Source organism: Acinetobacter sp. ANC_7504, from assembly GCF_056779995.1.
This window is the reverse complement of sequence record NZ_JBWYIZ010000008.1, coordinates 115,343-157,032: the sequence shown is the minus strand read 5'-3', so window position 1 is coordinate 157,032 and position 41,690 is coordinate 115,343. Positions and strand designations below refer to the sequence as shown.

The window sequence follows — 41,690 nt, the reverse complement described above, 5'->3', positions numbered from 1 at the left end:
TGTCTTTAACAACGACATTTACTGTTGTTCCTGGTTCAGTTGTACCTGTGATTTCTGGTGTTGTATCGTTTGTATCCGCAATTGGATCAATCGTTACATCGGTATCAGATGGTGCAGTTGTATCAACTTTAAATGAGCCATTAGATGTCGCTTCACCAACGTTACCAGCTTTATCTTTCGCTTCAGCTTTAACTGTATATTCACCTTCTGGTAGTGCTTCAGTCGGTGTATACGACCAGTTACCTTCAGGATCTACAGTCGCATCACCTGTTGCTACAGGGTTGCCATCTTTGTCTAAGATTTCAACTTTTACTGTTGCGCCCGGTTCAGTCTTACCATTAATTTCAGGAGTTGTATCACTAGTATCTTCTAGAGGATCGATTGTAATTTCCGGATCGATTGTATCAACTTCAACCGTAGTTTTAGCAGGTTGACTTACATTTCCTACCGCATCACGAGCTGAAGCCTCGACACTATATGTACCATCTGGTAACGCTTTAGATGGCTTATATGTCCAGCTACCATCGGCTGCAACATTCACAACTGCAGATTGAACAACCTTGCCAGCCGCATCCTTGATTTCAACACGTACTTGTGTTGCACCATCTTCAGTTTTACCTTTAAAGGTAGGCGCATAAATGTTCGTAAGTGGTAACTCTTCAATCGTTACTTTAGGTGGAGTAATATCCACAGTAAAGCTTGAAGTAGCGACTTTACTATTACCAGCCGCGTCATATGCTGTTGCTTCTAGTTTATAGTCACCTTCAGCTAATGTTACAGGTGATTTAAACTGCCATTTACCGTTGGTCACTGTAGCAGGACCTTCTGCGATAATCTTACCTGAACTATCGCGAATCACTACTTTTACGCTCTCACTATCTTTAGTGGTTCCCGTAAATGTAGGAGTTTGATTTTTAGTTGTAGTCACTGGATTATTCTCCGATTCCGAAAGAGTATTTGCGATTGCAGCGATTGCAAAAGTTGATTGATTCGTTGCTGTATCCCAACCCTCAGGTTCAGGATCAGTAGGGATTGGATCGATGTCTATGTCTGGAGGAGTTAAGTCAACATTGAATTCTTGTTTTTCTTCTTCACCTTTATTTCCTGATTTATCAATAGGCGTTACGATAACTTCGTATTTACCTTCATCAAGGTTTTTCTCAGGTGTATATTCCCATTTACCATCTTTATCAACAGGAACAGTTTCTTTATCAACCACGTTCCCATCTTTATCTTTAATTTCTATTTCAACATTAGATTCTGGCTCACCTTCACCTGATAATTTAGGTGTTTCTGAGTTTGTTTCACCCTTATTTCCAATTTCATCAATAGTGATGTCTGATGGTGGGACAGTATCAAGCGTGATTGTCTTAATCGGTGATTTATCACTTTCTTGACCACTTACAGTTTGTGTGACAGAAAGCTCATAGATACCATCTTTTAAATCTTGATCAGGTGTAAAACTCCAATCACCATTAGACAATGCAACCGTCTCACCAATTAGTTCATCGCCATTATAGATTTTGATGATTGCACCAGGTTGAGCTCCAGAACCTTTGATTTCTGGACGAGCATCATTTGTTACACCACCATCAGCAACTTCACCGATATGCTCTGGCACATCATCAATGACGATTGGTGCATTTAATAATGCACTTGGCTTTGGCTGAGGCGTAGGATTAGAGTCAGAACCATTATCTGCGACTGCTGCAATAGCACCAGCTGCACCAGCACCAATTAACCAAGGGAGAATACCACCGATAAAATCATCGGAATAAAGAAGAGGTTCGATTTCTTCGATTGGGTAATACAGAATTGTTTCTGCAATTGAGCCATCTTCATTGGTAAATTTTACCCAATAAAGTTGACCACTTTCATCTTGGAATACGAGGCTGTTATCAGCAAATGAAGGATTGAAATAGTTTTCAATCACAATCACTTCACCATTACGCAAATTGATTAGAGCATTATTATTATCACGAGTGATTGAAGCTACATCATCTTTAGATACTTGAACGACAACTACAGAGTTTTCGTTAAGCCCCACTTGACTAGAGTTGACATTCTCTAATACCTGATGACTCTCTTTAGATATTACGGAGATATTAGCCATGGTAAATTCTCACTTATAAATTTTATTTTTATCGATCTTTCTACATCTAAGATACAAAAAAGATAGACACTATTATCTATAAGTGAGATTTATATCACATTTTTAAGATTTAATGCGAATAGATTTTGCTTCTTTTATCAGCTTTTTGTAACCGCTCATCCACAATCAAAATATATCTTTTATTTACAGACACTTATGACATAAGAATTAATATTTTTACTTACTTTTATGATATTTCAGGTCACCAAATTTCAAAGGCTTACTTATCATAATTTCTGCTATATTTAGCTTAACTACATACGGTAACTTGCTCACCTAACATTTTAATGTTAGTAAACTAGTATACTTTTCATTTTATATTGAAAATTAATACTTACTTTTTAGTAAGTTAAGAAATAAAATTTGCTTTAAATATGATGTAATTTTCACATTTTAATTTTATATTTCATCGATAAAATTCTGCGTAACTGAATAAAATATTTAAACAATATCACTGTTATCTTCTGCATTGATCATGCTTAATTCATAAAAAAAAGAGCAAGCACTATCATGCTTGCTTCAATTAAATATAATTTTTTTAAAAATTTTCTGGATTTTCTAACTTCTTCACCTCTTCAGCTTTAGCGGGATGATGGACGATTGCCACACCATCATCAGAAGTCCGATCTAATATCACTTCAGGATTATAAATCGTAATAATCTCATTACCTTTACTATCTTCACCAACAATATATTTAAATCCTTTACGATTAAGCTTATTACATAATCGCTGATATATTCCCTTTAAGCCCTCTTTTTCCTCATTAGGATTGTAATAGAAAGCATTCATGACTGCTGGCAAACCTAAACCACATACTACGCCCGATAATAAAACAACAATAAAAGTATAACCAATCAAGATACTACTGTATTGCCTTAACTCTGAGACATTAGCAACCGCAAGAATTAGAGCCAATGAAATCCCCCCTCTTACTCCCCCCCATGATAAAATTGCTAGGCTACCGTTATAGCTTTTCTTACGAAACGATGGGAAGAATGCAAAAGCCAGAAAGTTCGCAGCAAAACGTGAAATATGTAAAATTACAAATGCGATAATACCGCCAAGTATCATGCTGGCATTAAGATCAAGAATAAACAGCTCTAAACCAATTAAAGTAAATAAAAAAGAATTAATGATACCTTCAACTGTATGCCAAAAGTGATTTACTTCTTGGATTTCACGATTTTGTAAAATTTCTTTCCATTTATTACCAACAATAAGTCCACCAATCACACATGCGATTGGTGCTGATGCATGAGCAAATAAAGCAACCAAATATGAACCACAAGCCAGTAAAGCTGTCGTTAGGATTAATGATTCCATTTCATGCTTCCCGCGAAGCAATCGTAAAATCCCCCAACCAAATACCAAACCAATAATTACAGCTACCACAATTTCATAAAGGAGTGTTTGTAGTGTCAGCAACAGACTAAAATGCTCGCCTTCAAGCACATTCAACAATGTCATAAATACAGCGATACACATTGCATCATTGAACAGTGATTCACCCTCCAATTTCACCATTAGATGATGTGGTGCACGTACAGAACTGAGTACCCCTTTGATTCCGATTGGATCTGTAGCCCCTAAAGCAGAACCGAGTAATAAAAGTACGAGTATTGGTACAGGGTTACCAATCAAATATTGAAATCCAAATAATAATCCACCAAACAATGCTGCACACAGAACCAAAGCAATAGTGGCAAGAATACTAATTGGCTTCCAATACACTTTTAGATCAGACACTTTAAATTTCAATGCCGACGATGTAAGAATGAAGCAAATAACACCATTTACGAGAAAATCATAAAAATCAATATGACGAACTGCTTCTTCAATATTTGCCAAATTAATGGTGATAAAACGATTATCCCCCAATAAATTGGCAGCCCATTGCAAAATAAAGACAAAAATTGCTGAAACGATTGGCACCCCTATCGCTTGGGGAAAACCTAGAATTCGTTTATTGAATATGGTGGTGGCAATTGAGAGGGCAAAAACCACTGTAAATACTTGGAGAAAAAAAAAGTTGCCCATTTTGCACTCTATGATATGTTTTATTTAAATGAGATCATTTAAATTTTAAATGAAAAAACTATAGCCATTTATTTATTTTATATAAAGAATGATTACTCGCAATCCCTTTTTTTTTAAAGATGTGTAGCCTTCCTAATAAATTATTCCATTAGCAGGCTACATGTTTTAACTTTGCAAAAAAATCAATCGATTCTGCTTGATAGATTTAGATTGAGGCATTGAATGTATCACATTGATTCACATCACCTGTTTTCATGCCACGATCGAACCAATACATTCTTTGTTGGCTTGTGCCGTGGGTAAAGCTATCAGGAACCACATGTCCTCTCGCCTTTTTCTGAAGATAATCATCACCAATCTTATGCGCCGCATCCATTGCCTCTTCGACATCACCTTGCTCCAAGAATTGAGTTCGTTGATGTGTATCTTTTGCCCACACACCAGCTAGACAATCAGCTTGCAATTCCAAACGGACTGATAATTGGTTCCCTTGAGCTTCAGTAGCTCGTTGTCTAGCTTGTTGGACTTGAGTTGAAATACCTAAAAGATTTTGAATATGATGTCCGACTTCATGCGCAATCACATAAGCTTGTGCAAAGTCACCAGCAGCATTTTGTGTAGATAATTCTGATTGATTTCGTTCACCCGAAATACCCATTTGCTGGCGCATATCTTTAAAAAAATCAGTATCAATATAGATTTTTTGGTCTGCAGGACAATAAAATGGCCCCATCGCTGACTGGGCTGTACCGCAGCCTGAATTGACTACACCACTAAACATCACAAGTTTCGGTGCTTGGTATTGCATTCCCTGTTTTTGAAAAACGGTGGTCCATGTATCTTCAGTATCAGCGAGTACCGTACCAACAAATGCCGCTGTTTCTTGTTGCTCGGGTGTTGGGTTTTCAATCCCTATCGCTTGTTGCTGATTATTAGAAGTCACTTGTTTAGTTGCCTGATAGGCTTGTTGTGGATCAACCCCAAAAAATTTCCAAGCAACAAATGCAACAACTAAACCGAGAATACTAATTCCACCAGCTTTAGCCCCACCACCTCCACGGCGATCTTCTAGATTACTACTTACTCTCCGGCCTTTCCAACGCATAATCTCAGCCCTTTTTTAATCATATAACTTGATATAATACGTTATTTCATCAAACGCTAAACCTTTCTAGCGTTCCATAGTTTTTGTATTCCTGAAACAACGACCAAAACAATAAGTCCTGCAATAAAACCTATGACAAAGTTTAAGAGTGTCGGGGTTAAAGCACCGATGATACTGCCTATATTTGGAATATGTTCAATATAATCGACAGAATCTTCAGTAAAGTGATGAAATAATGGAATGGTATGATTAATAATACCGCCACCAACCAAGAACATCGCGATTGTTCCGACAATGGTTAGTGTCTTCATCAGTTTAGGCGCAAAAGCAAGTAAGCCCTGACCAATTCTTTGTTTGAATGCAGACGTTTGTTTGACGAGATAAAATCCTAAATCATCAATTTTAACAATCATAGCAACCAAACCATAAACACCAATCGTCATTAAAATTGCGATGACTGACAAGACTGCAACCTTAATTCCAAAAGTAGCTGCTGCAACTGTACCCAATGAAATCACGATAATTTCAGCAGATAAAATAAAGTCTGTTCGTATCGCGCCTTTGATTTTATCTTTCTCAAAAGTTGCTAGATCTACATTTAAGTTTTCGAGTTCTTTTTCGGCCTGTTCAGATGTTTTAGCTTTTTTATGGTGTAATGAGTGAATTACTTTTTCTACACCTTCATAACATAAAAATAATCCACCTAACATCAATAATGGATTTATAAGCCAAGGTGCAATCACACTAATTAATAATGCTAATGGAACCAAAATTAATTTATTAACAAATGAGCCTTTTGCAACAGACCAAACGACAGGCAATTCACGGTCGGCTTTCACACCACTAACTTGTTGAGCATTGAGTGCTAAGTCATCACCCAATACACCGGCCGTTTTTTTTGCAGCCATTTTACTCATCAGCGCAACATCATCAAGAATGGTGGCTATATCATCTAATAGCACCAATAAACTATTTGCCATTATTGTTATCCTTCTTTGTTTTTTGGAATTTTATTCTTCTATTTCAATTTATTCTGTATCAACATTATTAATACTATCTCAAATAAGGTGTTTTTAATTCGATTCTTTCGATGCTTTATGCTGACATAAAAAAAAATAATGCCGTACAATATTGCGAAATTTTAAAAATTCAGCCCTAGTGTTGATGACTTTGGTATAGAAAATGAGTAATCAAGATAATCGCCCTGTTATTTTGACAGGTGACCGTCCAACTGGACAACTTCATTTAGGCCACTTTGTCGGTTCTTTACGTTCACGAGTAGGTTTGCAAGATTCCCATCACCAACATCTATTATTGGCTGATGCACAAGCTTTTACAGACAATGCTGATAACTTCGAAAAAGTTAGACGTAATATTATTGAAGTTGCAACTGACTATCTCGCTGTTGGGATCGACCCGACAAAAACAACAATTTGCGTTCAATCAAGCTTGCCAGCTTTGAATGAGCTGACCATGCTTTATTTAAACTTTGTCACAGTTTCAAGACTAGAACGAAATCCTACGATTAAGTCTGAAATACAAATGCGTGGGTTCGAGCGTGACATCCCAGCTGGATTCTTATGCTATCCAGTTGCCCAAGCAGCTGATATCACAGCTTTTAAAGCATCGATTGTGCCCGTGGGTGAAGACCAAATTCCAATGATTGAACAAACAAATGAAATTGTTCGTCGTTTAAATCGTCAGATTGGTCAAGAGCTTTTGCCTGAATGTAAAGCTCTGCTATCGAATGTTGGTCGACTACCAGGATTTGATGGTAAAGCTAAAATGTCTAAATCATTGGGCAATACAATTGTTTTAGATGCTTCTGATAAAGACATTAAAAAAGCGGTAAATGCTATGTATACAGATCCTAACCATCTTCGTATTGAAGATCCAGGTCAGGTGGAAGGTAATGTTGTATTTACTTATTTAGATGCTTTCGATCCAAATCCAGAAGAAGTAGCAGAGCTTAAAGATCACTATCGTCGTGGTGGTTTAGGTGATGGTACAGTCAAAAAACGCCTTGAAGGTGTTTTAAAAGAGTTGATCACGCCTATTCGTGAACGTCGTATGGAGCTTGCTAAGGATCCTGATTATATTATGGATATCTTAAAAACTGGTACAGACAAGTGTCGTGATATTACGCAAGCAACATTGGATGAAGTCAAAGCTGGATTAGGTGTTTTTAAATTTTAATCCTTAAAAATAAGCAAACTTAAAGCCGCATCACATTGCGGCTTTTTTTGGCTATTTATTATCCTATTTAAAATTAACCTTCAATTAAACTTATTAACGTAATCTTACACGTTTTAACCCGACTACCAATGAGTTGCTAAATGAAATTGAATATCATTTATTTACTGTTATGAATACCCCCAAAATTCATAACATTTCTCCTTAACCGAAACTGTGTAAGCAGATTCGTTGTTCTGCGCAGTGATCACCCCAATCACTGCGTATTTTTTATGTTGAATCCATTAAAAATGAAATCAATATTATATAATTGATAATTACGTCACTTTATTTTATTATTTTGATTAAAATTTGATAAAAATTCTAATATCTATAAGAGACTACCCATGTGGGACATGTTTATAAATCCGTCGAACCTATTCTTCAGTATTAGTATCTGCTTGATGTTTTTTATAGGCATTCTTGAAGTCTTTCTATTAATAACAGGTCTCAGTAGTCAAGGATTTTTAGAGCAATTTCTACCTAGTTCATTAGATTCTTCTCCTGAAATGATCGTTGACCATCAATCTAGTATTTGGATTCAATTTTTGGATTGGCTTTATCTTGGACGTATTCCTGTATTAATTTGGCTGATCATCTTTCTCACGACCTTTTCAATTGTTGGCTTCTTATCCCAATCTATCGTCCATCATGTATTTGGATCATTTTTAACAGTCTGGCTCATTACTCCACTGGTACTTGTGGTCTGTATGCCATTCGTACGGCTATTCTCAAGATGGATAGCAAAGATCATCCCTAAAGATGAAACCACAGCAATTCATAGCGATGATTTAATCGGACTTCGAGCAGAAATCATTTTAGGCACTGCTCGAATGCACTATCCTGCGCAAGCAAAACTCAAAGATCGCTTTGGTCAAACACATTACATTTTAGTCGAACCTGAAGCTGACGAAATATTCGTACAAGGTCAGCAAGTCTTACTTACACAACGTAGTCTCAAAGGCTTTCAAGCAATTTCACAATAAATCAACTTAGAGAAAAAAATGTTTAGTTCAAGTTTTTATCAAATTATTATAATTACAGGACTTATTCTCCTTGCGCTGGTTGTCATCGGAACCATTATTGCAAGACTATATAAACGCTCAAGCAAGGAAGTTTCATTTGTCAGAACTGGTTTTGGTGGGGAAAAAGTTATATTAGGAGGCGGTGCAATTGTACTTCCTGTTTTACATGAAGTCATTCCTGTTAATATGAATACCCTTCGCTTAGAAGTTAAACGTGCAGCTGATCAAGCCTTGATTACGCGTGATCGAATGCGTGTAGATGTGATGGCTGAGTTCTATGTTCGTGTTAAGCCAACAGCTGAATCCATTGCTACCGCAGCACAAACTTTGGGTCAAAAAACCATGTCACCAAATGAATTAAAAGATTTGGTTGAAGGTAAATTTGTAGATTCCCTGCGTGCAGTAGCAGCAGAAATGGCTATGGAAGAGTTACATGAAAAACGTGTCGACTTCGTACAGAAAGTTCAACAAGTTGTTTCAGAAGATCTGTTCAAAAATGGTTTAGAACTCGAAACTGTATCTTTAACAGGTCTTGATCAGACCAGCTTTAAATTTTTTAATCCACAAAATGCATTTGATGCAGAAGGTTTAACAAAATTAACAGAAACTATTGAAGATCGTCGAAAAAAACGTAACGATATTGAACAAGATGCTGACTTAGCCATTAAAGCGAAAAATTTAGAGGCTGAACAAGCACGCCTTCAAATCCTGCGTGAAGAAGAATACGCAAAGATGCAACAAGAGCGAGAAATTTCGATTCGAAAAGCTGAACAACTTGCTGAAATTGCAACACAAGAAGCTGCCAAAAAGCGTGAGGCAGAAGAAGCCCAAATCGCTGCAGAACGTGAAATTGAATTAAAACGTATTTCAGCTGCACGTGATGTCGAAAATCAAAATATTCAAAAAGCACAAATTATTGAACAAGCGCAAGTAGAACAAAAGAAAACCATTGAACTTGCGGAACAAGATCGCGCAATCGCGATTGCCGAGAAATCTCGTGCTGAATCCGAAGCCAAAGCACTTGCTGACCAAGCTCGTGCGCAAGCAGTGAAAGCCGAGGAAGAAGTTGTGACTGTTCGTGAAACACAGCGAGCTGAGCGAATTAAAGCGGTTGAACTTGTTGCTGCAAAACAGGCTGCAGAAACTGATGCTATTTCAATTACTGTGGCTGCCGAGGCATCAAAACAAGCTGCTGTAGATGAGGCTGAAGCTGTTCGTACTGCGGCTGAAGCAGAAGCTGAAAAAGTCCGCTTGAAAGCTAAAGGTGAAGCTGATGCTAAAATTCTTTTGGCTCAAGCTTTGGAAAAACAATACCAAGTCGATGCTGAAGGGACACGCGCAGTCAATGAAGCAAATAATATTTTGTCAAGTGAACAAGTTGAGATGCAAATTCGTTTGGCACTTTTGAAGTATTTGCCTGAAATCATCCGTGAAAGTGTTAAACCAATGGAAAATATTGATGATATCAAGATATTACAAGTGAATGGTCTTGGTGGCATTACTGGCGCCACAACTTCAGCTGATCAAGCAGATCAATCACAATCCGTTGCACTTTCAGATCAAGTGGTGAATAGCGCACTTAGATATCGTTCGCAAGCACCTCTTATTGACAGCTTAATGAGTGAACTCGGTATTCAGGGTGGGGACATCAACGGTCTTACACAAAACCTAAAACCTAACTCCAATTAATAATAAAAGCCCTGATTTTCAGGGCTTTTATTCGCTTTACTGCTAGCTATTGCTGTTCTTATTATTTTTAAGATAACAAATATTATTTTAGGATTGATCAGTTTTCCTTATCCGACGATCTCATGCATTTTTCTTTTACTCCTGCTTTAGCAATTGATGCAGTCACCTTATGACGTTATGTATCTTTATTCTAGGCGCAATTTTTGCTGGATTTATTCAAGGACTCACAGGTTTTGCCTTCGCTCTTATTGCGATGTCTTTTTGGGTATGGATTCTACCGCCTCAGATCACCGCCCCCTTGGTCGTTTGTGCATCACTATGGTGTCATATCATTTCAATGTATAAAGAACCAAGAACCTTTATAAAGCCTTCTATCGTTTGGGTCTATATTATCGCTGGCTTAATTGGAGTACCTTTGGGTACTTTTTTGCTTCATTATATCAATGCAGACACGTTCAAATTACTACTTGGGATATTTTTATTAATTTGGTGCCCACTCATGTTCTTTAATCCGCAACTACATTGTTTAAAAGATACCAGACTCAGGATGGACGGCTTGATTGGTTTTTTGGGTGGAATTTTAGGTGGGCTCGGTGGATTCTGTGGTGCAATTCCCTCGGCTTGGGTGATGCTTAAACAACTTCCTAAACATGAGCAACGCAACATTCTTCGACATTTTAATTTTGCCATCCAACTGTTTACTTTGATCATCTATTTATTTAACCAGACCATTAACGTGAATCACTTGTCTTATTTGTGGATTTTGATCTTTGCAGTTAGCCTACCTACGATCATTGGTGCAAAAATTTTTTATCAAATATCTGAGCAAAAATTTAAATCGATTGTCTTAACTTTATTGTTTTTTTCAGGCTTTATTTTAACCCTAAACGCAATTTTCTTGTATTAAAAAAGGCAGATTGTTCTGCCTTCTCCATATATTAACTGTTGTGTGAATATCGTTGGTCAACACTAAATTTTTCGGGGAATTTAGCTGAAATCTTTGAATAAAATTCCATAATTTCTGCCATATCCACTTCTATATCTCCAGTAGGATAAATAATTTTACCTACACCGCATTTTTTTTGACTGTAATCCATATATGCTAAAGCGATTGGGACATTCGCTGTAATTGCTACATGGTAAAAACCCGTTTTCCATTTTTCTTGTTTTGACCTTGTTCCCTCTGGCGTCACCAACATGACCAATTTTGGATGATCTTTAAAAAGATCTGCCATTAATTGCACCATGCTTGGTCTTTCCTCTCCCTCTTTCTTCGGTCGGCGATTAATTCCGATCCCTCCCATAGCCCGGACAAAAGGACCAAATGGAAACTTCATATAGCTGTCTTTAATTGTAATTCTGACATTTACACCTAAAGCTTTGAGCGCTAATCGCGCGTATAAAGCATCCCAGTTACTGGTGTGTGGTGCAGCAATCATGACACATTGGTCTAAATCTAAGGGCCAATGGTTATCAATTTCCCAACCTAATGCATTTAAACTCTGTTCAGCAAATTTTTCAAACATATAAATATACAAATGTAAATTTTCGGGATTGTAACAGCTTTGGCATTACTTTTATTCAAAATATGTATTAGATTTTACTACCGCTGTTTTTCTATCTATACATCAATTAAATTGGCTCATGTATTTAGTTAAATAATTTCATTAACAATAAAAAAACCCTGCTTACGCAGGGTTTTTTTGAATTAGTTCAGTGCTTATGCAGAGAATTGGTTCATTGTATTTTTCGCATCGTCACCCGCTTTAAGCGCGTTGTCGCCAGCGAAGATTTCTTTATGGTCATCACCGATGTCTGAACCAGCCATTGCTTGATGTTTAACACAAGCGATACCACCACGGATTTCTTTACGTTGTACACCAGCAACATAAGCCAACATACCTTCAGAACCGAAGTAACCTTCTGCAAGCTCATGTGTAGAAAGCGCAGCAGTGTGGTAAGTCGGAAGTGTAATCAAGTGATGGAATACACCTGCTTCACGAGAAGCATCAGCTTGGAACGTACGGATCTTCGCATCAGCATCAGCAGCTAATTCAGTATTGTCATACTCAGCGCTCATTAACTTAGCACGGTCGTAAGCAGATACGTCTTTACCTTCAGCAACCCAACGGTCGTAAGCTTGTTGACGGAAGTTTAACGTCCAGTTGAATGATGGTGAGTTGTTATAAACAAGTTTTGCATTTGGCACAACTTCACGTACACGGTTCACCATGTGAGCGATTTCTTCAACGTTTGGCGTTGCAGTTTCGATCCAAAGAAGGTCAGCCCCGTTCTGTAAACTTGTTACACAGTCAAGTACAACACGGTCAATTTGAGTACCTTCACGGAATTGATATAGACCAGAAGCTAAACGCTTAGGACGGTGTAATTTACCATCACGTTTGATTAGGATTTCGTCTTCTTGCGCTTCTGAAATATCAATTTCAGTAGTGTCTAAGTAGCTGATGTATTGAGAAGCGATATCGCCTGGCTCTTTAACCACTGGGATTTTTTGAGTCAAGTCAGCGCCTTCAGAGTCAGTACGTGCAACGATGATACCGTCGTCAAGACCCATTTCTAAGAATGCATAGCGAAGTGCATGGATTTTCGCAATGAAGTCTTCGTGTGGAACAGTTACTTTACCTGCTTGGTGACCACATTGTTTCGCGTCAGAAACTTGGTTTTCGATTTGAAGTGCACATGCACCCGCTTCGATCATTTTCTTCGCAAGTAAGTAAGTTGCTTCTTCGTTACCGAAACCAGCGTCGATGTCGGCAATAATTGGCACAACGTGAGTTTGGAAGTTGTCGATTTGTGAAGTGATTTCAGCAGCTTTAGCAGTGTCACCCGCTTCTTGCGCTTTTTTAAGTGCACGGAATAAGTCGTTTAATTCTTTTGCGTCTGCTTGACGTAAGAATGTGTAGATTTCTTCGATCAATGCAGGAACTGAAGTTTTTTCGTGCATAGATTGGTCAGGAAGTGGACCAAACTCAGAACGAAGTGCAGCAACCATCCAACCAGAAAGGTAGATGTAACGGCGTTCAGTAGTACCGAAGTATTTTTTGTTCGCAATCATTTTTTGTTGTGCGATGAAACCATGCCAGCAACCCAAAGATTGAGTATATTTGCTAGAATCAGCATCATAAGCAGCCATATCACGACGCATAATCGCAGCTGTGTATTTCGCAATATCTAAACCAGTTTTGAAACGGTTTTGAAGTTGCATACGTGCAGCATCTTCAGGACTGATGTCTGCCCAAGTGTTGCCGAATTTTGCTTTTAATTCGCGGATTGCATCAATCGCTGTTTGGTATGTAGTCATGATATTTTACCCTGTATATAATTTTAGGATTTATCAATCGAAGGACTAAATCTACTCGGTATTAATTGTTCAGATTTAGAGCGCTTCGTTGCTATGGACTTAGCTTAGATTGACTCTAGAAATTAATCCAATATTTTCGTTTAATTCTCAGTATTTATTTAAAAAATATGTAGATTAAAGTCGTAATATAAATGAAATACCATTCTATAAATTATTGATTTTAATTAAATTTATAAAATAAGTATTTGTACACTTTTAACACAATTTGAGTAATTCTTATTCATTAGACTTAAGTATCAAGCTCACAATTACGTTTAATTTTTCTTCAAACATCTTTAGATATTAACCTTCAATTGACTTTTCTGACAGAGCATCGTTATTAAACTGTTAGTTTTAAATGAATATTTTTTAAACTGTGAACCATATTGATGGAATTACCAATAAAGCATTTAAATTGAGATAAACCTAAAAACAATTTAGAAGATAGCATGGTAATTTCAAAAACAACTAAAGCCCTATTTCTTAAATAAATGTATAGGGTCTGTCTTATGACAAAAAAGACGTAAATTTGATGAATATATGTTAAATTCTGCTGAAAAAATCAGCATAAAAACACACAAACCTAAGCGCTTGTGGCATAATTCCCCACGATTTCAAAAATTTATTTTCGGTATTTTTTTTATGAATCTTGAGCGGGTTGATCTCAATCTCTTAATTTACTTAGATGTTCTTTTGCGAGAGAAGAATGTTACACGTGCAGCAGAACAATTAGGTGTTACTCAGCCTGCAATGAGTAATATTTTACGTCGTCTTCGTAACTTATTTAATGATCCGCTTTTAATTCGCTCTTCTGAAGGAATGACTCCTACGGAAAGGGCTTTAGAACTACAGCCTCGTATTCGTGATGCCCTTTCTGATCTATCTATGATCTTAGAACCACGAACAGAATTTAGACCTTATACGTCAAATCGTGTTTTCCGCATCATGACTTCAGATTATGCTGAAGCGACACTAGTGCCTCGCTTAGTTAAGGCTCTGCGTTCAGAAGCACCAAATGTTGTTTTAGATTTTCTAACACCGAGTGATGTATCCTATCGTGATATGGAACAAGGTAAAGTTGATCTTGCTATCAACCGTTTCAACGAAATACCACAAAGTTTTCATCAGGTTCTGGTGTGGCGTGACAGCTTTTCATGCTTACTCAATAATAAGCATCCTGCCGTAAATAATTTGAATCTAAAAAGTTATCTAGATGCGCAACATATCTGGGTTTCTAAAACTGGGATGGGGGTAGGATTTGGTGTTAACCCAGAAAAACAAGCTGGTTTAGGTTGGATTGATCAAGCTTTAGAACGTATTGGTCAAAAACGCAAAATTTCGGTATTTACACGTCATTATCAAATGCCAGGTTTATTAGCGTCTAATGTCGATCTCATTGCGACATTACCGACGAAAATCGCTCGCCTACAAGCTAAAAGTCAAAACTTGATGCTCAAAGACCCTCCATTTTACATTCCTGAATTTGAACTCAAAATGGCGTGGTGCCCTCTATTACATCATCATCCTGCTCATCGTTGGTTACGTCAGTTGATTTTATATGTTGCTCGTCAAATGACTGAGGAAGAAAATCGTGAATTTCTTTCAAATAACAATACCCACTTCTCACAATTTTGATTGAGTAGAGCTGATTTAAATCAATACTTTAAAATTTTTTACTCAATAACTATGATATTGAGGTAGTGTAAAAATTCACTACCTCTATGTTTTTTGTGATAAAACTTTCCTCATAAATAATTTAAAAACAAAGGTGTTCGTGTGAGCCTCTTTCAGAATTTCGTGATCATTATGATTTTGATTGCTGGAGCTGGATTCTTATCATTAAGTGAAATCGCACTTGCAGGATCACGTAAAGTGAAACTGAAAATTTTGGCTGAGTCTGGTGATGATCGTGCACAAAAAGTGCTTACGCTTCAAGAGAATTCAGCTGATTTCTTTGCTGCCTCGCAAATCGGCTTAAATGCTATTGCAATTTTGGGGGGGATTTTAGGTGAAGCTGCATTTAGACCTTATTTTGTGATTTTGGTCGATCGTTTCTATGATGGTCCTTGGTCACAATCAATTGGTTTTGCATTGTCATTTACTTTAGTGACATCACTGTTTATTTTATTTGCTGATCTTATGCCTAAACGATTGGCAATGATTGCACCTGAAAAAATCGCTGTCTCTTTAATTAATCCTATTCAGGTATTCATTACTGTTTGTCGTCCATTAGCTTGGTTTATCAATGCAATTGCCAACCTCTTATTCCGTTTATTCAAAGTAAATACTACTCGTGATGATAATATTACTTTTGATGATATTTCCGCGGTAATGGATGCAGGGGCACAAGCAGGTGTCTTACAAAAACAAGAACATCACTTTATTGAAAATGTATTTGAACTTGAAGAACGAAATGTTCCTTCGAGCATGACTACACGTGAAAACGTAGTTTTCTTTACCATCAATGAATCAGAAGAAAGTATTCGTCAAAAACTGGCTGAATTTCCCTATTCAAAATATTTAGTCTGCAATGAAAATATTGATCAAGTGATTGGCTATGTTGATGCTAAAGATATCTTGATTCGTATTTTAAATAATCAAAAATTTAATCAGTTGAATGAATCCACTATCCGTAATGTATTAACGATTCCAGATACACTTACACTATCAGAATTACTTGATCGCTTCAGATCTAGTAAAGAAAAGTTTGCCGTTGTGATCAATGAATATGCCTTGGTGGTTGGTGTTATTACCCTATCTGATATTATGATTACCGTGATGGGTGACTGGGTTACGCCAACGGATGAAGATCTTCAAATTATCAAGCGGGATGATCATTCTTGGCTGATTGAAGGCAGTACACCCATTGAAGATGTCAAGCATGCATTAGAAATTGATGAAATGCCTGATGATGAAAACTATGAAACTTTAGCTGGGTTTATGATGTTTAAACTTCGTAAGATTCCACGTCCTGCTGATAGTGTAGTATTTAATGGTTATAAATTCGAGGTGGTCGATGTTGACCATTTTAAAATTGACCAACTACTCGTGACCAGATTACTTGATGAAAAAGCAGAATTAGAATCAACTGTTGAATAAGACACTATCCACCACTCAGGTGGATTTTTTTATTCAGTTTATCTAATTAAACTTGAGATTTTTCGCCTTCAAAAATTATTAAAATTAGAACTTATACTCAATTTTTATTACAACTATCACACTTAAAAATCATATTTAATGTCTCCAATCACAAAATATAAATTCTAAACTTATGAATTTTAAATACTATTTTTTATAAAAATTATGGTTATTTTAATATTTTCTAAACAATATTTAGTTTAATCATAAATTTCTCTAAGATGGTCGGCGTTTTCGAAGATAACAAATACTGTAATAGAAACAATATTGATTAAAACGCTAATCTAAGGATAGATCCATGTTGACCTTGCTTGGTTTGGGCATGATTTTGTGCTTTATGTACCTCATTATGTCTAGACGTATGACTCCCCTCGTCGCACTCACGCTTATTCCCGTTCTTTTTGCGCTAATTGCATATGGATTAGGTTTTTTTGTAGATAGTTTGAACCATATTCAACTTAATGAACTTGGTGAAATGATGTTAGATGGTGTTAAAAAGTTAGCACCTACCGGCGTCATGTTGCTATTTGCTATCTTGTATTTTGCCATCATGATTGATACAGGTTTATTCGATCCATCAGTGAAATTTATTCTCAGATTGGTAAAAGGTGATCCCCTCAAAGTAGTATTAGGTACGATTACCTTAACATTGATCGTGTCTTTAGATGGTGATGGCTCTACCACTTATATGATCTGTGTTGCTGCCATGTTACCGCTTTACAAGCGATTAGGCATGAGCCCTTTAATTATGGCCTGTCTCATGATGTTAGCCAGTGGAATCATGAATTTAACGCCATGGGGTGGACCTACTGCACGTGCGGCAAGTGCACTCCATGTAGATCCTAGCGATGTGTTTGTTCCTATGATTTTACCGATGCTGTTCGCCATTGGTTGGTTGTACTTTTTAGGAACCATGTATGGCCGAATGGAGCGAAAAAGATTAGGCATCATGGAATTGGATATTAGCCATGGCGACAATATTCAAATTTCATCAAACCCAGAGGCAAATCGAGCGCATTTGAGATGGTTCAATGGATTATTGACTCTTGCACTGATGGCCAGCCTAGTCATGGGTATTTTGCCTATGCCTATTTTATTTATGATTGCATTGTGTATTGCTTTAGTCGTGAACTATCGTGATATTGATATGCAAAAAAGCCTAGTCGCTCATCATGCTGGTAGTGCTTTAAATGTCGTTGGTATTATTTTTGCCGCTGGTATTTTTACAGGTTTACTCACTGGCACGGGTATGGTCGATGCCATGTCAAAAGAGTTAGTAGCGATTATTCCAGATAGTATGGGTCCATATTTGGCACCAATCACAGCCGTTTTAAGCATGCCTTTAACGTTCTTTATGTCAAATGATGCTTTTTACTATGGTGTTCTGCCCATCTTATCTGAAGCTGCAGCACATTATGGCATCTCTCCTGTGGAAATGGCTCGTGCATCGATTGTTGGTCAACCCGTTCATCTGCTCTCACCCTTAGTTCCATCTACCTTTTTACTCTGCGGGCTTGCTGGGATTGAGTTTGGTCAACACCAAAAATTTACCATTAAATGGGCGATTATTACGTGCTTAGTGATGCTTGCAAGTGGATTAATATTTGGGATGTTCCCGTTTTATTCTGCCATTTAATCGTAGCTCGAGTTTCGGAGTGATTTATTGATCACTCCACTCTCTTATTTATAAAGACTTATTGAGCTCGTGTCTCATTCCAAATATTCAAATTTCCCATGTTAGATAGAAGTTGATACCTCACCACTAAAAACTCTGTCAACAAGGTGGAATAATTCATTTTTGCTTCACTCAACACATTCTGAGCATTAAGCACTTCGAGTAAATTTCCTACACCCGCTTTATAACGTCCTTGAGCGACTTCATAGGCTTCTGAAGCACTTTGATTCAATATCGTTAGCGCCTTAATATTGTCATGAATTGCATTTAGCTCATTATAGTTTTTCCAGATTTCAGCATTAATTTCAAGCTTCAATCTCTCTTGCTCTAATAGCTTTAATTTTAAGTTTTCTTGAGCAACGACAATTTGATTTTTTCGATTATAACCATCAAACAATGGGAAATTAACTTGCACACCCGCTTGTAGAGATTGGCGATCACTTCCATAGCTGTCACTCGTTTGTTTTTGCTGATCATAAATGCCGTTAAAACTAATAGATGGATATCTAGAACGCTGTATTGCCTTAATTTTATTTTCAGCTGCGAGTGAATCATACTGTGCAGCTTTAAACTTTGGATGCATTTTTTCAGCATCCTGAATGAGCATTTCAATCGGTTTAAGATCTAGCTCTTTTGGAATTTTTAACTGATTATTAATTTTGAAATTTTGGTATGTAGGCTCACCCATTAATGATGCTAAAAGTCCTTTTGCTATTTTTAAATCACCTAAAAATTTAGTTTGATCTGACTTTGCTTTCGCCAAATTTGCGGACATTTGTAATGCATCTGATTTGATACCAACACCCGCACGATATCGAGCATTTGCAATTTCATAGTTTTTTTCTGCAAATACAACCAACTCAGTAATATTGTTTAACTTTAACTCAGCCTGAATAATTTGATAATAAGTCGAAATCGTTTTGATGATCATATTTTGCAAAGCAACATCATGCTGTGCCAAAGACATCGCTAATAATTTTTCGGCTTCTTCTGCTTGATAAAATCGACTACCAAAATCATAAAGTAGCCAATTGGCTCTTATTCCAAGTCCGTAACGGCGTAAGTCAGTGTCATAACTCAAAACAGGACGATCTTTTACTTGATTATCATCACGTGACCAATCGTAATTCAAGGTGCTATTCACTTGAGGATAATAATTTGCTTTGGAGATTTTAAGCTGAGCAGCTTGAATACGCGTTTGTACCCAAGCACTTTTAGTCTCAGGATTACGACAAACTGCACGTTCAATGGCATCAATGAGTTCTATTTGCTGTTCATTCTTGAGATTATTTTGAGATAAACAATGTTGAGGTTGACTTAAAATTTTCTGATTTTGAAGATCAAGTGACACACTTTGATTGAGTTGTTGTTCTATTTGCTTACGTTTTGTCTCATTCTCACGGGCTTTACGCTGAGCCGTGAGCTCATCAAACCATAAAGTCTCGCGCTGTTTTTTTAGATTTGGAGTCAGTTTTGACAACCAACTCTCTGCATAAGCCAACGAACTATGTCCGAATAGAGACCCTGCAACAACAATGAAAGCGATGTATGTAATTTTCATTTAGGTTGCAAATCCTTGGTCAACATATCACGGACAATCACGCCATCTTGTAAAGCGATAATCCGCTCAGCAGATGAAATCGTTTCTGGACGATGTGCAATAATCAATTTGGTAATATTCAAATGCTTGAGATTTGTATTGACCTCTTGTTCTTTTAATACGTCTAAACTACTGGTCGCCTCATCCATAAATAAAATCTTTGGTTTTTTATAGATAGCACGAGCCAATAAAATTCTTTGTTTTTGTCCTCCTGACAACATATTACCAATATCCCCCACTAAGGTTTGATATCCCATTGGCATACGGCTAATGTCATCATGAATTGCGGCATAGGCTGCACATTGTTGTACCCATTGCATATCTGGATTTGAATCAAAAAAGCAAATGTTTTCTGCGATTGAACCAGCAAATAGAATGTCATCTTGTAACACTGTCGCGACTTGATCTCGCACAGCGTTTAATCCTAATTGTTCAAAGTCACGCCCCATGATTTTGACTTCACCTTCATTCTGTTTAAATACGCCTAACAGAACATGTAGCAGTGTGGTCTTACCGCAACCTGTTGCCCCGACAATGGCGACAGATTGATTTTGGGGAATCTTAAAACTAATCCCCTTGAGTACATAAGGATCATTTTCTGAATATTTAAAGTGCAGATTTTCGACTTCAATTGCATTCTCAACCTGATCTACATTTGTGATTTCAGCATCACCGTATAATTTTTCTTGTTCTGTTAACACAATATCGGATAAACGCTCTACATCAATTTGAAGCATTTTAACTTCGATAAACTTATCGATTAGTCCTGCAACCCGACTATCAAATTGGCCTTTATACGCCATAAATGCCATCAGCACACCAACTGTAAAATTACCCTCCAATACCAATGTGGCACCTAACCAAATAATTAGAATGTTCTGAATCCCAAATAAGACTCCATTCGCCAATGAGAATCCTAAACCTAACTTTTGGGTCGTTAATCCAGCATTGACTTGATTGACCATAAGGTTTAACCAAGTCGAACGGCGAACATCTTGTCGCTGGAACAGTTTTATGGTTTTAGCTCCACGCACAGTTTCCATAAAATGGCTGCTTTGCTTCGCTGCATGAATAATTTGCGCTTCAGTCGCTCGCTTCAAAGGTGCATACCAAATCCATCGGATTAAGGCGTATAAGCCCATGGTAAAAATTGCAATCCAAGCTAACTTCGGACTGTATACAAACATTAAAATCAACGTAAATACTGTCATTAATCCATCAAGAATCGCAGCTAAGAACGTTGTGGTGAGCGTGGTTTGAATGTTCCCAATTGATCCAAATCGCGAAACAATGTCACCGAGTGATCGTCTTTCAAAATAAGAGACAGGAACATTAATCATGTGATTAAAGACGTTGGCTTGCCACTGCACACTTAAATGTGTGCTCATATACATCATGATCCAAGAACGAAGTAGCCCGATAAACTGCTGAAGCAACATCAACATGCCAAACCCAATAGCCAGTATCGTTAAGAGATCCCGATCTGCAGATACGATCACATGGTCGATCACCCATTGCATAAAAAATGGGCTAATTAATGAAAAAACTTCTAAGGCTAAGGCCAAGATTAAAATTTGCCCGAGAGATTTCCATAAACCACGAACATGACCGATTAGACCTTTAAGCTGAATCTGATTTTTATCTTCTTTTTTTTCAAATTCAGTATCTGGCCAAAGCTCTAATGCAACACCCGTAAAATGTTCAGACACCTCATTGAGTGTCAGTACACGTTTACCAAATGCTGGATCTAAAATCGTGACTTTATTGGCACTGACTTCTTGCAATACCACAAAGTGGTTGAAATCCCAATGTAAAATACACGGGGTTTTAAGCTGATCTAAATCTTCTAAATCCAGCTTTAATGGGCGTGTTACCATTTTCAACTGATTACTAATTTTGATCAGCTGATTGAGATTTGAACCCTTTTGAGAAACTGAAAAACGACGTCTTAACGTTAATAAATCAGACTTATAGCCATAATAATGCGCAATCATCGCAATACAGGCTAATCCACATTCTGTCGCTTCCGTCTGTAAAATGGTTGGAATTTTCCGTCCAAATCCAAGAGAAATTTTGTCTAATATCTGCATGTTATTTCTTCTTATATCTTGCCAGTGATGCTATATAACGGTTCGAGTACCCATTCATATAGTTTTCTCTTTTCTTGCATGATATCTGCATCAAAGGCCATGCCCACTTTAAGAGGCTTACTTTCACCATAGGCTTTTACAAACTGTTGTTCTAATTTGACTTTGACTAAATACACAGGTTCACTTTGGTTAAGTGTTACACCCTGACTTAACTCGCCTAAATTGGTCAGTTCTTGTGGGTTCATCGTCGTCGCTGAGATTGAATGAATCTCACCTTCACCTTGACCAAATTTTTGGTAAGGATAGGCTTGAAAACGAAGTTTTACGGTTTGACCAGTCCGTATAAATCCAATTGCTGAACTGGGTACAAAAAGATGTGCTTCTAAATAAGAAGGCGTCGGAACAATATTCATGACAGGAATATTAGGAGAAATAAACTGACCAACCTCTGCATTAATCGATGCTATTTTTCCTGTCGCATTGGCTTGTAATAGCAAACTATCCCGCGCTTTATTTTCTAAAAACTCTTGCTGATTCGAAGCTAATTGACGATCGACCAAAGTCAGCTCACTTTCCAACTTCGATGCTAGTCCTTGCTGAGCCAATAATTTATTTTCTAATTCAGCTTGTTTAGTATTTTTTTCTCGCTCATAGCTCTGTAAAGCAACTTTTAGGCTGATATAGTTATCTTGCTTCAGTTGATATTCTTCAATCGAAATATATTCTTTATCTTTTAAATCTCGATAACGATGTGTATTTTCTTGTGCAAGTGCTAGACGTTGGCTTTGCTCGGCAATTAAGCCATCTAATTTTATTAAATCTAAACGTATAGATTGAATTTCTGCATTTAATTGTTGAACACTATTTAAATGTAAGTCTTTTAGTTTATTTTTTTCAGTATCTAAACTTTGTTTTTTTAACTCAATTTGTTGTTGTACAGACTCATTATAGTTACCTGTACTATTATAACGCGTCATTTTTAATGCAATTAATGGTGTCCCTTTCTCCACTAACTGACCTTCTTTGACGAATTTTTCACTGACTGTGCCGCCTTCAGCACTATAAACTCGGATTAAACCCGTATTAGGAATCAATAATCCTTTAACACTCGTCCTCTTCGTGTAGCTTCCAAAAAAAATAAAACTCACTAATAAAACAGTGAAAGTGGCGACAACAATCGTAAGTACCGTAAATGAAAATGGTCGAATCAAAATGACTTCACCAATCCACTTTGACTTTTGTGCATCAATCGCTTTGTCTCTAAACAGCTTATTTGTCATATATATTTGTAATTAATTTTTCAAGTACGGGTTTTTATATTGAATTTTCATCAAGTTGACTACATTTCAACAGCGTGCATAAAAGAGACAAACACAAACCAAAAGTTTTCAATAAAATAGTCATAATCTGTGTTGTCTCCTGTTCTATCCCACACTTCGCTCACCTAAATCTGCTTTGAATAAACTCAGTTGGATACTGATTTCAATAGATTAAAAACGAAGCGTTCATCTCGCTTTATTTGAAAACTCGATTGACTAAAGGTGCTGTGAACAAAGCATGAGGATCATATTGCTTTAAAATATGACTACTCGACTGAATGGTTAAATGATTAGATTGACCCTGAGCATGGACGCGTGGAATTTCGTAATCGATATAAGTTGAACTATCCCAAGCTTTTTGATTGGTATAGCCCCACCCTTTAGACCATTCTGGTCGCATCAAAGAATCACCTTGATAACGTTGTGACATCCACTCCTCAACTTCTGTGTAAAATTGCGCTGAGAATGGCGTACCTGGCAAGGTTAAAATATCAAACCAAACGGCACAGTCCCATTCAGGATGATCAGGACAAGGTTTAATGGCTGATAATGCTGCTGTTTGAGCGCTGTGAACAATTGAATCTTCTGGATGATCCAAGCCCGTAACTCGAATTTCAACAGGTCCATTCATTGGGAAACGACCCATTTTTTGATATTGCTTCATTTTCATGCTGTAATAATCACAAAAATCAGCAATAACCCGTTGAACGTTTGCACGACTGGTAATGACAGCATAGCCATTTGCCGTAACACGCAAAGTTGTTGGTTTGACATACAGTAAAACGTTTTTTGACGTTCCCCATAAATCATAAGTTTGAGTGGAAGCCAAACCACCAGTCAAAATCGTCGTGATTCCAGATAATGGCGTACCATTTAAACCTAGTTTAGAGATTTCATACTGAGTAAAACCGAAGGTTGGCGTGAGATAAGTACTTTTATTGACGATGATTTTATGAATCAAATCAGTAATAGGTTTGATTAAATTATCTGAGAACCAATAATTGAATGGTTTGACTGTCTGTCGAGCAGTCAAAGGACGATACGGAGTAACAGTCCAAACTTTTAACCAAGGATAATCGGTGAACGGAAACCAAATTGCTTCTACACGACCAGATTTATCCAGAAAATGAGAGAAGGTACGTCCAGCATGCTTATCTTGAGCAAATAGCTCATTGATATGAATGTCGGTATAGCTTTCACAACGAATATATTGATTTTTTGACGTTTGTAATTGTGCAGATAAAATAAATGCACGACCTATATGAACTAAAAATGCACGAATTTCAGGATCATTTCGCAGGAAGGTTTTTGCAACGTATCGACCTTCTCGTTGGTCGAAAACAGCAGCAGTGATCGATACCACTAAATTACTGATCGAACCATAAGTTTGACCTTCTTGTTTTTTTTCCCCTACGGCAGGTACACCTGTGCCATGACCATCAATGGCCAACACACCACCCAAAGTCAAATCTCCAGGTGCTGGTACTGCCACAAATCCACGATTACGGTATTCCATTGCGGTTAACAATGCTTCCATTTGAATGCCTGCTTCGGCAGTCACAATACCGTTTGCATCAATACTTACTTTGTTGATATGCGTTGGCATATCAATCAATAAAATTTTAGTAATCTTGTCTTGATCATCCAACAATAAAGGTGACCAATTATGTGACATCCCTTTGGCTCTGACTTTATAACCATTTTGATAAGCCCAATTAATCGCTTTTAAAACTTGTTCTTGATTTCTGGGTGATGCTGTCCATGCATTTTCATAACGAGATTCCCCAGACCAATTTTCATATTCCTGTTTAAAAATTGAGATTTCAGTTGGGAAATTAACTAATCTTTCTTGTAAAGGAAAAAACCAAGCCTCTGCCTTTTGTGTTGGGAACCATGCTGAAACAGCACCAACAGCAGCTAAGCTACCCATTGTTTTTAGAAAGTTTCTTTTATCGTGATCTATTTGTTCTGATGAGTTTTGCATTGTTATAGCCACCAAAAGTTTTAGCTTTATTATTTCTGTAACTGAAAGCAGACAAGTACTCATGACCAGTCTGCCTTTAACACTTTATTTAAAACTTATGAAAGCCAAGCACGAACGCCATTCAAAGTCGGAAGAAGTTTATATTGACCTTCTGCCTTTTCTTTTTCGTAATGGTTTGGAGTTTCATCTACATCGCCACCAAGTGCACGACCTAGACCAATTAATGTTTTTGATGCCACTAAACCAGTAGTATCAGCAGCTTGGTGTACTAGCCCTAAACCTACTGCACTAAATACAACACCAACTGATGAAATCAGTTTTGAATTAAGTGTTTGATTGAATAAGTTCACACCGTGGATGATTGAGTCACCAATCAACGTTCCAGCACCAGATACTTCATTGATTTCTTCTTGCTTTAATTCAACTAAGCTCATGATTAAAACCTCGTTATAAAGAATTTATGTTAAATACACCTAACTTTTGTTAAGCATTTTTTAATATACAGGATGAAATATGTAGTATTAATGACAAATAAATAACGTTATTTAATTATTTTGTGATTTATTTAACATTATTTATGATAATCTGGTCGACTATTTTTATCGAAAATAACTGTTCAATTTCAAATGATAGATACATCATTGGCCCGTTCATCACCATTGATTGAATATGTAGGAGCATTACAAACATGGCAATAAAAAACTAAAAAACTAAAAAACAAAATTTTAAGGTCTATTTTAGAAGGTCTTAATATTTACTAGTCCAAAATACATCATGATCATCATGAGCAATAGCACTTGAAACGTCAGCACCAAGACAAAGCAAAACTGAATACAAAGCAATAAGTATGGTTGTATAACTGTCACAGGGGGTCACAGTATCTGCAGAAATTCCGATAAAGAATCCTAATACAGCGGGCAGATTAAAAAAGTATCCCAATGCAATGTCCAAGTAGAACAACACCATGGTTGATGGTAAAAGAAAAAACCGATTTAAGTCGTTGCTTAAATCGGTTTTCAGTCAGTTGATTCACTGAACTAAGTTTTCAATTTTTTGTTTAATTTGAATAATAAGGTATTAACGACCATAGATTTCTAAAAGTTTATCTAAGGTTGCTTGATAATGAATATCGATATCTTCAGCTAAAATAGCATACGCATTATCTAACTGAACCATTGGCCAGCCTTCTTTCCAAAATGGAAAAATATTGTGTAGATCATGTGTTACGATTGCTTCTTCACGTGTAATCGCCTGTGCAACCTGCGATAAAACTTGTGCTGTTTCAGCACCATCAATCTCAAGATAATCAATACCACGCGCTTTAAGAATACGAATTCTGTCTTTTTTATATTTAATTTTTTTTGCTTGTGCTTCATTTAAGCCTAGCGCAAGTGTCACTGCTTCAACAAACTTTTCTTCGAAAGATTGATGTAATGCAACCAAGGCTTTTTTATGTGCTTCCTGACGCCCCTCTTTACCACCACTTCGAATCAGTTTATTCGCCTCAACATTAAGTTCGTCAGATTTCATTGACTGCAAAATATCTAAAATTTCGATATCACTTAAAGATTCAGCATTGTGGTGTGTCATGGGAGTACTTCAATTCAACTTAATCTTGCATTTTCTCATAATTCAACACAAATACATAATCTAATTCAAATTGAATCGATAAACTTTCAAATGATTCTAAATATTTGGAATTATACTTCCGAGTTTTAGTGCAATATTAAAGTCAAAACGATGGGTAGTGTGATTGCAGCACCGATAATTTGCAGACTAATTACGCCAGCCATTAATTGACTGTCACCACCCAATACTTTTGTCAGAATATAAGCAGCTGAAGCCGTTGGTAATGCAAAATATAAAATGAAGATTTGCGTCTCTAAACTATTGAAGCCCAGCATTTTACAGACCAACCAAGCCAATATCGGCATTAAACATAAACGCGATAGCGTGTTGATCATTAGCGGAAATGATTCTTTTTTAAGAGCCACAAATTGCAATGCAGCACCGACACACATTAGTCCCATAGGTAAACTACATATCGCAAGTTGGTAAATTAATGACTCTGCACCTTTCCATAATGGCAGCCCGGATACATTGTAGAGCACCCCAACCAGGCAACCTAAAATTAAAGGATTTTTGAGTAGCGATATAATCACTGCTCGAAAATTCATATTTTCATGATCGGTCAGTGCCAATACCGAGATGATATTCACAACAGGAATACTGATCGCCAACAGCAATGCAAAAATTGTCATGCCTTCTGCTGGAAAAAGCGAAGCAACTACTGCTAAACCAATATAGGTATTAAAACGTACATTGCTTTGAACATAGACTCCAAATCTTCGTGTTGGGGTCTGAAAAATTCTTTTTAGAATATATAAAACAGCACAAGCAATTGGAAAGACCACGAGTAAAATGACTAAAATTTTACTCACCATCTCCATATGAATATCAGCTTGAGCCAAATTACCAAAAAGCATGGCAGGAAAAAAAACAAAATAGTTAAGTTTCTCTGCACCCGCCCAAAACTCGTCTGTTAAATACGATTTCTGTTTAAGAAAATATCCAATTAATATGAGCCCTATCAGCGGCACTAAGGATAAAACAATGCTGTACATAAATGATGAGCCTAATCGAGTGCAGATCGCTCAGCCCTAATACGCTCAATCAACCACAGTGGTTTATTGCATGCATTTTGAACTGATCATTTTATATTACACTGCATCAAGCTGATCGTCTCAAAAATTCATCATTTACATCATGCATTGACTTGTTTTATATACGCTAAAATTTCAGGCAAAGTCTGAATTGTTTTATTTAACGGCGGTTGATGTTCAGCTAAGGATTGGTGAAACCCGCCAAATATAGTCCATCTAATCCAGCCTGAGTAGCACCCCAATAATCATTCACTGGATGATCACCAACATAAAGACAATGGTCAGGTGTAATTCCTAATTGTTGACAAGTCATATGAAATATTTCTGCTTGAGGCTTTGACACACCTGCCTTCTCAGAACTCATGATCACATCAAAATAATGCGAGATTCCTAGACCTTCGATAATTTTGTGTCGAGTGAAATATCCTCCATTCGAAATGATTGCCAACTTAAATCCTTCGCTTCTAAGCTGATCAAGCGTCTGAATAGCATTTGGCATCATGACTGCGTTTAGTCCAAATTGATTAAACCAATAGTCACTTAATTCATCTAATTCTGGTGCTTTTTTCCATTTCAACTGCTTGAGTAATGCATGAGCAACTGAACCACCAATGGTAGGTTCAGTCATTCTTTCTCGGATGGGATAGCCACCATGATCAATATATCGAATCGTTTCGAGAATCTCAGCTTGCGCAGACGAGGCAGATTGATCGATTTGCTGTTTATATGTATTAAATAATGCCCGACTAAAAGTTTGAACACTTAAATCTCGGTGTGTCAGTGTATTGTCCAAATCAAAAATAACAGCTTGAATTTTCATACTGCTTAGAGGAGTGTATTCATTTGCCCATGCTATCAACTCTCCGCAATCTCGATTATTCATTTTTATTTCATCCTAAGCATGAAAATGAATAAAAGATAGATTACAGACTAATTCCATTGATGTTTGTTTTGAGCTGTATACCGACTCCATACTAAAATCGGTATGAACAAAAATAATCCTAATATACAGATCAAAATGAGATATGAGGTATAACCGAGCCAATCGCCTAATATGCCACTCACGGTATACAGTGCTCCCGCAATGGAAGCCATCAATGCGACTTGGAAAGTAAAATCTGTTCCTGCAAATTCTTTCCGACTGTATTGCATCACCAAGGTTAGAATAATCACCAATAACATCGCAGCGAACATATCTTCTAAAGCATTGATGATATAGATCCACACGACGTTCAATTCAGAAGGTCGCGCCTCATAATGCGATAACCATGCAAATCCAATGAGACTCAATAATTTAAGCAGTGAAAAAGTAATTAAAGCACTTTGACGCGAATAAAACCTAAGTAGCCAACCTGCAATACCTGCTCCGATCAAAGCAGCAAATGCTCCAAGCATGGTCACATTGACACCAATTTGCGTCTTAGATAGTCCTAAATCGACCAACAATGGTTTAAGAATAGGTCCAGACAATCCATCCGTCACTTTAATGCTACACAATACAAAAAACCAAAGTCTGAGTTCTCGATTTTGAAAAAAATATTTTAAGTAATGACTTAAAGCTTTCACGAAACTTTGAGTTTTAGATGATGAATCATCATCTTGATAATTATTGATACTTTGTGAAGCATGTTGAGGCTCACGATACAATAATACGGGTAGCGTATTAAATGCCACCAAAACAGCCAAGCATAAAAAAGTGGTTTGCCAAGTCAATGCATCTAATACCCACAATATCGCACCGCCTCCCACAATAAAGCCCAATCTTGAACCAATCACTTGGAACATATTGCCTAGATGCTGTTGTTCGCCTTTTAGAATATTCACAGCTAAGCCATCAGTTGCTATATCTTGAGTCGCTCCGATACTATTCATCATCAATAATGCCACGAAAAATCCAAAGAGATATTGAGGTTGGTTCAGTGATTGAATGGGGATAAACGATAAGATTATCAGCGTAATCATTGTGAGTAACTGAGTGGGTATAATCCAACTGCGGTAATGCCCTTGATTGAACAAATGATGGCGATCAACCAATGGAGCCCATAAAACTTTGAGTGCCCACGGAGCCATCAGCAATCCAAATCCACCAATATGCGTTAAGGAAACACCTTCAGCACGCAGAATCACGGGCAAAGCATGTGTCATAAATCCTACTGGCAATCCTTGCGCCCAATAGAGTGAAAATAAAAGCACATACATCTTGGTATTTGGTGACATGAAAGAGGTGTCCTGCAACTGATGTCTTCTTAATCAATTCGTATTGAGATGTCCTTGTCACTTGATTCTTATTCTGCCAATGTATCTCATACACAAGGTCTTTATAATAAGTTTAAAAAGCATTTATACAACGTACAATGAACAATAGATTTCCAAAATTACCATCACAAGTTCCTCAACGCGGTTCAAAGTTGAGTCGAGCAGCGTTCAAACAGCTTTATCTTCGACAAGGCTGGTCTTTTGAAGGAGAATTTCCAAATTTTCCCAAAGCTGTCGCAATTGTGTCCCCGCATACATCAAATTATGATGGACTGTATGCCTTTCTCGCGATGCTTGGCATTGGCATTGAAGTCACAATCTTTGGAAAAGATAGTCTGTTCAAATCTCCACTCAAACATTTACTCAAATGGATCGGGGTGATTCCGGTAAAACGTGATACCCCCCAAGGCTTGACTCAACAAATTGTTCAAGCTATTCATGAACGAGATAAAATTTGGGTGGCAATGGCACCTGAAGGTACACGAAAAAGTGCTAAAAACATTCGCAGCGGTTTTTATCACATTGCCTTAGGTGCAAATATACCAGTGGTAATGTTTGCATTTGACTATGATCATAAAGTCATTCGATGTTTAGGAAGCCTCGAAATGACGGGAGACTATGAATCTGATCTGCATAAAATATTAGAATATTATCGTGGAAAAATTTCTCCTAAAAATATGAGTCGTTTAGCATTACCCTTTAAAGAACTTTTGTAAAAATGCTAGAAAAATAGACAGCAATCTGTTGAGATATGCCTAAAATTTTGACACTTTTTAGCAGATTAATGTCTATGTCATTGCTCCTCAATCTTCCCAAAATCAGCTTCATTGGCCTGAGTTTATTGGCACTATCAGGCTGTAACTCTACTGTAAAAAATCCTACACAATCCACTCAAATTCAAGCACGCGAGCCAGTGATCGCGATTGCTCTAGGCGGTGGTGGTGCAAAAGGTTTTGCGCATATTGGTGTATTAAAGGTTTTAGAATCTCATGGTATAAAACCCAAAATTGTTACGGGTACAAGTGCTGGAAGTTTTGTCGGTAGTATTTATGCTTCAGGCAAATCTCCCTATCAACTACAGCAAATTGCGCTTCAACTGAAAGAGTCCGATATTCGTGATTTAACTTTAAATCGACAGGGTGTGGTCCTCGGTCAAAAGCTCCAAGATTATGTCAATCGACAGGTTGGGAACAAACCGATTGAACAATTCCCGATTCGATTTGCTGCAGTTGCCACACGTTTAGATAATGGTAAACGCGCTGATTTCGTCAAAGGTAATACAGGTCAAGCCGTAAGAGCGTCATGTAGTATCCCTAACGTCTTTGTTCCAACAACGATTGGCAAAACCAAATATGTTGATGGTGGACTCGTGAGTCCAATTCCAGTTCAAACTGCCAAAAATATGGGTGCAGATATTGTGATAGCAGTTGATATTTCTGCACGCCCTGCAGGCAATAAGCCGATGAGCATGTGGGGACTGTTGGATCAAACGATTAATATTATGGGTCAACAAAGTATCAATACTGAACTCAATGCAGCTACAGTCGTGATTCAGCCAAAAGTTGGCCATTTAGGAACTTTGGATTTGAAAGCCAGCAATGAGGCAATACTTGAAGGTGAGAAAGCAGCGCAACTGAAAATTAAATCAATAGATACCGCAATTGCCAATTTCAAAAAATCTCCTGCTGCTTTCAAACCTGCACCAACAGCTCGCTTTTAAGCATTTTTTATAGGCTTCTCTGCCCTAGTCTGTTATCTTGATATAGATGTTTTCGTCTATAACAAGATAACGATTAGAGTAGATGTATGGACTTATTGATTGAACCTTGGCATTGGTTTGTATTAGGTATTTTGCTCATCCTGTCTGAGCTCATTTTACCGGCCTTTGCTGCACTGTGGTTTGGTATAGCTGCAGTCATTATTAGCATACTGGTGTGGCTATTTCCTTCTATGGGGCTTCCAGCTCAAATTATTTTATGGGTTGTCCTATCGATTTCATGTACGGTGATTTGGTTTAAATTTATTAAACCACTTTCCGTTGATAAGACTAAAGCGGGGCTCTCACGTGAATCGACAATCGGACAAGTTGGGATGGTGATTCAAATTGGTCATGAACCTGAATTGGTCAAAGTTCGTTTTCAGCTTCCAGTTCTCGGCTCTGACGAATGGAATTGCAGAACACTGAGCCCTGTTCAGGTCGGTGATCGTGTCAGAGTTACAGATATTTTAGGTAATGAGCTGGTCGTTCAAGCTCACAATAACCTCAATTCACCGTTATAAACAATAATTCTTAAAGGAGTAGAAATGTCTGGTTCAATTATTGCCATCGCATTTTTGGCATTCGTCGGGATCACTATTTTTAAAGGGGTTCGTATCGTTCCTCAAGGCTATAAATGGATCGTACAACGTCTGGGTAAATACCATACGACCTTAAGTCCAGGTCTAAACTTTGTGATTCCTTATGTTGATGAAGTCGCATATAAAGTCACAACAAAAGATATCGTTCTTGATATTCCATCTCAGGAAGTAATTACAAGAGATAACGCAGTACTTTTAATGAACGCTGTTGCCTATATCAACATTACTACACCAGAAAAAGCAGTCTACGGTATCGAAAACTATACTTGGGCGATCCAAAACCTTGTCCAAACTTCTTTACGTTCAATCGTCGGTGAAATGGACTTGGATGATGCATTATCTTCACGTGATCATATTAAAGCGAAGCTGAAAGCAGCAATTTCTGATGATATTTCAGATTGGGGAATTACGCTTAAAACGGTTGAAATCCAAGATATTCAACCATCAGGTACGATGCAATCCGCAATGGAAGCCCAAGCCGCAGCTGAACGTCAGCGTCGTGCGACAGTGACACGTGCTGATGGTGAGAAACAAGCTGCGATTCTGGAAGCTGAAGGTCGTCTTGAAGCATCACGTCGCGATGCTGAGGCTCAAGTTGTACTCGCTGAAGCTTCAGAAAAAGCCATTAATATGGTTACCAATGCTGTAGGCGACAAAGAGATCCCTGTCGCTTATCTACTTGGTGAACAATATGTAAAAGCAATGCAGGATATGGCTAAATCTAATAATGCTAAAACTGTAGTATTGCCTGCTGACATCATGAATACGATTCGTGGGGTAATGGGTCGTAATAATCCTTAAATCGCTCAAACACTCTTCAAAATTTAAAAGGCAGCTTCGGCTGCCTTTGTTATTGATATGACTCGAGATTCAATTCTTCAGCATTTATTTTAAATTTATGGTTAAATTTCGCATCCTGAAAGATTGCATGAAAACAATCTATCGTCTAACTGCATCATGGAAATTGTATGAGCACCTTTGATCCCACCTTAATCACTTTCTTGTTCTATATTGTCGCCATGGTCGTGATTGGTTTAATCGCGTATCGAGCGACCACGAACTTTTCAGATTATATTTTGGGTGGACGACGCTTGGGAAGTTTTGTAACAGCCCTTTCAGCTGGTGCTTCTGACATGAGTGGCTGGTTACTTATGGGTTTGCCAGGTGCTATTTATCTTTCTGGTCTATCAGAAATGTGGATTGCAATTGGTTTAATTATTGGTGCATGGCTCAACTGGCTGTTAGTGGCAGGACGTCTCAGAGTTCATACTGAAGTTCAACACAATGCCCTTACACTCCCAGATTACTTTTCCAATCGTTTTAATGATCAGAAAAAAATTCTACGAATCGTTTCTGCATTTGTCATTTTAATCTTCTTTGCCATTTATTGTGCTTCAGGCATGGTGGCAGGCGCTCGATTATTTGAAAGTATGTTTGATCTTTCTTACAGCACTGCCCTTTGGATTAGTGCAATTGCAACGATCAGTTATGTGTTTATTGGTGGGTTCTTGGCTGTTTCTTGGACAGACACCATCCAAGCGGGATTAATGATTTTTGCCTTATTGCTTACCCCCATCGTGGCTTTACTGACTTTTTCCGATTTATCTCAAGTGAATCTAGCACTTGAAGCAGCGCGACCAGAAGCAAGCAGTTTAATGGGTAACTTAAGTACCGTCGCAATTATTTCATTACTGGCTTGGGGTTTAGGCTATTTCGGACAACCTCATATTCTCGTACGTTTTATGGCTGCTGATTCAGTTAAATCGATTCCTAATGCTCGTCGTATTGGTATGACTTGGATGATTCTGTGCCTTGGTGGTGCAGTGGCTGCTGGATATGTCGGTATTGCTTATTTTCAGCAAAATCCACAGTTCGCTAATATTGTGAATGCTAACCCTGAAACTGTATTTATGGAGTTAACGAAAGTTCTATTTAACCCATGGATCGCCGGCATTGTATTAGCTGCCATTTTGGCTGCGGTAATGAGTACATTGAGTTGTCAACTTCTTGTATGTTCAAGCACTTTAACCGAAGATTTTTATAAATCTTTCATCCGTAAAACTGCTTCTCAAAAAGAACTGGTTTGGGTGGGTCGCTTGATGGTGCTACTGATTGCTTTACTTGCGATTGTTTTAGCGTCAAACCCTGAATCTAAAGTACTTGGTCTAGTTGCCTACGCTTGGGCAGGCTTTGGGGCAGCATTTGGCCCGCTCATTATTCTGTCTTTATTCTGGAAACGCATGACATTAAATGGCGCTTTGGCGGGGATGATCATTGGTGCAGTGACCGTTATTGTATGGAAAAATATTTGGGCTGATACTGGAATCTATGAAATCATTCCTGGCTTTATTTGCTCTCTCATCGCAATCATTGTTGTGAGTTTATTAGGTAAGCAACCGAACTCAGATGTTACTGACCGATTTGACGAAGCAGACCGATTATATAAAGCGACAAAATAACAAATGAAAAAGAGGACTTTCTGTCCTCTTTTTTAACTCTTTCGAGCAAGTAAAAAAGCTGAAATTTGTTTAAGTTCAGATGCTGAATCACCAAAATAATCTAAAGCACTAATCGCTTGCTGATGAAGCTTATTTGCATATTCTTTTGCAGCATCTAAACCCAATAAAGCTGGGTATGTTGATTTTTCGACAAGTTCATCTTTTCCAGCGGTCTTTCCAAGCGTTTCAGTATCCGAAACTATATCTAAAATATCATCTTGTACTTGAAATGCTAAACCTAATGCTTGACCAAATTCACGCAATTTTGGAATGCCTGCATCTACACCGTCCATCACTGTCACTGCTGACATCATGATTGCCGCCTGAATCAGTGCACCAGTTTTATTACGATGAATATTTTCCAATGCTTCCTGATCAATTTTCTTGCCTTCTGCTTGCAAATCTAGGACTTGACCACAAACCATCTTAGAAGATGATGTCGCCAATATCTGCATTTGCTTCAACACAATAGAAGGATCTACAGTCACTTGTGTATCAAAAAGTCGACTTCCTAAAACCTCAAATGCCATCGACTGCAAGATATCTCCGGCAAGTAGTGCTGTATCTTCACCATATGCAACATGGCAAGTTGGTTGACCACGACGCAACAAATCATTATCCATACATGGTAAGTCGTCATGAGCAAGTGAATAGCAATGAATTAACTCGACTGCAACTGCTGCACGTCGCACAGCAGCAAAATTTTTATGATCTTCACTTAATTTTGCTGTTGCATACGCTAAAGCTGGACGAACCCGTTTTCCACCTAACATGACTGCATGATTTACAGCACTTTTCAAAGGCTCTGGAATGAAAAATGCATCTAGTGCAATTTTCAGATCCTGTTGGATTTGCTGTTGAGCACGTTGTAATACTTCACTATTCACAGAGATATGTACTGTCACTGCCGTCTTTGAACCTCAAGTTATACCGTTTCATGTCGGTATATATAAAATTGTCCTTATTCTACAACCAATTGTGATTGCTACAAAACACAATGCTGATTTGTTTTATTTAGTGATAGGTTTAAATGAAGAGTGACTATTCATCTAACACATGAATCGAGTTTCGACCCAATACATGTGCAATGTCAACCGCACGATCTAAGGTTTCTAATATTTGCTTTTCTGAGTACATTTTCTGGCAATTAGGATGAAAAATCCCAATCGCACACGTGAGTACCTCATCCTCTTGAGGATCGAAATAAATTTTTTCACGGACCAATGTTTGTTTTAGGCGTTCAGCAATGGTGAGAATTTTCCAAGGAGTCGATTCTTGAATCACCAAGATAAAACTTGCAGAATTCAAACGATAGACTTCTGCTAAATCTTGATTCAACTCCTCTTTAATCAGAGATCCAATACGACTCAAAATTTCATCGCCAATGGTATAACTATTGAGCTGATTAAACTTTTTAAAATTTTCGACTTCAAACTTGATAAAAGAATAATTTTTCCGATCTTGAATAAGGAAGCGATCTTTTAAAAACTGTTCAAATGCCAGCTTATTGTTCATCCCAGTCACAGGGTCCAAATATAGCTCTTCAAACAACCTTTTATTATTTTGGATCAAGACACGTTCACGTCTTTTCAATTTTGTTATATCTGCACATACGATCAACACGCAATCCAAAGAGGTTGATTTATCTCTTAAAGCACTAAAATAAATTTGAAAAAAATGCCCTTTTGAATAGAACTCATTTTCAATTTTGTATAAGCGTGAATCATGTCGAAACAATTGCAGCGCATCTTGAAATAATTGGTAAACCGTCGTTGATACGAAACCTAATTTCTTTCCGAGTAAATAGAGTGCATCACTCTCATAGATATCAGCAAATAATTGATTTGCACTAATAAATACACCATCATGCTGAACTAGTGCCACAGGCACAGGGATTTTGGCAATCACAGATACCAAATCTAATTTATTTGTAGCATGAATTTGGTTTAGAAACTCTTGATCAATCTTGGGCGTATCCTGCTCAAAATTATTATCCTTCTTCATTGGTCTTTCTCATTTTAATTATTCGTGGAGCGAAGGCTATTCAGCAACTTAATTTTATGAATTCGGTGAATATAATCACGTTGACTTATTTCCTTAATATAACATGTCAAAATTGTCATAGTCTCAATTATTTATGAGTGAATCGTACTGTTAGTAATGCTTTCAGACTAATTTAGTATACTTATCACATATTTTAAGCGCGTAAAAAAACCACTCGAAAGTGGTTTTTTCATATTAAAACGTATCGCCAGGAATTCGCACCCATCCTTCCATGAGTACTCGAGCACTGCGACTCATAATGGCCTTTTTTACAGTCCATTGGTCATTAATTTTCTCCGCTTCAGCACCCACTCTGAGTGTCCCAGAAGGATGCCCAAATCTGACTGATTTTTTTTCACCACCACCTGAGGCTAAATTGACTAATGTTCCAGGAATTGCAGCGGCGGTTCCAATCGCTACAGCTGCGGTTCCCATCATGGCATGGTGCAGTTTACCCATAGATAAAGCACGAACCGTCAAGTCGATCTCATCAGCGTGTACTGCTTTTCCGCTAGATGAGATGTAATTTTTAGACGCAGATACAAATGCAATTTTAGGTGTATGCTGACGTTGAACCGCTTCATCAATATGCTGAATAATACCCATCTTTACAGCACCATAAGCACGAATTTTTTCAAACTTGGCCAAGGCCTCGACATCATTATTGATATGATCCTGAAGTTCAGTTCCTTCATACCCCAAGTCTGAAGCACACATAAAAATAGTTGGAATACCCGCATTAATCAGCGTCACCTGAAAGCGACCAATATCTGGGACTTCCAGTTCATCAACCACATTTCCTGTGGGAAACATGGCAGCCCCATCCTCTCCATCATCTGCGGGATCTAAAAATTCTATTTGCACCTCTGCAGCTGGAAATGTTACCCCATCAAGCTCGAAATCACCTGTTTCCTGAACCTGACCATTTGTGATTGGGACATGCGCAATAATCGTTTTCTGAATATTGACCTGCCAAATCTTTACCGTACAAATTCCATTCTCTGGGATCTTTTCTGCACTCACGAGACCATTTGAAATCGCAAATGAGCCTACAGCAGCCGTAAGATTGCCACAATTACCACTCCAGTCGACGAATGGTCGATCAATTGCAACCTGTCCAAAAAGATAATCTACATCATGATCAGGTTGAGCGCTTTTAGAGAGAATGACTGTCTTACTGGTACTAGATGAAGCACCACCCATTCCATCGATTTGTTTGCCATAAGGATCAGGGCTTCCTATCACACGTAATAAGATCTGATCTCTTGCTTTACCTGGAACTTGAGCTTCTTTGGGTAAATCATTTAAGTTAAAGAAAACACCTTTACTCGTTCCTCCACGCATATAAGTGGCTGGAATTTTAATTTGTGGTGTTGAACTCATAGCTCATTCCTTCTCTTTTAATATTTGTTATCAATCGTGATTTTTAGTTCAATACAGTATAAATGATTTTTTATGTGAACATGAGCACTTAACACTATGGTATGAATTTCCATCAATTACGATAGATTAAATTTAATTCACTCTCACAAAAACAAATTCTAATAAAATTAAATGATTGATTAAAAAATAATTAAATCATTTTTCTATAATAATTTTATTTTATTTAAATCATAAAAAACATTCATGAACGCTGACGTACTAGGCTAATGCAATTTGATCTATTACAATCTTGTAACTTATTTCAATCGTCGGGCTGAATACTTTGAATAACAAGTCTTCACAACTTCAGCGTGGCTTAAAGAATCGTCATATCCAATTAATCGCTATGGGTGGTGCAATTGGTACAGGCTTATTTTTAGGTTCCGCACACGTGATCCAATCTGCCGGCCCATCTATTATTTTGGGTTATGCAATTGGTGGTTTAATCGCTTTTTTAATTATGCGCCAATTAGGCGAAATGATTGTTCATGAACCTGTTGCAGGATCATTTAGTCATTTTGCAAATAAATATTGGGGTAAGTTTCCTGGATTCCTAGCAGGTTGGAACTATTGGATTCTTTATATTTTGGTCGCGATGACCGAATTAACAGCTGTTGCAAAATATATTAACTATTGGTGGCCTCACATTCCTGCTTGGTCATCAGTTCTTTTCTTCTTTATTATCATTACCTTAGTTAACCTCTGTAATGTTAAATTTTATGGAGAATCAGAGTTTTGGCTGTCTATTATTAAAGTAGCAGCTGTCGTGTCGATGATTGTCTTCGGTCTATTCTTGTTGTTTACAGCAGGATCTGACTCTACTGCATCATTCAGTAATCTTTGGACTCACGGTGGTTTCTTCCCTCATGGATTCGAAGGTTTATTCTTCATGTTGGCATTCCTGATGTTCGCCTTTGGTGGCATTGAACTGATTGGTATGGCGGCAGCTGAGGCTGAAAATCCAGAGAAAACGATTCCTAAAGCAATTAATCAAGTTGTTTTCCGTATTCTGATTTTCTATGTTGGGTCGCTTACAATTCTTCTTTCTTTAGTTCCATGGAATCAACTACAACTTGGTGGTCTAGATAAAAGCCCATTCGTAATGATCTTCAGTCAACTGGGTATTGATTGGGCTGCTCACCTGCTCAACTTTATTATTTTGACTGCTGCTCTATCAGTATATAACAGTGGAATGTACGCGAATAGCCGTATGCTTTTTGGTTTAGCAAAACAAGGTAATGCCCCTAAAATTTTTGAAAAAACCAATAAACAAGGTGTACCTGTTCCTGCGGTATTGTTGTCAGCAGTGTTAATTTTCGGATGTGTTTTATTAAACTATTTCGCACCTGAAGATGCTTTAAGTAATTTAATTTATATTGTTGTTGGTGCTCTAGTACTTAACTGGGCGATGATTGCTTTGACTCACTTGAAATTTAAGCAAGCGATGAAACAGTCGAATACCACTTCTAAATTTCCTGCTTTATGGTCACCAGCGAGTAACTATTTAGTTCTTGGGTTTATTCTTGTCGTGCTTTACATCATGTGGACTCAAGGCTTAAGCGGTGCTGTGATCATGATTCCGATCTGGATTATCCTGATGTTGGTATTATTTAAATTACTTTATCGAAAATAGTAAGATGCATTAAAAAAAGTTATTGCTAAGCAATAACTTTTTTTTAAAAAAATTTATTTGATCAGATTAGTATGCGTCCTTAGCTTAACTGGATAGAGCAGTTGCCTCCTAAGTGACCGGCGTGGGTTCGAGTCCCGCAGGGCGCACCATTTTCTTAGATTAATACACTTATCAACAAATTGGCCGAAAATAAAAAAAATAATGTCATTTCAGTCAAATTTTTGTTGCATCTCATTACCTTTATGATATGTTGTTTGTAGAGCAAAAAATAAACATTTAAGCATAAATCGTTTATTTATCAGCTCTTAAGGAAATAACTAAAAAAATTCTATTAAATTAAAAATTCACATTATCTAAGGATAGATAACATGAAATTAAAAACCATCAGTGCATCTGTATTATTTGCTTTATTACCGATTTCTGGGGCTTATGCAGCCGCTATGGATCGCTCAGGTCAATCGATAGGAGCATTTTTACAACCGAATAACTATTTTGAAGCTGGTATCTCCATTATTGACCCTGATGTATCTGGTAAAAACCAACTTGGAAATATCAGTGATATGGCTGAGGATTATTACTTCCCAAGTGCTGCATTAAAACTGCAATTAAATGAAAAATTCTCTTTCGGCTTACTCTATGATCAACCCTTTGGAGCATCAGCCTATTACACAGATGGATTACTTCCAGGATTACTGCCAGATAGTACACTTCCTCTCTCTTCAACAGAGGTTAAAGTAAATTCAAATAACATATCAGCTATTGTTGGGTTTCAACCTAATGCAAATTTGAATATTTATGGCGGTGGTGTATATCAGGATGTGAGAGGTAATTTAACTTTATCTAGTTTAGCGAATTATCAGGCTCATTTTAAAAGAGATGAAGGTTATGGTTGGTTAGCTGGTGTTGCATATCAAATCCCTGAAATAGCGTTAAAAGCATCCTTAACATATAGATCTGAAATTGACCATAGTTTGGAAACTACGGAAGATGCCAATGGTTTGATAAACGCTTATTCAAGTTATTTTGGTTATCCTAGTTTTATTGTTGAGAGCATAGTTGGACCTCAAGTAGCTCAAGTACTAACTAATCTTAAAAATTTAGATTCGAGTGGGGCATTAAATACACCTTCTCAGAATACTAAAATCAGCACTCCACAATCAGTTAATTTAGACTTTCAAACAGGCATCATGGCAAACACCGTTGCTTTTGCAAATGTTCGATGGGTTGAATGGGGAGGTCTAAAAATTGATATTGATAAATTTAGATTGTTAACACAAGCTGTTACTGGTCAAGGACAAAATATTATTGAATATGATAAAGATCAATGGTCTGCAACCGTTGGCGTTGGTCGTAAGATTAATGAAAAATGGGGCGGTGCATTATCCGCAGGTTGGGATTCTGGAGCTGGG

The 41,690-nt window shown here is 37.4% G+C and carries 31 protein-coding genes, 1 tRNA gene and 1 pseudogene (1 of these 33 cut by a window edge); 15 read left to right on the top strand and 18 right to left on the bottom strand.

Annotated features, from left to right (window positions below; translation table 11 throughout):
• The 4 genes from AC1M9F_RS10165 to AC1M9F_RS10150 form a co-directional block, all read right to left on the bottom strand.
• Nucleotides 1-2,113, bottom strand: a 2,113-nt coding sequence (locus AC1M9F_RS10165) for an Ig-like domain-containing protein (protein WP_481597696.1), incomplete at its 3' end; no start/stop codon positions are given.
• Nucleotides 2,114-2,690: 577 nt separating this feature from the next.
• Nucleotides 2,691-4,190 (bottom strand): cation:proton antiporter, encoded by a 1,500-nt coding sequence (locus AC1M9F_RS10160; protein ID WP_481597695.1) that lies wholly within the window; start codon nucleotides 4,188-4,190, stop codon nucleotides 2,691-2,693.
• A 205-nt stretch (nucleotides 4,191-4,395) separates the two neighbouring features.
• Entirely contained in the window at nucleotides 4,396-5,295 is a 900-nt protein-coding gene (gene ypfJ, locus AC1M9F_RS10155; RefSeq protein ID WP_035270407.1) for a KPN_02809 family neutral zinc metallopeptidase, read from the bottom strand.
• 56 nt (nucleotides 5,296-5,351) lie between these two features.
• Nucleotides 5,352-6,275: a DUF808 domain-containing protein gene (locus AC1M9F_RS10150; protein ID WP_481597694.1), complete on the bottom strand. Its 924-nt coding sequence runs from the start codon at nucleotides 6,273-6,275 to the stop codon at nucleotides 5,352-5,354.
• A gap of 202 nt (nucleotides 6,276-6,477) precedes the next feature.
• Here AC1M9F_RS10150 and trpS point away from each other — a divergent pair, with 202 nt between their 5' ends.
• From trpS to AC1M9F_RS10130, 4 genes are all read left to right on the top strand, one after another.
• Entirely contained in the window at nucleotides 6,478-7,491 is a 1,014-nt protein-coding gene (gene trpS, locus AC1M9F_RS10145) for a tryptophan--tRNA ligase (RefSeq protein WP_092767023.1), read from the top strand.
• A 383-nt stretch (nucleotides 7,492-7,874) separates the two neighbouring features.
• A complete protein-coding gene (locus AC1M9F_RS10140) occupies nucleotides 7,875-8,513 on the top strand; it encodes a YqiJ family protein (RefSeq protein ID WP_481597693.1) in 639 nt (212 codons plus the stop codon).
• Nucleotides 8,514-8,531: 18 nt separating this feature from the next.
• On the top strand, nucleotides 8,532-10,241 hold the full coding sequence (locus tag AC1M9F_RS10135) for a flotillin family protein (protein ID WP_481597692.1): 1,710 nt from the start codon (nucleotides 8,532-8,534) through the stop codon (nucleotides 10,239-10,241).
• Between the two features lie 169 nt (nucleotides 10,242-10,410).
• Nucleotides 10,411-11,148, top strand: coding sequence for a sulfite exporter TauE/SafE family protein (locus AC1M9F_RS10130; protein WP_481588071.1), 738 nt, complete (start codon nucleotides 10,411-10,413; stop codon nucleotides 11,146-11,148).
• A 31-nt stretch (nucleotides 11,149-11,179) separates the two neighbouring features.
• Here AC1M9F_RS10130 and AC1M9F_RS10125 read toward each other — a convergent pair whose 3' ends face one another.
• Entirely contained in the window at nucleotides 11,180-11,767 is a 588-nt protein-coding gene (locus AC1M9F_RS10125) for a 1-acyl-sn-glycerol-3-phosphate acyltransferase (RefSeq protein WP_180028109.1), read from the bottom strand.
• 194 nt (nucleotides 11,768-11,961) lie between these two features.
• Nucleotides 11,962-13,563 carry an isocitrate lyase gene (locus tag AC1M9F_RS10120; protein WP_035267987.1) on the bottom strand — a complete coding sequence of 534 codons (1,602 nt, stop codon included), beginning with the start codon at nucleotides 13,561-13,563 and terminating at the stop codon, nucleotides 11,962-11,964.
• 681 nt (nucleotides 13,564-14,244) lie between these two features.
• On the opposite strand from AC1M9F_RS10120, the gene AC1M9F_RS10115 reads away from it, so the two are divergent.
• From AC1M9F_RS10115 to AC1M9F_RS10105, 3 genes are all read left to right on the top strand, one after another.
• The gene (locus tag AC1M9F_RS10115) at nucleotides 14,245-15,237 is read left to right on the top strand and encodes a LysR family transcriptional regulator (RefSeq protein ID WP_035268043.1); all 993 of its coding nucleotides are present in this window, start codon (nucleotides 14,245-14,247) and stop codon (nucleotides 15,235-15,237) included.
• Between the two features lie 141 nt (nucleotides 15,238-15,378).
• Nucleotides 15,379-16,701 (top strand): polyamine export protein PaeA, encoded by a 1,323-nt coding sequence (gene paeA / locus AC1M9F_RS10110; protein ID WP_035267989.1) that lies wholly within the window; start codon nucleotides 15,379-15,381, stop codon nucleotides 16,699-16,701.
• A gap of 337 nt (nucleotides 16,702-17,038) precedes the next feature.
• Nucleotides 17,039-18,376, top strand: a complete 1,338-nt coding sequence (locus tag AC1M9F_RS10105) for a CitMHS family transporter (RefSeq protein ID WP_092767019.1) — start codon at nucleotides 17,039-17,041, stop codon at nucleotides 18,374-18,376.
• Nucleotides 18,377-18,434: 58 nt separating this feature from the next.
• Here the strand turns inward: AC1M9F_RS10105 and AC1M9F_RS10100 are convergent, their stop codons facing one another.
• The 9 genes and pseudogenes from AC1M9F_RS10100 to AC1M9F_RS10060 form a co-directional block, all read right to left on the bottom strand.
• Nucleotides 18,435-19,976, bottom strand: a complete 1,542-nt coding sequence (locus AC1M9F_RS10100) for a TolC family protein (RefSeq protein ID WP_179998557.1) — start codon at nucleotides 19,974-19,976, stop codon at nucleotides 18,435-18,437.
• Complete coding sequence (locus AC1M9F_RS10095) at nucleotides 19,973-22,105, bottom strand: peptidase domain-containing ABC transporter (RefSeq protein WP_481597691.1); 2,133 nt, start codon at nucleotides 22,103-22,105, stop codon at nucleotides 19,973-19,975. The genes AC1M9F_RS10100 and AC1M9F_RS10095 overlap by 4 nt, the downstream gene beginning before the upstream one ends.
• 11 nt (nucleotides 22,106-22,116) lie before the next feature.
• Nucleotides 22,117-23,385, bottom strand: a complete 1,269-nt coding sequence (locus AC1M9F_RS10090) for an HlyD family secretion protein (protein ID WP_481597690.1) — start codon at nucleotides 23,383-23,385, stop codon at nucleotides 22,117-22,119.
• Nucleotides 23,386-23,620: 235 nt separating this feature from the next.
• A complete protein-coding gene (locus AC1M9F_RS10085; protein ID WP_481597689.1) occupies nucleotides 23,621-25,408 on the bottom strand; it encodes a cholesterol oxidase substrate-binding domain-containing protein in 1,788 nt (595 codons plus the stop codon).
• A 95-nt stretch (nucleotides 25,409-25,503) separates the two neighbouring features.
• The gene (locus AC1M9F_RS10080; protein WP_481591651.1) at nucleotides 25,504-25,842 is read right to left on the bottom strand and encodes a hypothetical protein; all 339 of its coding nucleotides are present in this window, start codon (nucleotides 25,840-25,842) and stop codon (nucleotides 25,504-25,506) included.
• A 643-nt stretch (nucleotides 25,843-26,485) separates the two neighbouring features.
• Nucleotides 26,486-26,998 (bottom strand): hypothetical protein, encoded by a 513-nt coding sequence (locus tag AC1M9F_RS10075; RefSeq protein ID WP_179998562.1) that lies wholly within the window; start codon nucleotides 26,996-26,998, stop codon nucleotides 26,486-26,488.
• 125 nt (nucleotides 26,999-27,123) lie between these two features.
• Nucleotides 27,124-28,032: an AEC family transporter gene (locus tag AC1M9F_RS10070; RefSeq protein WP_481597688.1), complete on the bottom strand. Its 909-nt coding sequence runs from the start codon at nucleotides 28,030-28,032 to the stop codon at nucleotides 27,124-27,126.
• A gap of 140 nt (nucleotides 28,033-28,172) precedes the next feature.
• Nucleotides 28,173-28,891, bottom strand: a pseudogene (locus tag AC1M9F_RS10065) (HAD family hydrolase).
• 110 nt (nucleotides 28,892-29,001) lie between these two features.
• Entirely contained in the window at nucleotides 29,002-30,288 is a 1,287-nt protein-coding gene (locus tag AC1M9F_RS10060; RefSeq protein ID WP_481597687.1) for an MFS transporter, read from the bottom strand.
• Nucleotides 30,289-30,425: 137 nt separating this feature from the next.
• On the opposite strand from AC1M9F_RS10060, the gene AC1M9F_RS10055 reads away from it, so the two are divergent.
• The 5 genes from AC1M9F_RS10055 (at nucleotide 30,426) to putP (ending at nucleotide 35,144) form a co-directional block, all read left to right on the top strand.
• Nucleotides 30,426-31,043 (top strand): lysophospholipid acyltransferase family protein, encoded by a 618-nt coding sequence (locus AC1M9F_RS10055; RefSeq protein ID WP_481597686.1) that lies wholly within the window; start codon nucleotides 30,426-30,428, stop codon nucleotides 31,041-31,043.
• Between the two features lie 74 nt (nucleotides 31,044-31,117).
• Nucleotides 31,118-32,047 (top strand): patatin-like phospholipase family protein, encoded by a 930-nt coding sequence (locus tag AC1M9F_RS10050; protein ID WP_051586590.1) that lies wholly within the window; start codon nucleotides 31,118-31,120, stop codon nucleotides 32,045-32,047.
• 86 nt (nucleotides 32,048-32,133) lie between these two features.
• Nucleotides 32,134-32,607: an NfeD family protein gene (locus AC1M9F_RS10045; RefSeq protein ID WP_481597685.1), complete on the top strand. Its 474-nt coding sequence runs from the start codon at nucleotides 32,134-32,136 to the stop codon at nucleotides 32,605-32,607.
• A gap of 24 nt (nucleotides 32,608-32,631) precedes the next feature.
• Complete coding sequence (locus AC1M9F_RS10040) at nucleotides 32,632-33,486, top strand: SPFH domain-containing protein (protein WP_035268029.1); 855 nt, start codon at nucleotides 32,632-32,634, stop codon at nucleotides 33,484-33,486.
• Nucleotides 33,487-33,653: 167 nt separating this feature from the next.
• Nucleotides 33,654-35,144 carry a sodium/proline symporter PutP gene (gene putP / locus AC1M9F_RS10035; protein ID WP_092767008.1) on the top strand — a complete coding sequence of 497 codons (1,491 nt, stop codon included), beginning with the start codon at nucleotides 33,654-33,656 and terminating at the stop codon, nucleotides 35,142-35,144.
• Nucleotides 35,145-35,176: 32 nt separating this feature from the next.
• Here the strand turns inward: putP and AC1M9F_RS10030 are convergent, their stop codons facing one another.
• The 3 genes from AC1M9F_RS10030 to prpF form a co-directional block, all read right to left on the bottom strand.
• Complete coding sequence (locus tag AC1M9F_RS10030; RefSeq protein WP_481597684.1) at nucleotides 35,177-36,088, bottom strand: polyprenyl synthetase family protein; 912 nt, start codon at nucleotides 36,086-36,088, stop codon at nucleotides 35,177-35,179.
• Nucleotides 36,089-36,224: 136 nt separating this feature from the next.
• On the bottom strand, nucleotides 36,225-37,187 hold the full coding sequence (locus AC1M9F_RS10025; protein ID WP_481593594.1) for a GGDEF domain-containing protein: 963 nt from the start codon (nucleotides 37,185-37,187) through the stop codon (nucleotides 36,225-36,227).
• 234 nt (nucleotides 37,188-37,421) lie between these two features.
• A complete protein-coding gene (prpF, locus tag AC1M9F_RS10020) occupies nucleotides 37,422-38,609 on the bottom strand; it encodes a 2-methylaconitate cis-trans isomerase PrpF (protein ID WP_481597683.1) in 1,188 nt (395 codons plus the stop codon).
• A 322-nt stretch (nucleotides 38,610-38,931) separates the two neighbouring features.
• On the opposite strand from prpF, the gene AC1M9F_RS10015 reads away from it, so the two are divergent.
• The 3 genes from AC1M9F_RS10015 to AC1M9F_RS10005 all read left to right on the top strand — a co-directional run.
• Nucleotides 38,932-40,281, top strand: a complete 1,350-nt coding sequence (locus tag AC1M9F_RS10015) for an amino acid permease (RefSeq protein ID WP_481597682.1) — start codon at nucleotides 38,932-38,934, stop codon at nucleotides 40,279-40,281.
• A 73-nt stretch (nucleotides 40,282-40,354) separates the two neighbouring features.
• Nucleotides 40,355-40,430: transfer RNA gene (locus AC1M9F_RS10010), tRNA-Arg, on the top strand.
• 219 nt (nucleotides 40,431-40,649) lie between these two features.
• A protein-coding gene (locus tag AC1M9F_RS10005; protein WP_481597681.1) for an OmpP1/FadL family transporter crosses the window boundary here: on the top strand, nucleotides 40,650-41,690 show its 5' portion. Its footprint extends 210 nt past the window's final position; the window shows 1,041 of its 1,251 coding nt (coding positions 1-1,041); it begins with the start codon at nucleotides 40,650-40,652; the stop codon falls past the right edge of the window.

Excerpts from the sequence above, each read along its gene's own strand:
- AC1M9F_RS10095 (WP_481597691.1), bottom strand. The coding sequence starts at position 22,105 with ATGCAGATATTAGACAAAATTTCTCTTGGATTTGGACGGAAAATTCCA.
- AC1M9F_RS10080 (WP_481591651.1), bottom strand. The coding sequence starts at position 25,842 with ATGAGCTTAGTTGAATTAAAGCAAGAAGAAATCAATGAAGTATCTGGT.
- AC1M9F_RS10040 (WP_035268029.1), top strand. The coding sequence starts at position 32,632 with ATGTCTGGTTCAATTATTGCCATCGCATTTTTGGCATTCGTCGGGATC.
- AC1M9F_RS10045 (WP_481597685.1), top strand. The coding sequence starts at position 32,134 with ATGGACTTATTGATTGAACCTTGGCATTGGTTTGTATTAGGTATTTTG.
- AC1M9F_RS10150 (WP_481597694.1), bottom strand. The coding sequence starts at position 6,275 with ATGGCAAATAGTTTATTGGTGCTATTAGATGATATAGCCACCATTCTT.
- AC1M9F_RS10115 (WP_035268043.1), top strand. The coding sequence starts at position 14,245 with ATGAATCTTGAGCGGGTTGATCTCAATCTCTTAATTTACTTAGATGTT.
- AC1M9F_RS10100 (WP_179998557.1), bottom strand. The coding sequence starts at position 19,976 with ATGAAAATTACATACATCGCTTTCATTGTTGTTGCAGGGTCTCTATTC.
- AC1M9F_RS10135 (WP_481597692.1), top strand. The coding sequence starts at position 8,532 with ATGTTTAGTTCAAGTTTTTATCAAATTATTATAATTACAGGACTTATT.
- AC1M9F_RS10140 (WP_481597693.1), top strand. The coding sequence starts at position 7,875 with ATGTGGGACATGTTTATAAATCCGTCGAACCTATTCTTCAGTATTAGT.
- AC1M9F_RS10105 (WP_092767019.1), top strand. The coding sequence starts at position 17,039 with ATGTTGACCTTGCTTGGTTTGGGCATGATTTTGTGCTTTATGTACCTC.
- AC1M9F_RS10085 (WP_481597689.1), bottom strand. The coding sequence starts at position 25,408 with ATGCAAAACTCATCAGAACAAATAGATCACGATAAAAGAAACTTTCTA.
- AC1M9F_RS10060 (WP_481597687.1), bottom strand. The coding sequence starts at position 30,288 with ATGTCACCAAATACCAAGATGTATGTGCTTTTATTTTCACTCTATTGG.
- AC1M9F_RS10075 (WP_179998562.1), bottom strand. The coding sequence starts at position 26,998 with ATGACACACCACAATGCTGAATCTTTAAGTGATATCGAAATTTTAGAT.
- trpS (WP_092767023.1), top strand. The coding sequence starts at position 6,478 with ATGAGTAATCAAGATAATCGCCCTGTTATTTTGACAGGTGACCGTCCA.
- AC1M9F_RS10070 (WP_481597688.1), bottom strand. The coding sequence starts at position 28,032 with ATGTACAGCATTGTTTTATCCTTAGTGCCGCTGATAGGGCTCATATTA.
- AC1M9F_RS10160 (WP_481597695.1), bottom strand. The coding sequence starts at position 4,190 with ATGGGCAACTTTTTTTTTCTCCAAGTATTTACAGTGGTTTTTGCCCTC.
- AC1M9F_RS10050 (WP_051586590.1), top strand. The coding sequence starts at position 31,118 with ATGTCATTGCTCCTCAATCTTCCCAAAATCAGCTTCATTGGCCTGAGT.
- AC1M9F_RS10120 (WP_035267987.1), bottom strand. The coding sequence starts at position 13,563 with ATGACTACATACCAAACAGCGATTGATGCAATCCGCGAATTAAAAGCA.
- AC1M9F_RS10130 (WP_481588071.1), top strand. The coding sequence starts at position 10,411 with ATGACGTTATGTATCTTTATTCTAGGCGCAATTTTTGCTGGATTTATT.
- AC1M9F_RS10090 (WP_481597690.1), bottom strand. The coding sequence starts at position 23,385 with ATGACAAATAAGCTGTTTAGAGACAAAGCGATTGATGCACAAAAGTCA.
- AC1M9F_RS10125 (WP_180028109.1), bottom strand. The coding sequence starts at position 11,767 with ATGTTTGAAAAATTTGCTGAACAGAGTTTAAATGCATTAGGTTGGGAA.
- AC1M9F_RS10025 (WP_481593594.1), bottom strand. The coding sequence starts at position 37,187 with ATGAAGAAGGATAATAATTTTGAGCAGGATACGCCCAAGATTGATCAA.
- prpF (WP_481597683.1), bottom strand. The coding sequence starts at position 38,609 with ATGAGTTCAACACCACAAATTAAAATTCCAGCCACTTATATGCGTGGA.
- ypfJ (WP_035270407.1), bottom strand. The coding sequence starts at position 5,295 with ATGCGTTGGAAAGGCCGGAGAGTAAGTAGTAATCTAGAAGATCGCCGT.
- AC1M9F_RS10055 (WP_481597686.1), top strand. The coding sequence starts at position 30,426 with ATGAACAATAGATTTCCAAAATTACCATCACAAGTTCCTCAACGCGGT.
- putP (WP_092767008.1), top strand. The coding sequence starts at position 33,654 with ATGAGCACCTTTGATCCCACCTTAATCACTTTCTTGTTCTATATTGTC.